At 63.0% G+C, this 55,663-nt stretch carries 57 protein-coding genes (1 of these 57 cut by a window edge); 28 read left to right on the top strand and 29 right to left on the bottom strand.

What is annotated here, in order from left to right; translation table 11 throughout:
• Positions 1-33: 33 nt before the first annotated feature.
• From BM374_RS32615 to BM374_RS32605, 3 genes are read right to left on the bottom strand one after another with little or no spacing between them, the layout of a single operon-like run.
• Positions 34-414 (bottom strand): cupin, encoded by a 381-nt coding sequence (locus BM374_RS32615; RefSeq protein WP_092302329.1) that lies wholly within the window; start codon positions 412-414, stop codon positions 34-36.
• A 16-nt stretch (positions 415-430) separates the two neighbouring features.
• A complete protein-coding gene (locus tag BM374_RS32610; protein WP_092302327.1) occupies positions 431-1,900 on the bottom strand; it encodes a 4-hydroxyphenylacetate 3-hydroxylase family protein in 1,470 nt (489 codons plus the stop codon).
• Positions 1,901-1,920: 20 nt separating this feature from the next.
• The gene (locus BM374_RS32605; RefSeq protein ID WP_092302325.1) at positions 1,921-2,439 is read right to left on the bottom strand and encodes a flavin reductase family protein; all 519 of its coding nucleotides are present in this window, start codon (positions 2,437-2,439) and stop codon (positions 1,921-1,923) included.
• Positions 2,440-2,487: 48 nt separating this feature from the next.
• On the opposite strand from BM374_RS32605, the gene BM374_RS32600 reads away from it, so the two are divergent.
• Positions 2,488-3,192, top strand: a complete 705-nt coding sequence (locus BM374_RS32600) for a MarR family winged helix-turn-helix transcriptional regulator (RefSeq protein WP_244552774.1) — start codon at positions 2,488-2,490, stop codon at positions 3,190-3,192.
• A gap of 156 nt (positions 3,193-3,348) precedes the next feature.
• Here BM374_RS32600 and BM374_RS32595 read toward each other — a convergent pair whose 3' ends face one another.
• The 5 genes from BM374_RS32595 to BM374_RS32575 form a co-directional block, all read right to left on the bottom strand.
• On the bottom strand, positions 3,349-4,056 hold the full coding sequence (locus BM374_RS32595; protein WP_092302322.1) for a fumarylacetoacetate hydrolase family protein: 708 nt from the start codon (positions 4,054-4,056) through the stop codon (positions 3,349-3,351).
• Entirely contained in the window at positions 4,049-5,125 is a 1,077-nt protein-coding gene (gene gtdA / locus BM374_RS32590; protein ID WP_244552773.1) for a gentisate 1,2-dioxygenase, read from the bottom strand. Before gtdA ends, BM374_RS32595 begins: the two co-directional genes overlap by 8 nt.
• A gap of 14 nt (positions 5,126-5,139) precedes the next feature.
• Positions 5,140-6,495: an MFS transporter gene (locus tag BM374_RS32585; RefSeq protein ID WP_092302320.1), complete on the bottom strand. Its 1,356-nt coding sequence runs from the start codon at positions 6,493-6,495 to the stop codon at positions 5,140-5,142.
• A gap of 68 nt (positions 6,496-6,563) precedes the next feature.
• Positions 6,564-8,219, bottom strand: a complete 1,656-nt coding sequence (locus BM374_RS32580; protein WP_244552772.1) for a benzoate-CoA ligase family protein — start codon at positions 8,217-8,219, stop codon at positions 6,564-6,566.
• Between the two features lie 10 nt (positions 8,220-8,229).
• A complete protein-coding gene (locus BM374_RS32575) occupies positions 8,230-9,384 on the bottom strand; it encodes an FAD-dependent monooxygenase (RefSeq protein WP_092302318.1) in 1,155 nt (384 codons plus the stop codon).
• Between the two features lie 167 nt (positions 9,385-9,551).
• Between BM374_RS32575 and BM374_RS32570 the strand changes: the two genes are divergently transcribed.
• Both BM374_RS32570 and BM374_RS32565 read left to right on the top strand, forming a co-directional pair.
• The gene (locus tag BM374_RS32570) at positions 9,552-9,950 is read left to right on the top strand and encodes an acyl-CoA thioesterase (protein WP_210188614.1); all 399 of its coding nucleotides are present in this window, start codon (positions 9,552-9,554) and stop codon (positions 9,948-9,950) included.
• Positions 9,947-10,795 (top strand): IclR family transcriptional regulator, encoded by an 849-nt coding sequence (locus BM374_RS32565; protein WP_244552771.1) that lies wholly within the window; start codon positions 9,947-9,949, stop codon positions 10,793-10,795. The genes BM374_RS32570 and BM374_RS32565 overlap by 4 nt, the downstream gene beginning before the upstream one ends.
• 167 nt (positions 10,796-10,962) lie before the next feature.
• Here BM374_RS32565 and BM374_RS32560 read toward each other — a convergent pair whose 3' ends face one another.
• The gene (locus tag BM374_RS32560) at positions 10,963-11,670 is read right to left on the bottom strand and encodes a GntR family transcriptional regulator (RefSeq protein WP_092302312.1); all 708 of its coding nucleotides are present in this window, start codon (positions 11,668-11,670) and stop codon (positions 10,963-10,965) included.
• A gap of 148 nt (positions 11,671-11,818) precedes the next feature.
• Between BM374_RS32560 and BM374_RS32555 the strand changes: the two genes are divergently transcribed.
• The 3 genes from BM374_RS32555 to BM374_RS32545 are packed head-to-tail and all read left to right on the top strand — an operon-like array spanning position 11,819 to position 14,989.
• Positions 11,819-13,243: an MFS transporter gene (locus BM374_RS32555; RefSeq protein WP_244552770.1), complete on the top strand. Its 1,425-nt coding sequence runs from the start codon at positions 11,819-11,821 to the stop codon at positions 13,241-13,243.
• A gap of 35 nt (positions 13,244-13,278) precedes the next feature.
• Positions 13,279-14,688, top strand: a complete 1,410-nt coding sequence (locus BM374_RS32550) for an acyclic terpene utilization AtuA family protein (protein ID WP_244552769.1) — start codon at positions 13,279-13,281, stop codon at positions 14,686-14,688.
• A complete protein-coding gene (locus BM374_RS32545; protein WP_092302307.1) occupies positions 14,681-14,989 on the top strand; it encodes a DUF4387 domain-containing protein in 309 nt (102 codons plus the stop codon). The genes BM374_RS32550 and BM374_RS32545 overlap by 8 nt, the downstream gene beginning before the upstream one ends.
• 879 nt (positions 14,990-15,868) lie before the next feature.
• Here the strand turns inward: BM374_RS32545 and BM374_RS32535 are convergent.
• The 4 genes from BM374_RS32535 to BM374_RS32515 all read right to left on the bottom strand — a co-directional run bounded on the left by BM374_RS32535 (position 15,869) and on the right by BM374_RS32515 (position 21,352).
• Complete coding sequence (locus tag BM374_RS32535) at positions 15,869-16,330, bottom strand: hypothetical protein (RefSeq protein WP_092302304.1); 462 nt, start codon at positions 16,328-16,330, stop codon at positions 15,869-15,871.
• Positions 16,331-16,881: 551 nt separating this feature from the next.
• Positions 16,882-17,604, bottom strand: a complete 723-nt coding sequence (locus tag BM374_RS32525) for a hypothetical protein (RefSeq protein WP_092302300.1) — start codon at positions 17,602-17,604, stop codon at positions 16,882-16,884.
• A 469-nt stretch (positions 17,605-18,073) separates the two neighbouring features.
• Positions 18,074-20,206: a S8/S53 family peptidase gene (locus tag BM374_RS32520; protein ID WP_092302298.1), complete on the bottom strand. Its 2,133-nt coding sequence runs from the start codon at positions 20,204-20,206 to the stop codon at positions 18,074-18,076.
• A gap of 18 nt (positions 20,207-20,224) precedes the next feature.
• Positions 20,225-21,352 (bottom strand): phosphatase PAP2 family protein, encoded by a 1,128-nt coding sequence (locus BM374_RS32515; RefSeq protein WP_092302296.1) that lies wholly within the window; start codon positions 21,350-21,352, stop codon positions 20,225-20,227.
• A gap of 343 nt (positions 21,353-21,695) precedes the next feature.
• On the opposite strand from BM374_RS32515, the gene BM374_RS32510 reads away from it, so the two are divergent.
• The 3 genes from BM374_RS32510 (at position 21,696) to BM374_RS32500 (ending at position 24,861) form a co-directional block, all read left to right on the top strand.
• Entirely contained in the window at positions 21,696-23,237 is a 1,542-nt protein-coding gene (locus tag BM374_RS32510) for a hypothetical protein (RefSeq protein WP_092302294.1), read from the top strand.
• A 156-nt stretch (positions 23,238-23,393) separates the two neighbouring features.
• Complete coding sequence (locus tag BM374_RS32505; RefSeq protein WP_092302392.1) at positions 23,394-24,092, top strand: SGNH/GDSL hydrolase family protein; 699 nt, start codon at positions 23,394-23,396, stop codon at positions 24,090-24,092.
• Positions 24,093-24,525: 433 nt separating this feature from the next.
• Positions 24,526-24,861, top strand: coding sequence for a hypothetical protein (locus BM374_RS32500; RefSeq protein WP_092302292.1), 336 nt, complete (start codon positions 24,526-24,528; stop codon positions 24,859-24,861).
• Between the two features lie 100 nt (positions 24,862-24,961).
• On the opposite strand, the gene BM374_RS32495 is transcribed toward BM374_RS32500, so the two are convergent.
• On the bottom strand, positions 24,962-25,666 hold the full coding sequence (locus BM374_RS32495) for a Crp/Fnr family transcriptional regulator (protein WP_092302290.1): 705 nt from the start codon (positions 25,664-25,666) through the stop codon (positions 24,962-24,964).
• A gap of 294 nt (positions 25,667-25,960) precedes the next feature.
• Positions 25,961-26,257: a putative quinol monooxygenase gene (locus BM374_RS32490; protein ID WP_092302288.1), complete on the bottom strand. Its 297-nt coding sequence runs from the start codon at positions 26,255-26,257 to the stop codon at positions 25,961-25,963.
• Between the two features lie 392 nt (positions 26,258-26,649).
• Here BM374_RS32490 and BM374_RS32485 point away from each other — a divergent pair, with 392 nt between their 5' ends.
• The 3 genes from BM374_RS32485 to BM374_RS32475 are packed head-to-tail and all read left to right on the top strand — an operon-like array spanning position 26,650 to position 28,777.
• On the top strand, positions 26,650-27,438 hold the full coding sequence (locus tag BM374_RS32485; RefSeq protein ID WP_092302390.1) for an SDR family NAD(P)-dependent oxidoreductase: 789 nt from the start codon (positions 26,650-26,652) through the stop codon (positions 27,436-27,438).
• A complete protein-coding gene (locus tag BM374_RS32480) occupies positions 27,435-28,289 on the top strand; it encodes an SDR family NAD(P)-dependent oxidoreductase (protein WP_092302286.1) in 855 nt (284 codons plus the stop codon). Before BM374_RS32485 ends, BM374_RS32480 begins: the two co-directional genes overlap by 4 nt.
• Positions 28,286-28,777 carry a nuclear transport factor 2 family protein gene (locus tag BM374_RS32475; protein WP_092302284.1) on the top strand — a complete coding sequence of 164 codons (492 nt, stop codon included), beginning with the start codon at positions 28,286-28,288 and terminating at the stop codon, positions 28,775-28,777. The genes BM374_RS32480 and BM374_RS32475 overlap by 4 nt, the downstream gene beginning before the upstream one ends.
• 117 nt (positions 28,778-28,894) lie before the next feature.
• On the opposite strand, the gene BM374_RS32470 is transcribed toward BM374_RS32475, so the two are convergent.
• Positions 28,895-29,842 carry a LysR family transcriptional regulator gene (locus tag BM374_RS32470; RefSeq protein ID WP_092302388.1) on the bottom strand — a complete coding sequence of 316 codons (948 nt, stop codon included), beginning with the start codon at positions 29,840-29,842 and terminating at the stop codon, positions 28,895-28,897.
• A 244-nt stretch (positions 29,843-30,086) separates the two neighbouring features.
• Here BM374_RS32470 and BM374_RS32465 point away from each other — a divergent pair, with 244 nt between their 5' ends.
• From BM374_RS32465 to BM374_RS38930, 7 genes are all read left to right on the top strand, one after another.
• Positions 30,087-31,010 (top strand): MBL fold metallo-hydrolase, encoded by a 924-nt coding sequence (locus tag BM374_RS32465; RefSeq protein WP_092302283.1) that lies wholly within the window; start codon positions 30,087-30,089, stop codon positions 31,008-31,010.
• A gap of 16 nt (positions 31,011-31,026) precedes the next feature.
• Positions 31,027-32,037 carry an alpha/beta hydrolase gene (locus BM374_RS32460; protein WP_092302281.1) on the top strand — a complete coding sequence of 337 codons (1,011 nt, stop codon included), beginning with the start codon at positions 31,027-31,029 and terminating at the stop codon, positions 32,035-32,037.
• Positions 32,038-32,216: 179 nt separating this feature from the next.
• Entirely contained in the window at positions 32,217-32,735 is a 519-nt protein-coding gene (locus BM374_RS32455; RefSeq protein ID WP_092302386.1) for an Hsp20/alpha crystallin family protein, read from the top strand.
• Between the two features lie 72 nt (positions 32,736-32,807).
• Positions 32,808-33,530, top strand: a complete 723-nt coding sequence (locus BM374_RS32450) for a CBS domain-containing protein (protein WP_092302279.1) — start codon at positions 32,808-32,810, stop codon at positions 33,528-33,530.
• A 22-nt stretch (positions 33,531-33,552) separates the two neighbouring features.
• Complete coding sequence (locus BM374_RS32445; protein WP_092302277.1) at positions 33,553-33,732, top strand: hypothetical protein; 180 nt, start codon at positions 33,553-33,555, stop codon at positions 33,730-33,732.
• Between the two features lie 179 nt (positions 33,733-33,911).
• Entirely contained in the window at positions 33,912-34,112 is a 201-nt protein-coding gene (locus BM374_RS38165) for a hypothetical protein (RefSeq protein ID WP_143270303.1), read from the top strand.
• Between the two features lie 29 nt (positions 34,113-34,141).
• Positions 34,142-34,306, top strand: a complete 165-nt coding sequence (locus BM374_RS38930; protein ID WP_177248694.1) for a hypothetical protein — start codon at positions 34,142-34,144, stop codon at positions 34,304-34,306.
• 47 nt (positions 34,307-34,353) lie between these two features.
• Here BM374_RS38930 and BM374_RS32435 read toward each other — a convergent pair whose 3' ends face one another.
• Complete coding sequence (locus tag BM374_RS32435) at positions 34,354-35,112, bottom strand: CBS domain-containing protein (RefSeq protein WP_092302275.1); 759 nt, start codon at positions 35,110-35,112, stop codon at positions 34,354-34,356.
• Positions 35,113-35,228: 116 nt separating this feature from the next.
• Between BM374_RS32435 and BM374_RS32430 the strand changes: the two genes are divergently transcribed.
• From BM374_RS32430 to BM374_RS32420, 3 genes are all read left to right on the top strand, one after another.
• On the top strand, positions 35,229-35,951 hold the full coding sequence (locus tag BM374_RS32430; RefSeq protein WP_092302384.1) for a c-type cytochrome: 723 nt from the start codon (positions 35,229-35,231) through the stop codon (positions 35,949-35,951).
• A gap of 126 nt (positions 35,952-36,077) precedes the next feature.
• Entirely contained in the window at positions 36,078-36,446 is a 369-nt protein-coding gene (locus BM374_RS32425; RefSeq protein WP_092302273.1) for a rhodanese-like domain-containing protein, read from the top strand.
• Between the two features lie 254 nt (positions 36,447-36,700).
• Positions 36,701-38,140: a tetratricopeptide repeat-containing glycosyltransferase family protein gene (locus tag BM374_RS32420; protein ID WP_092302271.1), complete on the top strand. Its 1,440-nt coding sequence runs from the start codon at positions 36,701-36,703 to the stop codon at positions 38,138-38,140.
• Positions 38,141-38,276: 136 nt separating this feature from the next.
• On the opposite strand, the gene BM374_RS32415 is transcribed toward BM374_RS32420, so the two are convergent.
• The 4 genes from BM374_RS32415 to BM374_RS32400 all read right to left on the bottom strand — a co-directional run bounded on the left by BM374_RS32415 (position 38,277) and on the right by BM374_RS32400 (position 43,272).
• Positions 38,277-39,074 carry an adenylate/guanylate cyclase domain-containing protein gene (locus BM374_RS32415; protein ID WP_092302269.1) on the bottom strand — a complete coding sequence of 266 codons (798 nt, stop codon included), beginning with the start codon at positions 39,072-39,074 and terminating at the stop codon, positions 38,277-38,279.
• 84 nt (positions 39,075-39,158) lie between these two features.
• A complete protein-coding gene (locus BM374_RS32410) occupies positions 39,159-40,379 on the bottom strand; it encodes an adenylate/guanylate cyclase domain-containing protein (protein WP_092302267.1) in 1,221 nt (406 codons plus the stop codon).
• 141 nt (positions 40,380-40,520) lie between these two features.
• On the bottom strand, positions 40,521-41,105 hold the full coding sequence (locus BM374_RS32405) for a HutD/Ves family protein (RefSeq protein WP_092302265.1): 585 nt from the start codon (positions 41,103-41,105) through the stop codon (positions 40,521-40,523).
• A 79-nt stretch (positions 41,106-41,184) separates the two neighbouring features.
• Positions 41,185-43,272 (bottom strand): adenylate/guanylate cyclase domain-containing protein, encoded by a 2,088-nt coding sequence (locus tag BM374_RS32400; RefSeq protein WP_092302263.1) that lies wholly within the window; start codon positions 43,270-43,272, stop codon positions 41,185-41,187.
• A gap of 310 nt (positions 43,273-43,582) precedes the next feature.
• On the opposite strand from BM374_RS32400, the gene BM374_RS32395 reads away from it, so the two are divergent.
• The 4 genes from BM374_RS32395 to BM374_RS32380 are packed head-to-tail and all read left to right on the top strand — an operon-like array spanning position 43,583 to position 46,127.
• A complete protein-coding gene (locus BM374_RS32395) occupies positions 43,583-43,888 on the top strand; it encodes a BufA1 family periplasmic bufferin-type metallophore (RefSeq protein ID WP_092302261.1) in 306 nt (101 codons plus the stop codon).
• Positions 43,889-43,934: 46 nt separating this feature from the next.
• Positions 43,935-44,849, top strand: coding sequence for an MNIO family bufferin maturase (gene bufB, locus BM374_RS32390; RefSeq protein ID WP_092302258.1), 915 nt, complete (start codon positions 43,935-43,937; stop codon positions 44,847-44,849).
• Positions 44,839-45,621, top strand: coding sequence for an HvfC/BufC N-terminal domain-containing protein (locus BM374_RS32385; protein ID WP_092302256.1), 783 nt, complete (start codon positions 44,839-44,841; stop codon positions 45,619-45,621). Before bufB ends, BM374_RS32385 begins: the two co-directional genes overlap by 11 nt.
• Entirely contained in the window at positions 45,618-46,127 is a 510-nt protein-coding gene (locus BM374_RS32380) for a DoxX family protein (protein ID WP_092302254.1), read from the top strand. The genes BM374_RS32385 and BM374_RS32380 overlap by 4 nt, the downstream gene beginning before the upstream one ends.
• 83 nt (positions 46,128-46,210) lie before the next feature.
• Here the strand turns inward: BM374_RS32380 and BM374_RS32375 are convergent, their stop codons facing one another.
• Entirely contained in the window at positions 46,211-46,762 is a 552-nt protein-coding gene (locus BM374_RS32375) for a carboxymuconolactone decarboxylase family protein (protein WP_177248693.1), read from the bottom strand.
• Positions 46,763-46,876: 114 nt separating this feature from the next.
• Between BM374_RS32375 and BM374_RS32370 the strand changes: the two genes are divergently transcribed.
• Entirely contained in the window at positions 46,877-47,416 is a 540-nt protein-coding gene (locus BM374_RS32370; protein ID WP_092302250.1) for a VOC family protein, read from the top strand.
• Positions 47,417-47,516: 100 nt separating this feature from the next.
• Positions 47,517-48,329, top strand: coding sequence for a class I SAM-dependent methyltransferase (locus tag BM374_RS32365; protein ID WP_092302248.1), 813 nt, complete (start codon positions 47,517-47,519; stop codon positions 48,327-48,329).
• 31 nt (positions 48,330-48,360) lie between these two features.
• Here the strand turns inward: BM374_RS32365 and BM374_RS32360 are convergent, their stop codons facing one another.
• The 7 genes from BM374_RS32360 to BM374_RS32330 form a co-directional block, all read right to left on the bottom strand.
• Positions 48,361-49,923, bottom strand: coding sequence for a L,D-transpeptidase (locus tag BM374_RS32360; protein ID WP_092302246.1), 1,563 nt, complete (start codon positions 49,921-49,923; stop codon positions 48,361-48,363).
• A 285-nt stretch (positions 49,924-50,208) separates the two neighbouring features.
• Entirely contained in the window at positions 50,209-50,904 is a 696-nt protein-coding gene (locus BM374_RS32355) for an ABC transporter ATP-binding protein (protein ID WP_092302244.1), read from the bottom strand.
• Positions 50,904-51,674 (bottom strand): ABC transporter ATP-binding protein, encoded by a 771-nt coding sequence (locus tag BM374_RS32350; protein WP_092302242.1) that lies wholly within the window; start codon positions 51,672-51,674, stop codon positions 50,904-50,906. Before BM374_RS32350 ends, BM374_RS32355 begins: the two co-directional genes overlap by 1 nt.
• Entirely contained in the window at positions 51,671-52,963 is a 1,293-nt protein-coding gene (locus BM374_RS32345) for a branched-chain amino acid ABC transporter permease (RefSeq protein WP_092302240.1), read from the bottom strand. Before BM374_RS32345 ends, BM374_RS32350 begins: the two co-directional genes overlap by 4 nt.
• A complete protein-coding gene (locus BM374_RS32340; RefSeq protein ID WP_092302238.1) occupies positions 52,960-53,907 on the bottom strand; it encodes a branched-chain amino acid ABC transporter permease in 948 nt (315 codons plus the stop codon). Before BM374_RS32340 ends, BM374_RS32345 begins: the two co-directional genes overlap by 4 nt.
• 123 nt (positions 53,908-54,030) lie before the next feature.
• Positions 54,031-55,263, bottom strand: a complete 1,233-nt coding sequence (locus BM374_RS32335; RefSeq protein WP_092302236.1) for a branched-chain amino acid ABC transporter substrate-binding protein — start codon at positions 55,261-55,263, stop codon at positions 54,031-54,033.
• Between the two features lie 295 nt (positions 55,264-55,558).
• Positions 55,559-55,663, bottom strand: the 3' end of a protein-coding gene (locus BM374_RS32330; protein WP_092302234.1) for a protein-L-isoaspartate O-methyltransferase family protein. Its footprint extends 690 nt past the window's final position; the window shows 105 of its 795 coding nt (coding positions 691-795); its start codon lies off the right edge, out of view; it ends in the stop codon at positions 55,559-55,561.

Genomic DNA, 55,663 nt, shown 5'->3' with positions numbered 1-55,663 from the left:
TGGTCGAATGATGTTGTGCGGCCGCGATCCGGATCACACCGGATCGAAATAGTGCATCTCCAGAAGCAGGCAGCCGTTCACCGACTTGAACGGGCCATGCGGCGCGTGCGGTGGGCGGCAGGCATAAGTGTTCGGCGGAAAGCTCTCTCCGCCCTCGCCCTTCGCATCGTTGCCGACGATCAGATCGCCCGAGACCAGATAAACCTCTTCCCAATACTCGTGGGAGAACGGTGCAGTGGTGTAGACCCCCGGCGCGAAGCGGAGCAGCCGCGTCCGCGTCCCGCGCCGGTTCTCCTCGTCCAATCCGCCAGAAATGATCTTCTGCTGGATGCCGGCCGGATATCCCGCCGGCACTTCCCAGCCGGTGGTCATGTCGAGCGTGTAGAATTCGTCGTGCTTCTTGTTGACGGGCATGTGCTGTCTCTCCTGTTCAGGCGGCTTTGCTGGCGGCCGAGACCCCGTTGAGGTCGTAGGAATCAAGCATGGTCTGCACCAGCCGGTCGGCGCCGGCCCAATCGTAGGTGCGATAGGAATGACCCTTGGTGACGAAGGTCGCGCCGGCGTAGAACATCTCGTATTGCTGATGGCGCGAGCCGAACTCCGAGCCGACAGCATCCCAGGCGAGCTTGTAGAATTTGACCCGGTCATGCGAGTTGGCCTTAGGCGACTGCTGGGTCTTGCCGATCAGGGCCGCGATCTCGGGATTGTCGAAGTCCGCCACCGACGAAGGCAGCATGATCATGCCGCCGCCGGCGAGCTCGCGGAGCGTATTGATGACGTGCCCATAGAGCTGCTGGGTCAGCACCTGCGCGGAATAGAGCGTGTGACGGTCCGGGATGAAATAAGGACCGACCTGCGTGCCCTTGGCTTCCATCGCGGCCACCAGCGCGTCGACCATGCCGGTCTCGGCAGCGAGCTGGCCGAGCATTTCGCGCACCTGCGGGAACTGGGTGACGCCGTTCATGTCCGCGGTCCGATGCGCAAGGCCGGTCAGGAACTTGAGCTTGACGCTCAGGCGGACCATCGCCTGGTAGTTCTGGTAGACGTGGCACGGCGTGGCGTGAAACTGCTTCTGGCACATCTCGACATTGCCTTCGATGAAGACACGGTCCCATGGCACCTTCACGTCATCGAAATACAGAACCGAGTCGTTCTCGTCGAAACGGCTCGACAAGGGATTGTCGAACACGGCGCCGGCAGCATCCTCGTAGGACTTGCGCGACAGCATCTTGAGGCCCTTGGTGTTCATCGGAATCGCGAACGACATCGCATAGCGTTCTTCGCCGGGACGCATCGGCTGGATGGTCGTGACGAAGACCTCGTCGGCCACCACGCCACCGGTGGCGAGCATCTTGGCGCCACGGATCGTGATCCCCTCGGCATCGCGGTCGACGACGCCGGCGGTGAGGAACGGATCCGCCTGTTCGGCGGCCCCCTTCGAACGGTCGGCCTGCGGATTGATGATGACGTAGGTGAGATAGAGGTCCTTATCGCGGGCGTAGCGGTAGTAGCTCTCAAGCGCGCCGGCACGGGCGGGATCATATGCCTTGAAGGCGTCGAGCCCCATGTAGAGCCCGGAAATGCAGGACGCCACGTGGTCCGGCGCGCGCCCCATGAAGCCGGCATGCAGCGAGGCCCACGCCTCCAGCGCCTTTCGCCGCGTCACGAGCTCGGCATAGGAGGTCGGAAGCTGCCAGATGCGGTTGGCGCGACCTGCACCCGTGTCAAACGTCATCAGATCCGCGTTCGCCGGCGCACTTGCGAAGTCGAACAGGCCCGCCATGGAGCTGGCGAGGTTGCGGAAGGCATGGTGCGTCGTGACATCGCCGACCGAGGCGCCATTGATGTAGATGGTCCGGCCATCCTTCAGGCCTGACAGATATTCCTTTGCGCTACGCATCGCAGGTCTCCGGTTCAAAGCTAGTAGTGAATGGGGAGCGGCCAGGTCGGCTCGCGCTCGGTTTCGTCGATGAGATCGCGGTAGCGGCCGCGAAAGAAGATCAGGGGAGCGGCGGCCTCGGTCCGACTCGCGTGCTTGATGACACGGACGACGAAAATCACGTGGTCGCCGCCCTCGTAGATCGCGTAGGGCGCGCATTCGAAATGGGCCATCGCGCCTGAGATCAGCGGAGCCTCGGCATGGCCGACCGACGTCTTCACCTGGTCCCATTTGTCGGACAGAGCGCGCGCGAATTGGTTGGAGATCTGCTCCTGATCACGCGCGAGAATGTTGACGGCGAAGCCCTTGGCTTCGAGCATTGCCGGCAGGCTGCGGGCCTTGCGGTCGACACTGAAGAGAACGAGCGGCGGATCGAGCGAGACGGAGTTGAACGAGCTCATGGTCATGCCGATGAGCTCTCCGCCCTTGCCGCGCGCAGTCACCACCGCAACGCCGGTGGCGAATTCGCCGAGGGCACGCCTGAATGCACGATCCTCCATGGATACCGCCTCGTCGCAGGTCCTGATTTATAATTCTCAGATAGCTTTTTGACAAAGCTATTTGGAAATGTCAATACCCTTGCTGACCGAGCGCATCCGTGCTCTTTAGGCAGCGTTCAACGCTATGATTTTGCGGAGAGAATGCCCGTGTCCGATGCGCTGCTGACGGCCTCGAAGCCCGAGTTGCTCGACAAGGACGGAGATCGCACGCTTCGCGGCGTCCTCTACGACTATTTTGCGTTCGGACGGAGCCTGGAAGCCGCCCGCGAGACATTCGCGAGCTTTGTCGGTCTATCGCCCACCCAGTATCTGATCCTGATCGCGATCAAGAATTCGACCGCGGAAAAACCGATGGGTGTCAATCAGGTCGCCGAGCGGCTGTACTTAAGCGGCGCCTTCGTTACCAACGAGATCAACAAGCTGGTATCGGACGGTCTGCTCGAGAAACGTCCCCATCCCGGAGACGGACGGCGGGTGCAGCTTGCCCTCACCCAGCACGGAATGAGCCTGTTGATCCGCCTTGCCGCGTTGCAGCGGCCGGTCAACGACGCACTGTTTGGAATGCTGACGCGCGAGGAATTCAAAATGCTGGGCCAGCTGTTGTCCCGGCTCGCTTCAAACGCTGATAGCGCGTTGAAGCTGGCCATACATGTGCAGGCTACGCTCAAGTCGCAGGAGGATCAGCGGGCCTCCACAGCGAGTCCGTCGGACTCCCGCAAGAAGCGGCGCGCAACGCGCCTTAGCGGTCGATAGAGCCAATCGGAGGTTGGCGTTTTGCTCAGCCCGCGGCCCAATTCGGAGGCGAAGACACACACCGAAAAGCGAAGCGAGTGAAGGCTGCCGCGCCGAAGCCCAACGGGCGAAGGCGGGCGCGGCGTGCGATCCCCGCTCAGCTCAACTTCAACAGTCCTATTCTACGGGTATCCTGATTTCGCCCAGTCCCTCGATCCCGCCCGTCATCACTTGCCCCCGCTGAACGGGGCCGACGCCCTCGGGCGTGCCGGTCATGATGATGTCGCCAGGTTTGAGAGCGATCGACTGCGAGCAGATCGAGATGATGTCCGGCACGGGCCAGATCAGCTTGGAGATATCGGAGTCCTGCTTGAGCGCACCATCGACGGCGAGCCAGATGCGCCCGGCGTCGGGATGACCGACTTCCGAGACCGGCCGCAGCGGGCCGATCGGCGCCGATAGATCAAAGCCCTTGCCCCAATCCCAGGGACGGCCCTGCTCGCGGGCCTGAAGCTGCAGATCCCTACGGGTTAGATCGATGCCAACGCCGTAGCCCCAGACATGATCGAGCGCGCGCTCCGTGGGGATGTCCGTTCCGCCGTGCCCGATCGCAACGATCAGCTCGATCTCGTAATGGAAATTGTTGGTCTGCGGCGGATAGGGAACCGTCGTGCCGTCGTCCACGACCGTGTCCGCGGGCTTCAAGAAGAAGAACGGCGGCTCGCGATCGGGATCGCGCCCCATCTCGCGGGCGTGCGCCGCGTAGTTGCGGCCAACGCAGATGATCCGGCGCACCGGAAAGCGGGCCGTCGAATTGTGGACCGCGACCGAGGCATGCGGCGGCGGCGGCAAAACGAAATCAGAGTGAGTGTCGGCGTTAGGCATTGCCGCGGTCCTCCCGGAAAAGATGCAGGGCTTCCTGAATGGGTCGATCGGAATAGGAGAAGATCACGGCATCGCCATCGACCGCCTCGTGACGCACGCGACACCAGGAAGGAACGACGAAGATGTCGCGCTTGCCCCACTCGACCACGATGTCCTCGCCTGTCCGAGACGAGATGACGCTGCGGCCCTTACCCTCGATCGGCACGAACACCGTGGCGTCCGTCGAGCGGTAGGACGCGGTCGCAAAGCCCTTTGGCAAGAGCTGGATGAAGGTCGCCATGGTGGCCATGGCGTGATTGCCCGTGATCGGATTGGTGTAGCGCATCTTGAGCCCGTGACAGGGATCCCAGGCGGCAGCACGCCGCAGCCGCTCGAGCGCCTCGCGCGTGCGTGCATGGGGATAGTTGAATACCGGCGAGGTGCCGCCACCGCCCTTGTGGTCGACCGGAAGCAGGTTGACGCCATAGCGGGCGTCGCTGTCGCCGACCGGACGGATGATCGGCTGTTCGTCGACATCGAGATGCTCGGCGAACGACGCATCCAGCATCTGGATGACGGGAATGTCGAGCCCGTCGAGCCAGAACACCGGATCGGAGCTGGGGTTGCCGTGATCATGCCAGGCCCAGGGCGGCGTTATGATGAAATCGCCCTCGTGCATGATGGTGCGCTCGCCGTTCACCGCCGTGTAGGCGCCCTCGCCTTCGAGGATGAAGCGCAGCGCGGATTGGGTATGGCGATGCGCCGGCGCGACCTCACCTGGCATCACCAGCTGCACGCCGGCGTAGAGATCCGTCGTGATCTTCGACTGCCCCCGCAAGCCCGGATTTTCGAGAACGAGAACCCTGCGCTCCGCCTCCTTGGCGGTGATGAGGTTTCCGGCCTCGAGCATGTAGGCGCGGATCTCGTCGAAGCGCCAGGACGCGGGCCGGCACGCGCTTCTCGGTTCGGGCGTGACGAGATCGGCCAGCGACAGCCACAGGGCCGTCAGATTCCTCTTGTCGATCTTGTCGTAGAAAGCGCGACGCTCCGGCGTGTCGGCGGTCGGCGCCATGATGGCTTGATGGGACATGGTCTGTCTCGCTGTTAGTGATGGAGGGTCGCGGCCGATGGCACGAGCTTGAGCGACGGCTCCCGCCGGCGCAGAGCGATCACCGCGAGGCCCGCCAGCACGGCCGGCACCGCCGCGGTCAGGACGACGGACTGCGCAGTCCACCCGAAGCCAAGCAAGACGCCTCCCGCGACCGGGCCTATGATCGAGCCGATGCGGCCCACACCCAGCGCCCAGCCCACGCCGGTGGAGCGGATCTCGGTCGGATAGAGGCCGGCGGCCAGCGCGTTCATGCCGATCTGCGCACCGACGACGCCGAAACCGGCGAGGAAGGTCGAGATCATCAGCGTCCAGACGTTGGCCGACCCGAATGCGATCCCCGCGATGAAGAGCGCCGAGGCCAGATAGGCGCCGCCAAGCACCAGATACGGCTCGAGCCGATCGACGAAGCGGCCAAGAACGATCGCGCCGACGACACCCCCGGCATTCAGCACTGCCGTCGAGAGGATCGCGATTTTGAGCGGCAGGCCACTCGCCTTGAGCAGCGAGGGCATCCAGTTCACGAGGAAGTACATGACGAGCAGGTTCATGAAGAACGCGACCCATAGCAGCACCGTCATGGATGCTCGGCCTTCGACGAGGAGCTTCGTCGCCGGGAAACCGGACGCTTGCGAGCCATGCACGACGTAGCGGCTCGCCGCGGTCGCGGAGATGCCCGGATCAAGCCTCGCGAGCAATTTCGCGATCCTGACATCTGCGACGTCGCGCGTCAGGAGATAGCGGATCGACTCGGGCAGCCAGGCCAACAGCACGATCAGGGTGAGAAGCGGAAGCACGCCGCCGACGACGAAGACCGCCTGCCAGCCGAACGCCGCGATCAGAGGCGCGCTGATCAGGCCGCCGATCGTCGAGCCCAGCGGAAAGCCGCAGAACATGATGGCGATGAGCAGCGCGCGCATCCGCTTCGGCGCGTATTCGCTGGTCAACGCGACGATGTTGGGCATGGCGCCGCCGAGGCCGAGGCCGGTCAGGAAGCGGTAGACCAAGAGCTCGTTCAGCGTGGTCGCGCGCGCCGTGACGAGTGCAAACACCCCGAACAGCAGCACGGACAGCAGGATCACGCTCTTTCGGCCGAGCCGGTCGGCCGCCGGGCTGAGGACGAATGCTCCGACGGCGAGTCCGGCGAGGCCCGCGCCGAAGATCGGACCGAAGCCGGCCATGGCGATCCCCCATTTCTCGGCAATCACAGGCGCGACATAGGCGATCGCCTGGGTGTCGAAACCGTCGAGCAGCGCAATCCACGCGCAAAGAACGAGAATCAGAAGCTGGAGGCGTCCGAACCGCGCCTCTTCGATGACCTCGGTTACGTCGACAATATCAGCAGCGGACATCACGAACTCCAGTGAGCGTGGGTTTCTAGGCTGTGACTTCAGGAGACTTGGGAGAGCAGGCTGCTGGTTCAGGCCACCAACGGGGCGCTGCGCAACTTCTGCCGGTCGATCTTGCCCGTGCCCGTCTTCGGCAGATCGGACCGATATTCGATCAGGCGCGGGTATTTGTAGGGAAGCAGCTTCGATTTGACGTGATCCTGCAGCTCCCGCGTCAACGTCTCGCTCGCCGCATGACCGTCGCGAAGGATCACGAAGGCTTTCGTGGTCATACGGCGATCGGGAAGCTCGAGACCAAGGACCGCGCATTCACGGACGGCGGGATGGTCGGACAGGCACAGCTCGATCTCGACCGGGTAGATCCACTGGCCGCTCACCTTGATGAGATCGTCGACACGGCCGACGAAGGTGAAGAAGCCGTCGGCATCCTCAACCAGCCTGTCGCCGGTCCAGATCCAGCCCGCCTCACGCATGGTCTGCGCAGTCTTGTCGGGCCTATTCCAGTAGCACGGCGCATTGGAGTGACCGCGCACCCACATCACGCCTTCTTCGCCTTGGGCGACAGGCGCCCCTTCGGGTGTCGTTAACCGGATCTCGTAGCCGGGCACGCGCTTGCCGGCGGTACCAGTCTTCTTCTGCTCGCGCGTGTTGGAGAGATAGATGTGCAGCACTTCGGTCGATCCGAGCCCTTCGACGATCTCGAGCCCGAAGCGTCGCCTCCACTCGTTGAAGATATCCTGCGACAGCACTTCGGCGGCCGACAGGCAGAGACGCACGCTCGACAGGTCGGCGGTTTCGATGCGCGGATGATGCAGCATCGCGTTGTACAGCGTCGGCAGGCCGAAGAAGAGCGTCGGCTTGAACCGCTCGATCAGGTCCAGGACAGCGCCCGGCTCGGGCCGCCCGGCGAGCAGCACCGTGCTGGCGCCGACCGAGAACGGGAACGTGATCGAATTGCCGAAGCCATAGGCGAAGAAGATCTTCGGCACGGAGAAGCAGATATCGCTCTCGGTGATGCCGAGAATGTACTGTCCGAAGCTGTCAGCCGTGTAGGCCATATCGTGCTGGAGATGCACGATCCCCTTCGGCCGGCCGGTGCTGCCGGAGGAGTACATCCAGAACGCCATGTCATCGCGACGCGTGGGCGCAGCTTCCAGCTCTGCAGGAAATTGGGCGAACCATCGATCGCCATCCAGCACCTTGATTGAGGACGGCTCTCGCGCTGCGTCACCGTTGAGAATGATCAACGTGCGCAACCGTGTTCCCGCAATCGTTTCCCGGTCGAACAGGGCGGCGTACTCGGCATCGACGACCGCGACTGGCGCGGCCGAATCATGCAGGTAGAAGCCGATGAGGTCCTTGGGCGACAGCGTATTGATCAGCATCGGCACGAAGCCGGCACGGACCGCGCCGAAAAACACCGCGGGATAGGACGCCGTGTCGTTCAGCAGCAGCAGCACGCGGTCACCGGCGACGAGCCCGAGCGACTTCAGCGCATTGCCGCATTTGGCGGCCTTGGCGCACAATTCACCATAGCTGGTGTTGCCGGTCGCGGTAAAAATCGCGACCTTGTCAGCACGACCCGCCACGAGATTAGCGAACAGGATTTCGCTGGCGTTGTAGTGCTCGGCAATTTCGAAGCCGATCTCCCGGGCGCCGGGAGCATTGCCGGGCACATGGTCCACGATCGTGTCGGCGAACACGAGGTCGTTTCGATCCGTCATCATGGCGTCCTCATCATCGCGAATGGGTGGAGGCTAATGAATTGGCGTCGTAGCGCGCCATGAAGCGCGGCGACATCGCGCGGAGCTGATTGTCGTCGATCCGCCCCGAACGGGTGATGTAGCTGTAGCCGAAATCCAGCGGCTCCAGCTTCATGTGCTCGGCAAAACGCTCGTACCAGGCCGCGCTGGTCCTGGCGGCCTTGACCAGCTTCTCCACCAACGGGCGGCGCACGGCCTCGTAGCGCTCCAGCGCACGGCGGAGATTGCCGGGCTCAGCGTCCAGCGCATTGACGAGGGCGATGACATCCTCGAGGGCGAGGCGCGTGCCGGACCCGATCGAGAAATGCGCCGTGTGGAGCGCATCGCCGACCAGGACCATGTTGCGGTGAGACCAGCGGTCGTTCCACAGCCAGGGAAAATTGCGCCAGACCGACTTGTTGGTGACGAGCGGGTGCCCTTCGAGCGCGTCGGCGAACACCTTTTCGCAAAACGCCTTGCTCTCTTCCTCGGTCTTCTCCGCGAAGCCGGCACGGAGCCAGGTTGTACGATCGCACTCCACGATGAACGTGCTCATCGTCGGCGAGTAGCGGTAGTGATGAGCGTTGAAGCTGCCGAACTCGGATTCGACGAAGGTCTGGGTCAGCGTCTCGAAGCGCTTGGTGGTGCCGTACCAAGCGAACTTGTTGTGGTCGTAGGACAGCGACGTCGCGAAGTCGCCCTCAAAGCTCCGTCGCACCAGCGAGTTGATGCCGTCGGCGGCCACGATCAGGTCGTATCCCGCGAGCTCGTCGACGGAGCGCACGAGCTTCCCGAAGTGCAGATTTGCGCCGGCGGATCGCGCGCCTTCAGTCAATTGCGTGATGAAATCGAGCCGTCCGACCGCGGAGAAGACGACGCCGTCGAGCACGACGCGCTCGCCGCGATGAACGAGCGTGATGTCGCGCCACGTCTCCATGCGCGCAGACACGGCTTGCTCGGTTTCCGGATCGTCGGCGCGAAGGAAGTCGAGCGCCTTGTCGGAGAAGACGACGCCAAATCCCCAGGTCGCGCCTTCGGGATTCTGCTCGAAGACATCGACATGATCCTCGGGATGTCGACGCTTCCAGAGGGTGGCGAAATACAGCCCCGCAGGACCGCCTCCCAGCACAGCAATGCGACTGAACCGCATGACTTTCCTACCCTGTTGCTTTTGATCGCCGTTCTTATTTGCGTATTATGCAATCAATTTCGTATCGTGCAAGATGTTTCTTGCGCTGTAGGGAATTATTTTTCGTATATGGAAATGGCGAAGGCCACCAGACTTGTGCCCGCCGTTGAGCTGGAGGAGGAATTCGGATGTTCGAGACAGCTTTCACGATCGAGTGGGGCGATTGCGACGAAGCCGGAATCGTCTTTTATCCCAACTACTTCTATTGGTTTGACTGCACCTATCAGCGCTGGCTGCGGAAGCTCGGATTGAGCCAGCGCGAGCTCAGGCGCCGCTTCAAAAGCGTCACGCCGCTGGTCAATGTCGGCGCCAGGTTTGTCGGACCTGCGCGCTATGACGATGAACTGGTGATCCGCGCAGAAGTGGCCGAGTGGCAAGAGCGACGGTTTCGGATCGACTACAACCTGTCGGTCCGAAACGTGCAGATTGCCAGCGGCTTCGAGCAGCGCGCCTGGGCCGCGGTCACGGATACAGGCGAACTCCGCGGCGCGAGCGTGCCACAAGAGTTCAGGGACATGATGAGATGAAACGAATGCGGGCAAAAGAGACTGATGACGAGAGCGGCGGGACGGCCCCCGGCGGCATCCAGGCTCTCGACGCTGCGCTATCGGTCCTGCGAGTCCTCCGATCCTTTGATGGGCCAGCGACGCTGTCGGATATCGCGCGCGAAGCCGGCATGCCGCCGAGCAAGGTGCATCGCTATCTCGCGAGCTTCATTCATGCGGGCCTTGCCGTGCAGAAGGAGCGTTCCGGCCGCTACGACCTCGGCCGCGAAGCGGCAGAATTGGGTGTCGCGGCCATCAGCCGGAACAACTTCGTCGTCCGCGCCTCCGACGAGCTCGAGGAATTGGCCGGGGTGACCGGACAGGCCGCACTGCTTGCCGTCTGGAGCCACAATGGCCCAACCGTCGTGCGACTGGAGAGAGGGCCACATCTGACGACCACGTCGATCGGTCTCGGCAGCACGTTTCCCTTGCTGGATTCCGCGACCGGACGCGTCTTCCTGTCCTATCTGCCGTCACCGCAGTTGGCCGTGCGGCTGCAAAACGAACTCGAGCGCGCCGCTTCTGTCGGCGTGAGCTGGCCGGATCTCAATCCCAACCCGGCAAGCGTCGAGGCATTGACGACGAAAATCCGGCGCGAGCGCATCGCCTATGTCGATGGACGTTACATTCCAGGCTTGATCGCGATCTCATCCGCGATCACGAACTGGCAAGGCGAGATCGAAGTCGCCGTGACCCTGTTCGGCACGCACAGGGAATTGCTGCAACCGGATAGTCCTGCGCGGACCGCCTTGATCGACTTTGCCTCGCGTCATTCGATCGCTCCACCGGCTCAGCTGGGCAAGCCGCGCGACGCGCGAGCGCGTTAGCTGGCACGGGCGGTGCATCTTGCCGCTATTTGATGGCGCCCTTCGGGCTACGCGTGGCGCAGCCGAGCGGAGAGCGAGGGCGAAGCGTGGTGTCCGGCGTAGCTTGAACGAAGTGAAAGCGAAGACGGACCGGCGCGGCGAGTTGTTTCGGCTGGGACGTACGCCTTTCAAGCCCCAGCCTCGGCGGTCGCGGCTGCTTCTCCGCGCAGCTGCGCCATCAGCATGATCCGTGACGCCACGAGGTGCGTTCGCATCGCGGTTTCCGCCGCATCGGCATCGCGGCGTTCGATCGCGACGATGATCGCTTCGTGTTCGCGATGCACGGCGTCAATGCGCTGCCGGGTTCGTGCCGTCACCGTTGTGCTCTGAAACCTGCAGATCTGCAGCAACGGATAGAGCTCGTTGCAGATGATGTCGGTGAGCCAACGGTTGCGGCTGCCGCGCACGATCAGCATGTGGAGATCGTTGTCGACGCTGCCGGCACGGAACACGCCGCCCACGCCCTCGCGGCGAAAGCTGTCCTCGAACGCGACGAGGCAGGCGCGAAGCTGCCGTGTCTCGTGCAGCGTCATGTTCTCGGCGGCCTGCCGGCTCGCCATGCCCTCGAGCGCTTCGCGCGTCGAGAGCAGTTGCTCCATGTCGTCGAGCGACAGCTGCACGACGCGGACGCCGGAGAACGGCGTGCGCTCGACCAGATGACGTCCCTCGAGCGTGCGGATTGCCTCGCGCAGCGGACCCCGGCTGACGCCGAACCGGTCGGACAGCGCCTGCTCCGAGAGCTTCTGCCCTTGGGCCAGCTCGCCGGTGAGGATCGCCTGTTCGAGCCGGGTGACGATCTGATCCACGAGAGCGCCGCTGGCTGTCGGTAACATCATGATTCTCATCCGGAATTGTCTTTCAGAAAGATTAGCAGAATTGCGGTTTCGGGCAACGGATTGTTGCCAATCTCCAAGATTGTTGACAATTTTGCCAATTGTAATCAATCTGGGAGCAGAAAAGATCGTCTCCAAGGGGAGGTTCAAGGTGAGCATCACGGCTCTCGCCGCTCGGCCAGCCGATCCGTTGCCGCATGCGCAAGCCGCGGCGATCACCGCGCGGATCGATCGGCTTCCCGAGAACAGGCACACATGGCGACTGGCGGTGCTGATCTCGCTGGCGGGGATGTTCGAAGTCTATGACCTCTACCAGACCGCTTACGTCCCGACTGGACTCGTGCGCGCCGGAATCTTTTCGGAAGGCGCGAGAGGGCTGTTCGGCCTGCCGGACCAGGCCGCGTTTGCGTCCGCGACCTTCCTTGGACTGTTCATCGGTGCGATCGCGTTTGCCTCGGTCGCCGATCGGTTCGGCCGCAAGAAGATCTTCCTGTGGGCGCTGGTCGGCTACAGCCTCGCGACGCTCGCGATGGCGCTGCAATCGAGCGTGAACGGCATTCTCGCCTGCCGTCTGCTGGCCGGCATTGGCCTCGGCGTCGAGCTCGTCACCATCGATGCCTACCTCGTCGAGATCGTGCCGAAGCACATGCGCGGCAAGGCGGCGGCGATCATGCACGCCATCGCGTATCTTGCGATTCCACTGGTTGCGCTCCTCTCGTATCTGCTGATTCCGGTCGATCCCCTCGGCGTTGCGGGCTGGCGCTGGGTCGTGCTGATCGGCGCAGGCGGCGCGCTCGCCGTGTGGTGGTTGCGCGTCAACCTGCCGGAGTCGCCGCGCTGGCTCGCGCAGCACGGCAACATCGAGGCTGCCGAGCAGATAATCCGTGAGATGGAGCAGCGCCTCGAGCAGGATCTCGGCCATAAGCTGCCGGCGCCTGCTCCTGGCATCGTCGAAGTCTCCCGTCGCGCAAGCCTTCGGGAAATCTGGCAACCGCCCTATCGGCGACGCACCCTCATGCTGATGGCGTTCAATTTCTTTCAGACCATCGGCTTTTTCGGCTTCACCAACTGGCTTCCGACACTGCTCGCGGCGCAAGGGCACTCCATCACCAAGAGCCTGCTCTACTCCGCCGTGATTGCGGTCGCCTATCCGCTCTGGCCTCTGCTGTGGGGCTTCACCGTCGCCGAACGCTACGAGCGCAAATGGCAGATCGTGGTTGCGTCAGGCGCGACCGCGGTGCTCGGCCTGATCTTTGCCATGCTCACGGCTCCCTCGCTCTTGATCGCATGCGGCACGCTGATCGTCGGCGCCAACACGCTGATGTCCTATGCCTATCATCCCTATCAGGCCGAGCTCTATCCCACCGAAATGCGGGCCCGCGCGGTCGGCTTCGTTTACTCGTTCAGCCGGCTGTCGACGGTGTTCACGAGCTTCATGATCGCGTTCCTGCTGAAGGAGTTCGGTGCACCGGGGGTTTTCGTGTTCATCTCGTTCAGCATGTGCGTGGTGATGGGCTCGATCGGCTTCTACGGTCCGCTGACACGCGGACGTTCGCTTGAAGACATTGCGCGCTAACGCGTCATCGTTCGTTGCAAAGGGGATCAAGGTTCATGACTGAGAGTGCAGAGATGTCCGACAGGATCAGCATCATCGTCCCGACGGGAATGCTGGGCGGAGGCGTCAGCCGCGCGCAAGTCCAGTACGGCCTCCGCCGCGGCGCCAGCGCCATCGCGGTGGATTCCGGATCGACCGACAGCGGACCGGCTTATCTCGCGCGCGGCGTATCGAAGATGAACCGCGAGTCGATCAAACGCGACCTGCAGATCCTGATGGCGGAAGCACATCGCGCGAAGATTCCGTTGCTGGTGGGGACCTGCGGCACCAGCGGCACCGATTCCGGTGTCGACTGGACGCGCGACATTGTGCTCGAAGTGGCCACTGAACTCAGCATCGGCCCGAAGATCGTTTGTCTCTACAGCGAGCAGAAGGCCGACGAGCTGATCCGCAAGAACAGCCGGGGAGAGATCACGCCGCTGCCGCCGCTCGGCCCGATCAGCGACGCTGACCTGAAATCCTGCGAGCATATCGTCGCGTTGATGGGACCGGAGCCCTACATCGCGGCACTTCAAGCCGGCGCAGACATCGTACTCGGCGGACGCACGACCGATACGGCGGTGCTCGCCGCGGTGCCCCTGATGCGCGGCGCCGGCGTCGCGCAAGCCTGGCACGCAGCGAAGATCGCCGAATGCGGCGGCCTGTGCACGGTCAACCCGAGCCTCGGCGGCGTCTTGATGCATGTCGGTCGCGACGCGTTCGAGATCGAACCGCTCGACATCGACAATCAGTGCTCGCCGGAAACCCTGTCGGCGCATCTGTTGTACGAGAACAGCGATCCGTTCACGCTGACGGAGCCCGGCGGCGTGCTCGACGCCAGCGATGCGGAGTATCGCTGGGTCGACAACCGCATCACCCGCGTCACCGGCTCACGCTGGACACCGAAACCCTACACCATGAAGCTCGAAGGGGCCCGCGGCGGCGATTTCCAGACCATCATGTTCATCGGCATCGAGGATCCGGAGGTGCTTGCCAACCTCGACGAGTTCCACGATCTCATGCAGAAGACACTGACGGGGCGCATCAGGAAGACATTCGGCGACGAAGCCGTTCGATTCGACGTGTCATTGCGCATCTATGGATGGAACGGCACGTCCGGCCGGCCCGTGCCGCGGGGCACGGTGCCGCCACGCGATGTCGGCGTGATGTTCGTGGTCACCGCGCCGACACAGGACCTCGCGAACCGGATGGCGAAGGCGTGCAACCCCTATTTCTTCCACACACCGCTGCGCCCTGGCATCGAAATGCCAAGCTATGCGTTCCCGTTCACACCGGCCGAAATTCCGCGCGGCCAAGTCTATGAGTTCGTTCTCAACCACGTCGTGCACACAAGCGACGCCTTCGAGCTCGTGCGCAGCGTGAGCGTCGACCCGGCGCGCGCGAACAAGGGGGCTCTCGATGCCTAAGCTCAGCGACATCTGCCGTCACGTCCGCTCCAAGAACGCCGGGCCATTCTGGGTGACGGTCGACCTTTTCTTCGATGGCGAGGAGAATTTCAGGCGCTATCACGATACGCCCGCGCTTTCACCGCAGGTTTTCGCCCGCCTGTTCGGCACCAATCCCGATTTGGTCAGGCGTATCCCGGTCGACAATCTGCACGTGGTCAAGATTTCCTATCCGCGCCCGCATCCACAAGGCTGGATGCAGGAACGCGACATGCATGCCGGACAGCAATTCGCGCGATTGCTGGACCTCGAGGTGGATTGAATGTGTCCTGCGTGCGGTCGATGGGAGGCATCACCTAGTGCGAGTTCGTGCTGTGCGAGCGCCTGGCGCGGGTCTATCTCAAATGCAAAGGGGACCAAGTTGCACGCCGGCTGCATGAAGCGGAGAGAGCAGCCAGAGGGAAAGAACTCCAATCAGAAAAATCAAGCGACCCATGTGAGCCCCAACTGCGCGAATTGGACACTTCAACAAAAAGCGCATCAGAATGGACCGGGCATTCCACGACTTCACGGCTCAAATCATCTCCGCTCCGAACCAATCGATTTCGAAAAAGCGTCGACTGTGAGAGCCTTGTCTTTGGCCAGCCCCTGGCTCTCGCCGGGCCGCGCAGAACCGCATCGCCAGCGTTCGTTAAAGTATCCGTCCGTGTCCGAGGGCAACGCTTCAGTCACGCAAAACGTGATAGTGCCCGTTTCGGCATCAAGCCGAATGAAATTCGCGGTTTCCGGTTGGGGATGTGGCTTGTCCCACGGCCGGGGCCACCCTGCGTACTGAACGAAGCCGCCCGCAACTGGCGCGTTGTCCGCAAATTCCGTTTTGTAGCATCTCGATCCATTCCCCAGGTCGCTACCGGAATCCAAAATCGTGATACGGAGAAAACATTCCCACACGAACCCGGTCTGGATGTCCGCGACCAATGCGCGCCCATCAAGGAAGTAGCGAACCCTGTCATAGTGGGCAGGATCGGGCGGCAGCGGCGGCCCGGGTGGCAGGTACTCCGCTGACGAAGCACCAATTAGTCGATATCGCTCCTCAGCTTTTGCTTCGGAATGCAGCAACGCCCAGCTACAAGCGAGTGCAAGACAATACCTCGATATTGGAAATCGTGTCACTTGAGCTCCCGCATGGGCACATGACGTATCAGCTAGGATTCAAGACCAAACATTTAAATGTTATGTCCCCGAAGACGCAGAATTCGACTTTGCCATTACTCTGATCAACGCGCCAAATGCCATCAGGGCCGAGCACGGCATTGTTTTGATGGTTAGCGGCTCGGGTGAAGACAATTGTCGAACGTATTGCCGGATCGCTTGGGGTAAGGGAAAAGGGAATCGAGGTGGGATCGCTGCAATTCTCGGTCTTCAATGTATTCTCGGTGAGCTTGTATACTGCCTTACACTTCGCAATTGTCGCATTTTTGTTGTCGACCAAGTATGCGATGTATTCGTCTTGAAAGACATCGACATTGTAAATCATGCTATGAGGTATCAGGACGTAGTCAGCCGCCTTCGCCGAGAAGGTTGTTGTTAGAAGCAGCGCGACCGAATAGCTCAATGCCGATTTTGCGGCTTCGCGCAGCACGGCAACGACTGAATGTTTCATGAGCGAGCTCCTAACGCATGGCAAATACATTGCCGCGATCGCCGCAGCACCGGCTTTACGACAACATAGTCTTTCGTAAGATCGACAAACTCGTACCCCGTTTTGGTAGTATTTCCGATGCCGACTAGTCGAAAGCGGACTGACGCTTGGGCGCCGCTGACACGAATGGGCCAGCGCATGTTTGTCTTTACCGTCGTCTCACCCGGGGTAACCACGAAAGTCAAAGGGCCTAACGGATTTCCGTTGAACGTAAGGAAGCCAACGTATTCAATCGATTCCGATGAAATAGCGCGAAATTTAAACTCAACGACAATCGTGGTTAGCCCTCGGCGCAAGTACTTCGCCGAAGGCGTCATTCGGTCTAGCCGTGCTGACTGCTTAAACTCGAGCGAAGGCCCCACATCCTCCGCTAAGAGCGTCGAAGCTTGGGTCAGCAACATGATGATCGCCAATATCGCGCCCCAGTAATACCGCCCACATTGCAGCATGATCACATCCGAAAACCCAAGCCAGCTTCGAAATGCTTGTTGAACAGGCGCATACCAACAACTCTAGTTTAACGGCGTGATTACGTTGTCGGTGGGGGCCGTCTGGTTGCCCGACCCTGCGAGTCCTTGATCGGCAATCATGCGATATTGATACTGCTGGTTGTTGGTGCTCACCGTGCCCGCAATAGTGAACACGATCATATTGCCAGAGACCGCATAGTTATTTGCCGCGTTCTTGACATGAATCTTGGCATCGACCTTCGACATATTTTTTGCAACATCGGACATCGCCGACACAATTGTGCGCTGGTTCTCCTCAGAGAGACCAAATCCGCTCATTGCTTCATGAACCTTGTCGTAGGATGCACTACCACCACCGCCAAGAAATCCCCAAAAGCTCAAGTTTGCCGACGCATGAGTAGCCTCGTAGTCGCGAATTTTTTGCCACTGGGACGCTTGAACCATTCCGCGAATAAGATTGTTCAAGTTTTGAACGTCGTTGCTCGTCAACGACAAAACTTTCAGGTCTATGTCGAAATCGGCGTCTGTATGGGCAGGCACTGTATAGCCGAGGCCTGTTATCGAGCCATAACCTTGCACGGTTATACTGAAGCCGTCGGTGGCCGTACCCGCAGTTAGGCTAGCAATGCTTGGAGCTGGAAAAAGCACCGTTCCAGCATAACGTTGCCGATCTGCAGCAAGCACCTTCATATTGCCGGTGTTGCTGGCGATGACTCCTGCACCGACCGCTGCGCCACGAAGGATATTGCGTCGCGAAAAAGACATGGAAATCTCTCCTGAAGGATGATCCGTGGAAACCACTTTGAGCTGTTGCTACTTTGCGTGCCTTGATATCCCCGCGAAGTCACTCGGCGCCGCGTTTCGATTGGACTTCCCGTCGCTACGCGCCGGAGCCGCAAGGCGTTGTCGCTGCCCCGGCCAGAACGCTCGCTCAAAACCTCACTCGTCCCTTTGCAGCGCGGACACACCATGCGCCGACGGTGTGAGACGAGCGTCAAACCGGCGCGAATTGATCGTAAAAAATCAGCTGGCAGGAAGAGAATTTCGAATGCCGATCCCGGCATCGATCCGACGCGCGCGGCATCGCTGACGTCGCCGAACGAAGCGCTCGCCTTCGCCGGTCGGGGCGATCAACAAGTTTCGGGTTTGGAGTTCTGTCAGCCTCAGGCCACGATGGGTCGACCAACGCGTCGGGCGAGACGAGACCCAATCGCGCCGGAGGAATCGTCGCGCTTCAGTACTTCCGCTTGGGAACATGCGCGGCGGCGGCTTCAGGAAGAACGAACGCACCGAGACGACGCCGGTCGGCTGAGGGAACGGCGATGGCAGCATCCGCGCCAATCGCGCGAGGGAGTCCGCCCGCGGGCGCAGCGGCCGCCGCGCCAGCGTCGGTGGCCATGACCGCGTCGACGAGTACCGGGCCAGGATCCTGCGATTGGAGATAGTCGGCGATCCTGCGCACCAGCTGCGGCGCAGCCACGCTGGTCCCGCGCATCGCCACGACCGAGCCGCTGTAAGTGCCGGCCGCGAGCACGCCCCAATGCGCGGCTCCGTGATCGGATACCGCGGCGCAATCGGGTCCGTTTCTCGAGATCGAAGGGCCGCTCGAGGTATAGTCAGCCGGCCGAAGCCGGTCCGCCGCGTCGGCGGCACCGACGACGATCGAGCCCGTACCCGTCGCGATCGCTGACAGCGTGTCTTCGGAGGTGATCGGGCAAACCTTCGTGGTCTTCAGCTCGAGATAACTGCCGTCGAGATCAACTCGGCCATAGGCCCCGGCATGATCGAAATGAGACTGCCGGCCGCGTAGCGGGAATCCCGCGGGGGTGTCGTCGCGCTGGATATAGAGGTGCGCTGTCACCCGGCTCCGCGATTTGTTCGTAACGGAGAGGCGCCAACGGCCGGCCGGCGCCGGGCGCGGTCCGTCGGAACGAGGCGCGGTGCCGTTGACCGAGAGGTGAATGCGCCCGCGGGGAGACACTCCCAAACTTCGGATGACGTCGCAGTAGACGCCGGCGACAGGCCGATCATCGACTTCCAGCGTTCTCATCTCGCCGTCGCCCAGCCCTCCGATCGCAGCGGGTTGCCCGAGCGGCGGCACCAGATTCACCTCGATCGACGTCAGGTCTCGTTCGATGGTATCGCCATCGAGCCAGATCTCCAGATGATTGGGCGTTGCATCGTCGGGAAGAATGATCCAGTCGAGGTCGTCGGATGCATCGCTCTCCAGCTCCATCACGCCGGTCACTCGCGCGCGGTAGCTGTTGCCGGCCGGCAAGACCAGATAGGTCGGCGCGCGTCGGTTGCGGCTCTCGATCAGTTGCGACAAAGCGCGCTCGATCCGATGCGTGCCGTTCTTCGGGCCCGCCAGGATGCCGTAGCTGAAATTGATCACCAGCGGCAATTTCGCACTGATCCTGTCGGCCCACAGCATGATCTGGCGCACCGCCTGGAGCACATAGCTTCCCATGGTGACGCCGGACGTATCTCCCGTCACCGTCGAGGGCAGTTGAACGGCGAGCAGAGGCCGGCGATCGCCGACGTAATCTTCTCGGGCAGACGGATCGTAGCCACCCGCCAGATCAAGAATGTGGGTTCCGTGCGAGATGCGCGACGCCAGCGATTTGCGGCCCGCCGTTCCGAAGTCGAGCAGGCCCACGCGACGATAGATCTCGGCCTCGCTCTTGCTGCTCCGGAGCAGGGCGTTGATCTCGTCGTTGTCGAGACGCCGGCCAAACGCAACGCCGAGGTCGGGGGTCGGCCGCTCGAGGTCCTGAAGCCAAAGCGCCTTGATACGGGATTCACCGTTCCGGCTGCGAAACCGCTGGTGAGCGAATGCGATTCCGTCGTCGATGATGCCGATCGCGACCTGGCCTGATACCGCAGTGAGCGAATGGCCGAAAGAGGTGGGATCGGGCGCGCCACTCGCGCGATTGAACGTCAACCCGAGAATCGGCGGACCGATATCGATGATGTCGTAGAATCCATTCGTCGCGGCGTTGGCAGGGCGATTGGCAAGCGATTCCGGACGATAGATGAAGTACTGCACCTCGACGGGATCCGTCGGCGGAGCGACGGCATTTCGGTCGATTTCGTCGATGAGCTTGATCAAGGACTGCTGTTCGTCCCCCGACATGCGAATGGTCAGTCGCTCGGGCGCGTCCTCGTCCTGCCGGCCGGCGAACACCGTCGCCGCAAGCCGCCTGAGGTTAGGAACATAGCTGCCGTCCGCAGCGGGAAGCAGCTGGATCTGCACCGGGCACCAGTCCTCGAGAGCCCCCACCCTGCGCGGTGCCCGGGTTCTCCACTCCCAATCCAGATACGGATTCGGGCGTTGCGCGCGCGCTTCCTTCCAGACGGCATCCATGATGCGCTCCCCGAGGCGTCAGGTCACAATCAAACGGCATTCCGAGAGAGCGGCATCCCACAAATGACCGAGCAGGGGCGACACCGGAATGCTCAAAGCCGTGCTTGCCCGCTGAATGATCCGGTCGCTTCCACCGGTGTCGGCGGTGCCATCGCTACCCGCCGACCTCTTGTAGGACATCGCCAGCACCTGGTCATACGCAAAGTCGCCCTCGAACCCTCGGCCATCGAAGCTGCGCGTCCTGACCTCGCCTTTGCCCGACAGCCGCGCGATGTAGAATTCCGCCAAGGTTCGCCCGAGAACCATCCCTGCAACACTGTCGACCGGAAAATGGACTCCCGCCACGGTGCGGTTGATGGCAATGCGCTCGGCGTGCCGCATCAATTGGACGAATGTCGGATCCGCTTCGTCGAGACTGTCGCCGGACGATTTCGCCTGACACATCAGGGCATAGAGCACGAAGGCTGCGGCAAACGACTCGGTGGCATGGCCGCTCGGCAGCGACCCATGGGCCGGCGTCAGGATCATGGGCTGGATCTGCGGCGAATACTCGACGGGCCGCCGGCAAACCAAGGCGTGCTTCACCCTCATTTCGATCACGATCGTGACCTGCTGAACCAGCGAAAGCAGTTCGAAGGTCCGGCGGCTACGCTCCGGGTTCAGGAATCCAACCGATCCCAGGAAGCTGAGGATGTCGTGCATCTCAGCCGCTATCTCGCTGCTTCGCTCCATCCGGAGCGCCGCATAGCTATTCACAAATTCCAGTTGCTTGGCGAAATCCGCCTCGGCTGGGCGGATCATATGGACGAGCGTGCTGAGGCTCGCGACACTCCGGTCGCGGTACTCCACGGACACGGAATTGGAAGCCGCATCGTAGTAGATTCCCGACAGCAGCTCGCCCTCAAGTATCCGATACCTGACCGCCGGCGACCAGCGATCGAGGGCGCCAGGGTCGGCCTGGTAATTCGCTGGAATCGAGGTCGGGGGACGCCAGTAGCCGACCACGCCTTCGCGACTGGAGATCAGGGCCCGAGCCGTCGTCGAACGTGCACTCCGCAGGCTGTCGCCGCTGTCGCCACTGTCTGCGCTATCCCCACTGTCGCCGCTGTCCCCGCTGTCGCCACTGTCACCGCTGAGCCTTGCCATCTCCCGCCTCCCTGCAAAGGGACTGTCATCGCCCCGATCGCCTGGACGCGAATGTCGATTTGGAAGGAAGGAGGGTCAAGCCAGCTGCCGCCGAAATCGGCATATTTCACGCATAATTCACGTTGACCTTGGGGCCAAGGTAAGTTCAACTTCCGGTAATCATCTTCTTTTTCTCGTTCTTCGATTTCACGACGTCAACTCGATCCGGCGATTCCAATTCATTGCAGGCAGCGCCATGCGGAGCTCCAACGAAAGAGTAAGTATTCGGATAGTCGGGCCGTTTGGAATGCGCAGGTCAAACGGCGAAGATTGCACGCCGAGCGGACGCAAGAGTTGCGCCATCGTGGCGATGCTTGCGTTGGCGCCCGAAAACAAGCGATCCCGGAGCTGGATTCAGGACAAGCTCTGGAGCACCAGGGGGAAGGAGCAAGGCGCGGCAAGCCTGCGCCAGAGTCTGTCGGAAATTCGCAGGGCGTTGGGGCCGGACCGCGATTGTCTGGTGGCCAACGCCTTCGTGGTGTCGCTCGATCGCAGCCGCATCGCCATCGATCTGGACAATCCGGCGACGCTTGGCGCGCAAGACGTCGAGATTCTTGAAGGGCTCGATATCGGGGACCAAGAGTTCGAGGACTGGTTGCGATTGGAAAGACAGAGAGTACGCAAGCAGGGAATATCAGCCACGGCCGACGCTGGCATGAGCGCCACGAATCTCACCCAGTCGCGGCGAATGCCAAATCATCTCCTGCTCACCCGAAAGTCGGCGGCCGGCCACGGGGACTCGCCCGTCCTGGCGGACTGCGTGCTCGACACGGTCGCGAAGTCGATCGGCGAGCTGGGTAGCGCCATCGTGTTCGATCGTCGCATGGAGCGAGCCGAAGACTGCGTATCCAGCGATCATTGCAACGCCCTGGCGCTGCACTCCGAGATCGACGATTCGAACGGAAATCGAGTCGAACGGCTCGCGCTCCTGCAACTTCCCGACAAGAGCTTGATCTGGTCTTCCACCCTGTCCGTCCCCCGTGGCGGGACGCTGGATCTCAACGACCCAAACCTGCTGAGATGCGCCAATCTCGCCGTCAGCATCGCGACAGATCAGTTTGTCAAGATGCACGCGGATGGCTCGGAACGAATCCTGTCGTCGGCCCTGTGCTATTCGGGAGTGCTGCACCTCTTTCGACTTGGCAAGATCAATTTCGAGGCGGCCGACCACCTTTTTGCGCGCGCTTTCGAGATTGAGCCGCGCGGGATTCATCTGGCCTGGCGAGCTTATCTCCGGACTTTCCTGCTCGCCGAGCGACAGTTTACCTGTCGACAGACCATTGACGCGGAAGCGTTCGATTTCATGCATCGCGCGCTGGAGCTGGAGCCGCACAATTCCTACGTTGCGGCACTGAGTGCGCATGTCCAAACCATCATGAGACGATCCTATGTGGCCGCCTATGAGCTCGCGGAACGCAGCGTGCAGCTCAATCACGCCAATCCGATCGGCTGGGCGTGCCTGGGCGTTGCGAAAAGCCACTTGGGAAAGCCGGAGGAAGGCTTTCAGCACACCTTGACGGCGCGCGCCATCGCCGGCTCTGCACCATACCGGTTCCAGCTGGACGCCCTCAGCTGCATTGTCGGCACCATGGCGGGTGAGTTCGACAAGGCGATATATCTCGCGGAGGCCAGTCATGCGCTGGCGCCGGAATTCGCTCCGCCTCTTCGTTACCTCTCGGCGCTCTATTCACACGCGGGACAGCGCGAGCTTTCTCTCGAAATGGTCCAAAGGCTGCAACGCGCCGAACCGGACTTTTCCTATGAAAAGCTGCGTGACAAGACCTATCCAGCGGCCGGCCTGCATCGAACCGCGATTATCGATTCGCTTCCAATGCGACAAATATAGCACCGGAACAAGGTCCATCCCCGCGCTTGTGTTTGGACGAAATAAGCTTGCCGTACCTAATTGTCGCGGTGTTCGCGCATCCTAGGAGACATGAAGGTTGTAAGGGCCGGCTTCCGTCGGTCGACCGTCGCCTCGCGCAGCTTTAAGGTTCGTAGCATGACCGAAGAGTCCTCGACAGCCATTCCTGCCAAACCGTTGGCTTTCCGGCACCCGATGCGATCGCTGTCCGGGCGACTGGCGGGGGTCGGTTCGATCAAGATCGTCACGATCGGTTCATCCACCACCGCCGGCGAAGGCGGCATCGTGCCGTACCCGCAGCGCCTGGAGAACGCCCTCCGCGAGCGCTATCCCGGCCGAAATTTCGATGTCCTGAACCGCGGCGTCGGCGGCGAAGAGGCGCCCGACGAAGTCAAGCGGATGCAACGGGACGTGATCGATGACCGCCCGAGTGTCGTCATCTGGCAGGTCGGCACAAATGCAGCGTGGAAAGGACAAGACCTCGCCGCGGTGGCCAAGTCCATCGCGGACGGCCTGCAGATGCTCTCGCAACTGGGCGCGGACGTCATCCTCATGGACGTTCAATACGTCCCCGCATTGCTGGTACCCGGGAAGCGGCAAGCTGCTGAACGGATCGTCGATCTCATCGCCACCGCAGCCGAACGAGCCACCTTCCCGGTCAACGTCTTTCAACGGTACGACCTGATGCGTCGATGGCACGACACGGAGTGCATCTCCTTCGACCGCATCGTCGATTCCGGGGATGGTGACCGTCTCCATCACAGCGACTGGAGCGCACGCCGGATGGCCGAGGCGCTCGCCGACACGATGGTCATCGCCGCTGCTCGAACAACTTGAGGGGGCGATGCGGCCGCACCCCTGTTCGCCGGCTCCCGGAAGCCTGACGCATCCTGCCGGCTATCTCGGCGGACGATATTCAGGAGGACAGACCGTCTCTCCCGTGGCCGCTCGCCTGCACGGTGCGGTCACCACGGTGCCCTGCTGAGGCCAAGTCAGCACGAGATAGGCCAACGCTACCGCAAGAGCAGCAGCTGCGCCTGCAATCAACCATCGCAATCTCATGGCCCTCCCCGACGTTGTTCCCCGCGCGGCAGGTCAGCGACCTTTCGTTCGCATTTCTCCACGGGCCTGTTGGAAATTTATCATCCCCGACGAGTTCCAACCCGACGATGACGCGTTCCCTCTCGGGACACTCGTTTTAGCTCACCCCATGCGGCTGGAACGTCGAAAGCTGCGCGTTGTTGACCCGTGCTGAACCTGGAGGACAGACATGAAAATTGTTCCAAGCATTGGCCTGATTGCGGCGTCGCTTGTCGCGGCTGCGGTGGCTTCTCCGAGCTTTGCGCAAGGGCGGGGTCCCGGCCCCTGCACCAGCTCGGGCAACGGCGCAGTCGGCGTGGAAGGGCCCGCGATGAGTGGCGGTCAGTTGATGGCCGGCGTAGGAAACTGTCGTCACCGGCATGCCAGGTGGCGCGACAGCTACGGCTATTACCAGGCGCCGGCACGCGTTTATGATCGCGACTACTACGATCGAGGATATGGCTACTACGATCGAGGATATGATGGCCCCGGCGTCACCATTGGCGTCGGACCCGATCGCTGGTGAAGCCTGAGCGGAGGCCGCCCCTGGAGGCGGCCTCTTTCGCTACGCTTCAGGAGCTTCTTGTCGATCCGAGGCACGTCAAGCTTGGCACGGCGTTCGATGCCTAGCCATCAACGCCCTCACTCAAGCTGAGACGCTCGATGGCCTCGAGGTTATGAATCGTCACGGACGTGTACTTTGCGGTCGCGATTCCATCCTGCTCGAGGCTCTTGAGCAACCGATTGATCGTTTGACGCCCGACGCCGATCATCACCGCGAGATCCTCCTGCGACAAGCGCAGATCGATCACCACTCCCTTCCTGGTCTGGCGGCCGTGACGATCGGCGAGCCGCCACAGTTCCTGCGCGAGCCGGTGAAGCGGGCGCCGATTGCGAAGGATGATCAGATTCTGGATCGACACGCGCAGATGATCGCAGACCTGGCGGACAAAAGCTGAATAGTACTCGTTGCTCTCGCCGATGAGGGCCTCGAACCGCTCCTGGCTCAGGTGAAAGAGCACCGTCTTGCCGACGGCGAACGCATCGTAGCCGAAGGCGCGCCCGTCCAGCGCCGAGGTCACGCCGATCCAGGAACCCGGCGAGGTGATCAGGAGGAAGGAGGGATTTCCCGACAGGGAAAAGCTGGTCAGACGCATTTGTCCCGAGATCAGGGCCACCAGCCCGTCCCGGCCGTCAGTCGCCGAATAGATCAGGGAATTGTCGACCTTTCGAACGCGTCCGAGACGCAGGATGCTGTCAGCAAGCGGCGCGGGAAGGCCGGCAAACCATTTGTTCTTGCGCAGAACAGCCTTCAGGGTGGCCTTGTTCATTCGTGGCCCGCAGACAACGAAAGGCGGACTCGTCGCTTTGCCGACAGTCTTAGTCCCGATGTCATTCTCATCTGAGGAGCAGCCATTCTACGACGAACACCTTGTGGCGCCGCAATGTGCATCTTTGGAGACCAGCACGCAACATGGGGCTGCTTGCCCCGGCAGTCGCCGCTGGACCACGCCCCTTTCGAAGTTCATTTGGGAATGTATCGTACGATAACGGCAATCTTACATCGCACGCAAAGGTTGACCAAGCGGCCGCCGCCCTAATCCGCGACAATCGGATCGGCGGTTCTAGAACGCCTTTTCCTCGGCTTCATAGATCGTCATGACTGGAGGCTTCGCGCAGAGCTTGGCGACGTCCTGGACGAACGCACGCGACTCCGGTCTTGCAAAGTGCGCCTCGAGCGCAACGGCATCGCGCCAGCGCTCGAAAAACCTCAAGCGGAGCGGAGCTTCGCAATCAACCTGCACCACGTGCTCGATGCAGCCCTCCTCTCCGCGGGACCGATGCACGTGCTCGAGGCTGACCTTCATCAGGCGCTCGAAGCTTTCGCTTCGTCCATCCACAGATCCAACGACGATAATCATCAAGCTGCCCTCAGATTGTTGCCGAACACCGGTTCACCGGCCGCGTGGCGAAGTCCCGCGGAGAAACAGATCCGAAATGCCCCAGCCCTTGATCATCGACGGGATCGAAAACACCATCGTGTAGTTCGCGAAAGGTAGACGTAGGCGGCGATGCGTCGCCTCTGATGTCATGACAGCGTCCCCTTTTTGGCGTGCGTTCGTTCGTCGACGACCGCCGCTTCCGCCCTCATCCCTGGGCCCGGACGCTAGGAGATTTTTGTCGGAGGATTGTCGCGATTGCGACAAAGTTGCTCACGAACTGCGTTTGTCTGTGGCCAAGCAGCAGCGCCCTGCCATTCGTCGGATCTACGGAAAATGGTCCCTTGGAAATCCAGCGCACGAAGGACGAGCTCATGTCATTGACAGCGGATCACCTCTTCGATGTCAGGGGGCTTGTCACCATCGTGACCGGAGCCGCGAGTGGCCTTGGCCTCGCCATTGCCGAGGCGATGGCGGCCAACGGAGCCGTCGTCGTCCTGGCCGATCGGAACGAGACGGAGTTGAAGCGGGTCAGCCGGGACGTGCTTCCCGCGGCCGAGATTGCGGCAGTCGATGTCGCGGATCCAGATGCCATCCGCCGCCTCACGGACGACGTAGTCGTGCGCAAGGGCAAGCTCGACGTCGTGTTTGCCAATGCCGGAATCAGCGCCGGGCCGGGAATCGTCTCGCCGAAGGGGGCCATCGAAAACATCGATCTCGCCGCATGGAACGAGGTGCTCGCAACCAACCAGACCGGCGTATTCACGACGATGCAGGCCGCGGCCCGGCACATGAAGGCGCAGCGCAGCGGCCGGATCGTGGTCACCGCGTCCGTGGGAGGACTGCGCGGGGCCTGGGCCACGGGATATTCCTATGCGGCCTCGAAAGCGGCGGTGGTGAATCTCGTCAGGCAGGCGGCTCTTGAACTGGCTCCGTTCGGCATTCAGGTCAACGCGATTGCACCCGGTTTCTTCCGGACCGCGCTCGGCGGCGGCCGCCTGCTCGACGAGGCCGGAACAAAGCCGCTCGAAGCCATGGTTCCGATGAAGCGGATTGCGATGCCGCGCGAGATCGCCGGCGTCAGCCTGCTGCTGGCGTCCCCGGCCGCGAGTTACATCACCGGATCGGTCTTCACCGTGGACGGCGGGATCACTGCGGCATGAAACAATTCGAGGGACGGGTCGCCGTCGTTACGGGCGCTGCGAGCGGCATCGGGCGCGAACTGGCCATCGCATGTGCCGAGCGCGGCATGAAGCTCGTTCTGGCCGATGTCGATGTCGAAGGTCTTTCGGCTGTAACGGAAGCAATGCCTGGTGGCATCGCCGTGCGCACGAAGCACTGTGACGTGTCCGGCTTCGAGGCCGTTCAGGACCTCGCCGACCTCGCCTTTGGGGAGTTCGGCAACGTTCATCTGCTCTTCAACAATGCCGGCGTTGCGGCGCTGGGCCCGGTCTGGTCCGCAACCCCTGAAGACTGGAAATGGGTGCTTGGCGTCAACCTGCTGGGCGTTGCCAACGGCATTCGAAGCTTCGTGCCGCGGATGATTGCGGGTGGCGAGGACGGGCACATCGTCAATACATCCTCGGGCGCGGGGCTGACCGCTGTTGCGGGGTCCGGAATTTACTGCGCAAGCAAGCACGCGGTTGTGGCATTATCCGAGTGTCTTTTGAAGGACCTCGAGATCGCCGGCTCGAAACTGAGAGTCAACGTGTTGTGCCCGTCGCTGGTCAGGACGGCCATCGCCGACTCGGACAGGCATCGTCCCGCGCATCTGGCGTCGACGAATCCAGACAGTGCGCCGTTCGATCGGCGCGTCAGAGCGGGGATGGCGGCATCCGATCTCAGCGCCGCCGAAGTTGCCAGCATGACGATGCAAGCCATTTGCGATGATGACTTCTACATCCTTCCGCATCCGGCAGTCCGGCTTCGCGTCGAGGAGCGGCTGCGCAATATCATCGGTGATCACCGGCACCACAAGCCAGACAACCTCGTGACGACAACGGATGGACCATGAGCAATTCAGACAATGATGCGGACCTGCCGGCAAGGATCCGGGCGCTGGAGATGCGCCTTGCCGAGCATGACGACCGGGAGGCGATCCGGACGCTCCGCTGCACCTACCACGAATACGTCAATCAGGACCGCGTCGCTGAACTGGCGGATCTCTTTGCGGAAAATGCCACTGTTTCCTATGGCGGCCGACCATCTGTCACCGGCCGCGAGGCGATCCGATCCTTCTTCATCAATTTTCCGATCAAGTGGGCCCGTCAGTTCATCCACGCGCATGTCGTCGAGATCAATGGCGACCGCGGCAAAGGCTACAGCCATCTCGACGGGCGGCCTGTCCTCAACGGCAAGAGCATCATGGTCGGCGGCCGCTTCGACGATGAATACATCAGAGAAAACGGTCGCTGGCTGTTTTCAAAGGTGGTGTTGACCACCTGGTACATGGTCCCGGTCGAGCCGGGCTGGGAAGCCGCGGCCGTCGCCAGGCCAGCGTAGATCTGAGCTTGGCGAGGCGGTCTCGAGGCCAGTCGGCGCTCCGCAGCACATCCGCCGCATCGCAAACGCCCGGCTTCGACGCTCGCGATGCAAGTGGGCACTCTCGGCGCCGTAGTCTCACGTCGCCGCAGCCGCCTGGTAGAGGCGATCGCGCAGCCAGGCGTGACCTGCATCCTCCTGATTGCGCGGGTGCCACAGCGCGACGATGCGGGCCGGCGGCAGAACGAGCGGCGGAGGCGTGAGGTCGAGCTCGTGGGCGAAGCGCATCAGGAAGCGCCGCGGCAGGGTGCAGATGCAATCGCTGTGCGCGAGGATGACGGGGGCAAGCGCATAGGTCTGGATCGAGACGGCGACACGCCTGACGCGGCCGAGCGCGCCCAGCGCGTCGTCGACCAGGCCTGCGAAGCCGCCGCCGTCCGCGGAGATCAGCAGATGATCGGATGCGCAAAACGTGTCGAGATCGAGCGCGCCTGTTCCGCGCGGGTGTCCTTTGCGTTGTGCGGTCAGAAAGCTGTCCTCGAACAGCGGACGCTGCATCAGCTCGCCGCTGGTCCGGTCGGGCCCCGTGACCAGAACATCGATCTCGCCGCGTTCGAGGCGATCGACGATATCGGGCGTCGGGTGGACAAGCGCGAGCCGCGTGCGGGGAGCCATCGCGGTCAATTGAGCGACGAAACCCGGCGCAAGCGTCACCGCCGGATTCTCGTGAATGGCGACGACGAAGGTGCGCTGGTCCCGTGCAGGATCGAAGGCGGCCGGCCCCTCCACCATGCGGCGCAGCCGACCGAGCACCTCCGCGAGTTCCGCCTGCAGCTCTATGGCCCGCGTCGTCGGCACCACGCCCCGCCCTGCCGCTGCGGGCACGAACAAGGGATCGGCGAACACCTGCCGCAACCGGTTTAGCCGGGCCGACAGCGCCGGCTGCCCGATGTTCAGACGCGACGCCGCACGGGTGACGTTGCGCTCGCGCAGCAGCGCCTCCAGCGCGAGCAACAGGCCGAGGTCGATCTCGGCGAGGTCGGAATCGTCGACCGCCCGGCCGGGACCACGTTCGACATCCGTCATCGAGACACCTCCGTTCAAGGCAGACAAGCGCAGCCGCACGAGCCGCAACGAGACAGTTAGGGCTTTCACGACGGCATGAAAAGGCGGACTGCGAGCGGGCGGCATCACCGGCATCGATGAGACCTATCGAGCTCGCGGCCCTCCCGGCGGCGCGCCCCGGCTCGTACCTCACAGCCACGGCGGCAGATCCGCGACGTCGGCAATTACGCCGCGCCCGGCACCGACCGAAGCGGAGGAGGCCTCAGTGACGCAGGAGACGAAGACTTACCACATCGGTGATGCGGCCATCACCCGGATCGACGAATTGTCGCTGGCAGCCTTTCGGTTCGACACGCTGTATCCCGGCGCGGACCCGGCGGCGCTGGAGCGCCAGCGGACGAAGCTCGAACAAGGTTCGTTCGATCCCGCGACCGGCACCTTCATCCAGAGCATCCACAGCTGGCTGGTCAAAATGCCGCGCCATACGATCCTGATCGATACTGCCACCGGCAACGACAAGATCAGGCCCGACATTCCGCCGCTGCACCGGCTGAACGAGCCTTTCCTCGCGCGGCTGGCCGCTGCGGGCGTTGCGCCGGAGGACGTCGATCATGTGCTCCTCACCCATGTCCATGCCGATCACGTCGGCTGGAATACGCGCCTGGTCGACGGTCGCTGGACGCCGACCTTCCCCAACGCGACCTACATCTTCTCGCACATCGAGCAGGCTTATGGCGCGAGCCTGGCCAACGGCGCGGAGCCGGAAGCGAATCCGGCGCTCGGCCCTGTCCTGCGCAAGCCCGCCGATCGCGTCTATGACGACAGCGTGCGGCCGGTGATCGAAGCCGGCCTGGCACGGCTCGTCACCGTCGACGGCGGCGAGGTCCTGGAGGGCATTTCGTTCGTTCCGACGCCGGGCCACAGCGTCGACCACGCCTCGATCCGTCTCGTCTCGCGCGGCGAGACAGCGCTGTTCGCCGGCGACGTGATGCATCATCCGCTCCAGGTCTACGAGCCGTCGCTCAACTCCTGTTTCTGCGAATTCCCCGAAGCGGCGCTCCGCTCGCGCAGTTTCGTGCTTGAGGACGCGGCAGAGAGCGGCGCTGCCGTCTTCACCACCCATTTCGCGCAGTCCTCCGCCGGGCGCATCACGCGCAGCGGCGAGCGCTTCGCCTGGCAATTCCTTTGATCGGAGAAGAACGACGATGGATCAGAACGTTCGAGCACATGACTACGGCGCCGATGTCGTGGTCGAGGATTTCACTGTTGCAAGCGACACGGCCGGCATTTCGCTTCGTTTGCGCAACAAGCGCGCCGCCGCGCAAAAGACTTTCTCCTCCGAGCGGACCATCCTGATGGTCCATGGCGCGACCTATTCCTCGGCAAGCCTGTTCGATGTGCCGCTCGGCGGCGCCTCCTTCATGGATCATCTCGCCGCGCAGGGCTACGATGTCTTCGCGCTCGACGTGCGCGGCTATGGCGGATCGACCCGGCCGCCGGAAATGGACGCGCCGGCGGAGGACGCCGCGCCCCTCGTTCGCACCGATGTCGCGGTGGGCGACCTCGCCCGTGCGGTCTCGTACATCCTTAGGCATCGCGGCATCCCGCGGCTCAGTCTCGTCGCCATGTCCTGGGGCGGCTCGGTCGCCGGCGCCTACACCGCTGGTAACAACGACAAAGTCGAGAAGCTCGCACTGGTCGCGCCGCTGTGGCTGCTGAACGCCCCGGCTCCGATCGATACCGGCGGCGCGCTCGGGGCCTATCGCAAGGTCCCCGTACTCGATTTCAGGGAGCGCTGGCTCGCGGCGGCGCCGGAGGCGGCACGCGAAAGCCTCATCCCGGAGGGCTGGTTCGAGCGCTGGGCGGAAGCCTCGCTCGCGACGGATCCGCAAGGCAACGCCGAACGACCCCGCGTGATGCGCGCAGTGAACGGTCCGATCCAGGATATCCGCGATTACTGGGCCGCCGGCAAGGCGCTCTATGACCCGAACGACATTCGCGTCCCCGTGCTTCTCGTTCACGCCGAATGGGACCGCGACGTGACCATGGCCTCGGCGCAGGATTTCTTCCTCACGCTCAAACGGGCGCCGTACCGGCGATGGGTGGAAATCGGCGAAGGCACCCACATGGTGCTGCTCGAAAAGAATCGGCTGCAGGCCTTCGACGCCATCAGCCAGTTCCTGGCCGAGCACTACGCGCACAGCGGACAGCGCTGATCGCCGGCGGCCAAAAACGTCCGCAAGGCTGTCCTATATTGCTGGATTGGCTTCTCGCACCCACGCAACTGGATCCGCCGGTGCCGCGTGCAAGTTTGCGCGAAATCAATCAACGCCTCGGGGCCATGACTACTCTTCGCGGCGACCGGAATGGTCCGACCGCGAAGGAGAGCATGATCATGGCAACCGAGACCAAATTACCCGTCACCAAAACCTCGACCGTGCCCGCGACCGGCGAGACATGGCAGCCGTTCCAGGCGCTGAGAAACGAAATCGACCAGATCTTCGACGATTTCGGCAACGGCTTCTGGAAGCGGCCGTTCCGCTCGCTCGCCCGCCTCGAGCGTGACCTGTCCAGGAATTTCAATGCGCCGGCCGTCGACATCGCCGAAAGCGAGAAGGCCTACGAGATCACGGCTGAGCTTCCCGGTCTCGACGAGAAGAACATCGACGTCAAGCTCGTCAACGGCGGTCTCGCCATCCGCGGCGAGAAGAAGGAAGAGACCGAAGAGAAGAAGAAGGACTATTACGTCTCCGAGCGCCGATACGGCTCCTTCGAGCGCTACTTCGCGCTTCCGGACGGCGTCAACGCCGACAAGATCGAGGCGACGTTCAAGAACGGCGTGCTCAAGGTCGTCCTGCCGAAGACCGAAGAAGCCCAGAAGCCGGCCAAGACCATCGATGTCAAGGCCGCCTGAGGCGCCGAGGCGCGGCTGCGAGCACCGCAGCCGCGCCTCACCCAGAAATTCGCCGGCCAACAAGGATCGAACATGCGCGCGCATCATATCATGACAAAAGACGTCGTTTCCGTAACACCGCACACCACGATCGAGGAGGCGGCCAAGATCATGCTCCAGATGCACATCAGCGGTCTGCCAGTGATCGACGATGCGGGCAATCTCGTCGGCATGGTCTCGGAAAGCGACTTCCTCCGTCGCAGCGAGATCGGCACCGGCCGCAGGCACGCTGCATGGCTGAAATTCTTCATGGGGCCGGGACGGGCGGCTGCCGAGTTCGTTCACGAGCGCGGCCGCAAGGTCGAGGATGTCATGACCAAGCAGGTGGTCTCGGTGCAGGAAGATACCGGTCTGGCCGAACTCGTCGACCTCATGGAGAAGAACGACGTCAAGCGCGTCCCCGTCTTGCGCGGCAAGGCGCCGGTCGGGATCGTCACGAGAGCGAATGTGCTGCAGGCCGTGGCGAGCCTGGTGCATGAAATTCCCGATCCGACCGCCGATGACGAGCACATTCGCGAACGCATCACGCGCGCCGTCAACGCCACCGACTGGCGCCCGATCGGCTTTGAAGTGAATGTCCGGGAGGGCGTGGTGCATCTGCATGGCCTGATTACCACCGATGAGGCGCGTCAAGCCGAAATCGTCGCCGCCGAGAACACCTCCGGCGTCAGGAAAGTCCACGACCATCTTTGCCTCGTCGACACCTATTCCGGGTTCTATGTGGAATCGCCCGAAGACATGAAGGCCGCAAGCTGAACGCCTGCGGAGCGAGACCACAATGCTGGGATGGGTCGTCCGGATTCTCTTTGCGATAGCAGCGCCGATCACGGCGCTGTTCGTGGCGCGTGATGCGCTGAACTTCGGGATGATCCAGACCATCGTGACCATGTTGCTGGTCACCGGCCTCGTCGGGCTGGTAGCCGCCTTCTCCGGGCGGGACCGACAGGCGCCCCGGTAACAGCCGGCGAGACGAGGCCGCGTCCTGACTTCCGATCGCTTGGCTCACTGCCGGTGGTCCGGCGGGACTCGAGGGCGCGTGCAGCTACGGACATCCCCTTAGGTGAAGCCCCCAAATTTCGGCCGGAGAATTTATGCCTTAGAACGGATTTATCAGTACGCGCCGGCCAGGGGCCTGCAATGAATCATTCGATGCACACTGCGGACAGGGCAACACATCTGAAGGTGGTCGTGGCCGGGTTGATTGCCGGCATCGCGATCGTCACGACCGCGCTGACCGTGCACCTGACCTATCCTGACTTGAACGTGCAAAAGCCGACGACCGTGACGGTTCACCAGCCTCACCCGAACCAGGTTTTGACCAGGATCGCACAACGTTAGCAGAGAAAGGCCTGTCGAAGGGTATCCAGATGACCAATGAAGCAATCAAGGCCCTGATGGTTCTCGCGATGTTTGGCGTTCTCGAACTCGCGCTTTGTTTTTCTTCACTGGCCAGACCTGCCAGGCAGCCCGTCCGTTCCAACACCGGTCGTGGTGCGGCGCGCCATTTCACCCGTCGCTCGTCGGCAGACTAGGCGATCGCCTGCTCGCCCGATCAAATCCCGGTCTTCTGATCGGCAGGTTACAGCGGTTCATCATCCAGCGTGGAGGGCTCTGCCTGCACCGAGACGAAGTCACCGCCGCCATACTCATCCTCCGGATCGGGACGGGTCGACTGAAGGCACAGGCGGTCATCGACTTCGCGAACGCCGGACGCGTTCTCGCAAGCCACGATCGCCGCCTGATGCGCATTGTCGCCGTTTACGACGCCTCGCAGCGTCACCACGCCGTTCCTGACGCTGACGTTCAAGCCGACGGGTTGCCAGGGCTTCCCTGACATCGCCGCGAGGACCGACCGGCGAATCTGGTTGTCATCTTCCGAGTAGCCAGAGGCGCCGGTCAACGGACCGGCAACCGCGGACAGGAAGTCAGACCGGGTGATGATGCCGATGATGCGGTCATCGCGCATGACCGGGACGTGGTTGAGGTTTCGGCGCTCCATCAAACCGGCAATCTCCTCGAGGGACGTATCCTCCCTGACGGTCGCCGGATCGCGCGTCATGACCTGCTCGACCTTGCGCCCATGCTCCTTCACGAACTCGCGCGCGGTCCGGTCCGCTCCAAGCAGGACGCTCAGCAGCCGGTTGCGGCTATGCTCCGTTTCCAACTCCGCCCGCCTGAGGAAGTCGCTTTCGCAGATGATGCCGACCAGCTTTCCCGCCGAATCCGTGACCGGCAGGCCACTGATGTGATGGGCCAGCATGATCTTGATGGCCTGAACGATGGAGGCTTCAGGACGAATAGCTATGACCCGCCGGGACATAATCTGGTGCGCGCGCATGTCTTCCACTCCAAAGAGATCTTACAGCTACTTGCTCCCCCTGACAGAGGCTTGACTGAGATCAACTCCGGGGCGCGATCGACTGTCATGCTGCCGTGATGTCCGGGACATTCGCCATGCGTCTGCTAGCCTTGCTCATCGCTGCGATTTTGACGGCAATGGCTGCATCGAGCGCAGAAGCGCCAGCCCAAACCACGTCCGCCGGCGGCTCCGCCGCGCTCTCCGATCTCATGATCCGGCTTCAGTTGCAGCATGCCAAGCTGTGGTTTGCGGGCAAGCTCAGCAACTGGAGCCTGGCGAACTACGAAACCCGGCAGTTGGACGATGGTTTTGAAAGGGCGAGCAGGCTCCTGCCCGATCCAGCACCGATCGCGCCGGCCAAGCTTCAGCTGCAAGCCGTGCGACAAGCGATACAGCAGAAAGATCTACCTGGGTTCACCAAAGCGTATTCGGCCCTGACGGACGAATGCAACAGCTGCCATCGGGCCAGCAGCTTCGCCTCGATCACAATCCAGGTACCGCTTCGGCCGCCGGTCGAGAACCAATTGTTCGTCGATCAGATTGCGGAAGGCCGGGCGCAGGCCCATGGGTCCTGCGGAACGTGCCATATCGTGGAGGATGCCGCCAAGGAATCGCCGGCGTACCGCCCCTCTCCGCCGAGCTTCCTCGAGATCATCAATCGTCCGTCGTTCTCCGCCGATGCCATCAGGCAATTCCTGGCATCGCGCCATCGCAGGCTTGGACCCGACCAAGCCATGCCCAACCCGCGACTTGCGGATTACCAGATCGACGCGATCGTAGCGTTTCTCGAAACATTGAAAGCCCGCTCACTGCGCTAGACGGCGCCTTGCTTCCCAGTGCCCAATTACTCCGCGCCATAGCCTCGATGCTCCTCCAATAGGAGGAGGCGAAGCGCGAGCGTTATGCTATCGTCCGCCTCGGGGACGACAACGGAGAGAGAACCAATGGCCACCAGCGTCAAGCAAATGCTCGAAGCCGCGAATGCGGCAATTCCCAAGATCACGTCGGAACAGGCTTCCGAGATGATCAAGAATGGCAATACGCTTGTCGTGGACGTTCGCGATGCACCTGAAGTCGCGGCCAGCGGCAAGATCGCAGGCGCCCTGAACGTCTCGCGCGGCATGCTCGAGTTTCGCGCCGATCCGGAATCGCCCTATCACGACAAGGCATTCGACAAGAGCAAGACCGTGATTCTCTACTGCGCGTCCGGCGGCAGATCGGCGTTGGCCGGCAAGTTGCTCAAGGATATGGGATACGAGAAAGTGTTCAACGTCGGCGGATTCAAGGACTGGACCGGGGCGGTCGAGAAATAGGGCGACGCCGCAGCCAGCGGGCCCACTCCATCGATCTGTTGCCACCTCAGGCCTGCCGCTCGCCGTGCGCCAGCTTCACACCAGCTTGGCGCCGGAAACTGCGTCAACGCGATGCCACGATCGCGTTCGGCAGCACTCGCAACCACGGCCACACACGGAATGACGGACCGAGAACGCAAGTGCGACGGGCGCCTCCTTTTGCGTGACCCAAAAATCACGGGGCGTCCGACATCCAACACTTGTCCGATCAGCCGATGAACCGTCAAGAGCGCCGGTCCGCGGCGAGGCCATCCCAGATCGTCGCGCCGCCGAATCTAGCGGCCGCGCAACAAAGTCTGGAAGCCGCGAAACAAGGCCAAGCGCTGTTCAATCTCGGCCGGTATGCGGAAGCGCTGGAATGCTTCAACGCATTCGACAAGCTCAATCCCGGGATCGCACCTCTGTATCAGACGCGCGGACTTTGCCTGCAGCGGCTGGGCCGGTTCGACGAGGCGCAGGCCGACTTCGAGAGATCGATCGCGCTGAACCCCGGCGAGGCGGAGACGCACAAGAACCTCGGCACGCTTCATGCGAGACTGGGGCGGATGGAGCAGGCCTTCTCGAGCTTCGACCGCGCGCTCGCGCTGCGTCCGAAGTTCTCCGCAGCGCTCAACGAAAAGGCGCGGGCATTGTGGAGCCAGCTCCTGCTGGATGAGGCTTTCGCCATCTTTCACCAATCATTGGCCATCGACCCTGGCAATGCAGACACGATCTGGAATCTGGCGCTTCTCCAGATGCTGACCGGCGACTTCGAGCGAGGCTGGCGCGGACGCGAGGTCCGCTGGAAAGCGTCGTCTCTCGGCCTCACTGGTCGCGGCTTTTCCCAGCCGCTCTGGCTTGGCAAGCAGCCGGTCGAAGGCAAGACCATATTGCTTCATGCCGACGAGGCACTGGGCGACTCGATCCAGTTTGCGCGTTATGCGCCCATGGTGGCTGCGCTCGGCGGCCGGGTCATACTGGAGGTCAGGCCTGCGGTCAGGTCGCTGCTGGCTGGGATCCCCGGCGTTGCAACTTGCATCGACCGGTCGTCGACGCCCTCGCTGGCATTCGACCTGCATTGCCCTCTCGGCAGCCTGCCGCTGGCATTCGGAACGCGGCTCGATACGATCCCGTTGGCAGAGTCGTATGTCCCCGCGCCGCCGGCGGCGCGCGTGAAGGTGTGGGACGACCGGCTTGGGCCTCACACGCGCTTGCGTGTCGGACTGGTCTGGTCGGGGGATCCGGGTCACAAGAACGACCACAACCGGTCGATCCCGCTGCGCGCGCTTACGCCTCTCTTGAATTGCGACGTCCAGTTCGTCTCCTTGCAAAAAGGCATCCGCGATCAGGACCGCACCTTCCTCGGCGAACGCGGTGACATCGTCGACCTTACAGAGCAGCTCACGGATTTCAGCGAGACCGCCGCGCTGGTGTCTTGCCTTGACCTCGTGATCTCGGCCGATACCAGCGTCGTCCACCTCTCGGGCGCGCTGGGCGCCCCGGTCTGGACGATGCTGCCGTTCAACCCGGACTGGCGCTGGCTGCTCAATCGAGACGACAGCCCGTGGTATCGGTCCATGCGGCTGTTCAGGCAACCCAAGCGAGGCGATTGGGCCAGCGTCGTGGACAATGTCCGCCGCGCGCTCGAGGACTTCAAGGTGACGCAGCCGCGATAGAGCGACGTCGCCCCGCGTCAAAGCGCGCACGCATTTCCTCTGGTGAGGATCAGTTCGAGTTCTGTTTATTCCCGGCGGGAAGGCATTCGACACGAGAACGCTGGCGAGACAGGCGAAAGTCTTGGCGAGAGGGGCTTCAGCCCTCGACCCGATACAGCCGCCACCGCGCCGGAACGCCCTTGAGCTGGTGGCTGCCGTGATCCCTGAGACGAATCTGGGATTGCGCTGCGAGCAGATCCTTGACCGCGCTCGAGACCAGGACTTCCCCGGCACGTGCCTTCGCGGCAACGCGGGTGCCGATGTGGAAGGCAAGCCCAACCATTTCGCCGCCGCTGATCGCGTATTCGCCGGCGTGCAAGCCCACTCGGATCTCGAGGCCCAGCGTGCGCACGGCTTTTTTGATCGCGGTCGCGCAATTGATGCCCGCCGCCGGCGCCTTGAAGGTCGCGAGCACGCCGTCGCCGGTCGTGACGACCTCCCTGCCGCGCGACGACTTCAGCTCTTTGCGAACCGCCGCGTAATAGAGGCCCATCACCTTGGTCCAGCGTGCGTCCCCGAGCTTTGCCGCTTTCGCCGTGGAGCCGACGATGTCCACGATCAGGATCGTTGCGCGCGCCTGCTTGAGGTCGGCACTGCCATTGGCGGATTTTCGCTGCGCCAGAATAGCTCCAGCCAGCGGCTCATAATCATGGCTGCGCCGCCGCGCGATCGCGGATTTGATGTAGTCCTGGGCGCGCTGCGCCGTGCCGCAACGGATCGTTTTCTCCTGCGGCAGACGCGACCAGTAGACCTTGCGACTCTTGCCGGCGCCCTGGACCTCGACGGCCCCCCATTTCAGGAACACCGCAGGGCCGACCCGCCGCACGCACCATGCCTTCGATGTGTACCCCGATACGTTCGACTGATGCAGGCCGATGCGAAGGAATTTGGGCATGAGTTTGCGGCCAATCGCTGGACCATCTTGGCGGACCTGAGACGAAACGTAATTGGACGTTTGCGGCTTGGCAACAGCGCGTGATCAAGCAATCCGCTCGTTGAGCCCGCCGCCCGCCTGGAACGCGAACAGCTCGATCGGTTCGCTGAAGCCGCGCACCGCATGCTGGCCGACGCGCTCGAGCTCGAACTCCGGCGCCACCAGTTCGGCAAAATCGCGCGACAACAGCACCGGCTTGCCGATCTGCTTGGTGAGCGCCTCGAGGCGCGAGGCCATATTGACGGCGGGGCCGATCACGGTGAAGTCCAGCCGGCTGGTCGAGCCGATATTGCCGTACATGACGTCACCGACATGGACGCCGATGCCGTAATTCAGCGGCGCGCGGCCTGTGCCCTTGTTGCGTTCGTTCAGTGCGACCATGGCGTCGCGGGCCTCGGCAACGGCACGCAGCAGGTTGGCACAGGCATGAGGCTGGCTCAGCGGGAAGATGGCGAGCAACCCGTCGCCAATGAATTTCAGGATCTCGCCGCCGTGCCGCGCGATCGGTTCGGACATCGCGTCGAAATAATCGTTGAGAAGATCGATGACATCGTCGCGCGGCCAATTGTCGGAAATCTTGGTGAAATCCCTGAGGTCGCAGATCATGATCGCGGCGCGCACCGTCGTTCCGGTGCCGCGCCTGGTGGCGCCGGCGAGGATCAGTTCGCCGGCATGGGAGCCGACATAGGTCTCCAGCAACGTGCGCGCCAGGCGATTCTTGACGCGGATTTCGCTGACCAGCGCCAGCACCGGCAATACCTTCTTCAGCGCCGCGATATGCGCATCGTCAAAACCGCCGCGCCGGTCGGTGGCGAAGGTGATGAGATGGCGCTTGCCGAGGGTGTGGTAGAGCGGCCAGGCGACATAGTCCGTCAGGCCCTTCGCCCGCATTTCGTCATAAAGTGCGTGCTTGCGGCCGAGCGAGGGATCCTGCTCCAGATTTTCGCGGACTTCAGTCGCGCCATCCAGCATCTCGTTGGCAGGGCTTCCGATATATTCGGAGCGCTCCCTCACGTCGAAGTCGACGCGCCCGATCTCGGCCTCGCGCATGCCGTCGGACCACATGATGCGGGCCCCCAGCCATTGCGGATGCTGGATCTGGACGTGAAGCGTCGAGCGCTTGAGCGGAATGCCCGCCTGCTGGAGGCGAATGCACATCTCGGCAAAGATGTTGTCGATAAAGCGCTGGTCGCGCGTGCCGTTGGTCAGCCAATCGACGACGCCGTCGGAAAGCGTGGCAGCGGGAATCTTGTCGGGCGCGTTCATATCCTGGCCATCTAGCTTGCCTTGGGATTCGGTCCTTGGGCGGCGGTCCTTGGGCGGCGGTCCGCATCGTCGCAGATATCGTATTCCGAATGGGTTGCGTCAACCTAGCCAGTTGCACGGATTGTGCGCAGCGGCGGCCGCCTAGCCGACGAGCCGGATCGAGCCCAGCACGGCAAGGCCGGAAACGAAGCTCAGCTTCGAGGCCGCAGACAGCTCGATCTTCAATGTGCAGCCGCTGGGAATGACATATTCCTCGCCCTCGAGTCGAATGCCACAATCACCGGAAACCGCGTAGACGAGGTGCGTGCTTGATAGCAATGGCCGCTCGCCCGGTTCCTTGAGCGCTGACAGCTCGATCTCCGCCGCCCCGCGCCGCGCCATCAGGTTGACGACCTCGACCGGGCCGGCTTCGAGCTCGGTCACGATCTCCATTTCGCCGGTGAAACGCACGGTCGTGAACGGCTCGCGCTCGTCGAACTCCCGCCCGGGCGCTCTCAGCACCAGCCCGCGCCCGCCGACCACCATCTGCAGGCGGTCGATGCCCGGCATGTGCGAGAACGGCCCCGGCGCCACGATCGGCGTGGACGCGAAGCGCCACAGCAGGCTGTCCCAATCCTTGGTCGTCACACCGGGACGATGAGCGTCCGCGATATCGGTAAAGACGCCGCCGCCGTTCTTCCAGGGCGCCCGGGTATAGTCTTCGGATTTGAGCAGCGTGGTTTTCATGTGGTGCGGGCGTCCAGGGGATCACCCGCGCATCAATAATGCCTCCACGCTTTCGCGTCGAGATCCTTCCGAATCGCGATCATTTCGACGCCAATTCCGCCACGGACCTCCAGGTGGCATCGGGCGCGGACGCTGCGAGCTGGCGGCAGCGCTCGCGCATCAGTTCGGCCGGGCGATCGTGACCGCGCTGCTTCAACACGCCCTCGAAATCGGCGAGCGCTGCGGCAAACCGACGAGCGCGATAATTGGCGAGGCCGCGCTCATAGTCCTTGATCCAGCCGGCCGCGAGCGTGCCTTCATCCATCATTCCAATCAGCTCATGGACGGCGAGCCCCTCCTCTCGCCCATAAACGGCGATGCTATCGATCTCGCGCCTGACGATGGCACCGCGCGCGAGGCGTTCGGTCGTCTCGCCGATCAGGATCTGCGTGCCATAGGATTTGTTGGCACCTTCGAGCCGGCTTGCAACGTTCACTGCATCGCCGATCACGGTGTAGTTCAGCCGCAGCTCAGAGCCGATATTGCCGACCAGCATGCGCCCGGAATTGATGCCGATTCGAATCTGAAGCGGCTGGCCGAGATCGTCCGTGAGGCCTGACTCCCTGATCGCCCTGCGGCACGCGAGCGCCGCGCGACAGCATCGCACTGCGTGATCCTCCTGCGGCAGTGGCGCGCCCCAGAATGCCATGACCGCATCGCCGATGAACTTGTCGATGGTGCCGCCATTGGCAACGATGATCTCAGAGGTGACGTCCAGATAGCGCGACAGCAGCGGCACCACGCGATCGCCGAGCCGCTCGGACAAGCCGGTGAAGCCTGCAATGTCGATGAACATCACGCTGAGCTCCTGAATGCTTCCGCCGGGACTTGCCTCCACGCCCTGGCGCAGGAGTGCACGCACGAGGTCGGCAGGGATGAACTTGCGGAACGCGGAGAGGCCGGCCGCCATTTCGGCGATCGCACCCGACAGGCTCGCGATCTCCTTCAGCCGCGACGGATGGCGGCGAACCTGCTCCAGCGCGAATGCTTCGACATGACGGAGCTCGCCGACGACGCGCGACAACGGCGCGGCAATGACCGAACGCGCCAGCACGGCTGACGCCAATGCCGCGAGCACGGCGCCGATGGCAAGACCGAGGATCAGGTTCCGCAGCGTCGTCTCGACCGGACCGAGGAACTCGGCCTCAGGGATCACGGTGGCCAGTGACCACCCGGGAAACGGTAGCGGCGTGAGCGCGACCTCATAGGCCGCGCCGTGCGAGGTGAGCCGGCTGCGCCAAGCCTCTTTGGCGCCGGCTTCACCCGCCCTTGCGAGCGCCGTCTGCGCAAGCGGCAGCAACGTGGTGTCGCCCTTCGCCGAATGCAGTTCGTCGGCGTCCCTGTCCGGAGCGGCAACCAGCACGCCACTGTCATCGATGATGAAGGCCGTTCCGGTGTGCCCGACGTCCAGCTGCGACAGGAAGCGCGCAAGCCTTGTGTATTCGATGACGACGGCAAGCACGCCTTGCCGCTCCTGATAGACATCGATCGGACCGGCAAAAGCGATCGACGGACGCTGGCCAGTCGCATGGTCCATGACCTTGAACCATTGGGGCTCGTCAGCTGTGATCCCGGCCTTGAACCAGGCCTGATCGGCGACGCGGAATCCGGTCGGCTCGAAGCGGCGGTTGGCAAATTCGATATCCCCGGGCACCACGTCATATTCGTCAATACGGCGCTGGCCCGCATGATCGGTCAGCGAAATCTCCATCATCTCCAGGTGGCGGTCGCCGAGCTTATGCGCGGCGAAGAACGACCCGTCGGGCCAGCCGAAAGCAACCCAGGAAATCGTGGCCTGCGATTGCAATTGCGACAGGAAGACGAATTCGCGCTTGTCGGCTTCTCGGGTATCGAGCACGTTCTGGAGGAACAAGGTGCGGATCGCCGTATGCGCCGCCCGCGCCTCGTCCACGATGGCCGAGACCTCCTTGCGCACCGCCGCGACGATCTGCTCGTTGATAGTCGAGGCGAGCTGCCGGCTGGTCGCCTCCGCCGTGCGCCACCACAACAGGCTCGACAACGCTGCCGTCAGCAGGATCGCGGCCAGCACCAGCGCCGAGACGGCAAGGCGAATGCTGACCGTCAGCCTGGCGATTTCACGAAACTGCCGTCCGGGATCGACGTTCATCGCTGTTCTCGGTCTCGCAGGCTGCACTATCCCCTGACACCGCTCTACGTCGCCAGTCGTCATTCGTTACGTCTGACAGGCACGCTGTCTCCTCGCCAATGCCCTGCGGCTAACGTCTCGATAGAGCCAAGGCATTGGATTTGCGCCGTTGCCTGACGGTTAATGCCGGCCCAAGCGCACCAGCGGTGCGCTCGACCCAATCGGTCTCACGGATTCGTGAGCATCTCCGCGGTAACGCGACCTGCGTACGAAGCGAACGAGACCATGCGCTTGTCGCCCGCCCGGCGATTCATCTCGAAGGAGAACTCCGATGTCTGCCAAATACGCCGTCACCACGCTCGCGCTTGCCGGCGCCATGTCCACCGCGCTCGCGACCCTCGCTGCCGCCGGTCCGCTGACCAAGGCCGAGGCCGACGCGGCCGTCGCCGCCAAGAAAGAGAAGTGCTTCGGCGTTGCGCTGAAGGGCCAGAACGATTGTGCCGCCGGGCCGGGCACGACCTGCCAGGGCACCTCGACCGTCGATTTCCAGGGCAATGCCTGGAAATTCGTGCAAGGCGGCACCTGCACCAACATCGACCTGCCGAACGGCAAGAAGGGCTCGCTCAAGCCGGTCTGACGCGCGGCGTCGCAACCATCGCAACAGGGAACGGCGGAGAGACATCATGACGACGGCAATCGCGCCAGGCGCGTCTGCACTGCCACTCCGCTATTCCAACCCGATCGGCGGCATTGCCGGGACGAGCTTCAAGCCTGAACATCTTCCGGCAATCCTGAGCGCCGACCCGCAACGCAGTTTCTTCGAGGTTCACGCCGAGAACTACATGGGCGCGGGCGGACCGCCGCATCGCGCGCTGGAGGCGATCCGCCGCGATCACCCGCTTTCGCTGCATGGCGTGTGCATGTCGATCGGCGGACCGCAGCCACTGGACAAGGCGCATCTGGCGCGTTTCCGCGGCCTCGTCGCACGCTACCAGCCGTCAATCGTCTCAGAACATCTCGCGTGGTCGACGCATGAGACGAGCTTCTTCAACGACCTGCTGCCGCTGCCCTATACAGAGACGACGCTGCGGCATGTCTGCGATCACGTCGACCAGATGCAGGAGGCGATCCGGCGTCCGATCCTCCTCGAAAATCCGTCGACCTACCTTGCTTTCGCCGAAACGACGATGAGCGAGACCGATTTCATCCGCAGCGTCGCCGCGCGGACCGGATGCGGCCTGCTGCTCGACATCAACAACGTGTTCGTCTCGGCAACCAACCACGGATTTTCCGCGCTGGACTATCTTTCCGACTTTCCGCTCGCGCGTGTCGGGGAAATCCATCTCGCCGGTCACGCCGAGCAGGTCGACGACGAGGGCGATCTGCTCCTGATCGACAGCCATGACCGCCCGGTCGCGGATGCCGTGTGGAAGCTTTACGAGATCGTCATCGAACGCTGCGGCGGCGTGCCGACGCTGGTCGAATGGGACGGCAAAATTCCGGACTGGCCGGTCCTGCAGGCGGAGGCTGCCGCCGCGCAGGAGATCCTCGATCGCTACGGTCCGGCCGCATGGGCGGGAGAACGTCATGCTGCATGAGCCGACCCCGTCCTTTTCCGCGGCTTTCGCGCCAGCACTGCTGGACCCGGCACGGACCACACCCGGGATCGTGACTGGCCCGCACGGCAAGGCGGCCGGCAAGCGCTACGATGTCTACCGCAACAACGTTACGGTGAGCTTGATCGACGCGCTCGCCGCAATCTATCCGGCGGTGCAGCGCATCACCGGTCCGGATTTTTTCCGGGCCATGGCGCGTTTTTATGTTCGTAGCACCCCGCCGACCTCACCGCTGCTGTTCGAATACGGCCGCGGCTTTCCCGGCTTCATTGCCGAGTATCAGCACGCGCAGACCATGCCCTGGCTCGCCGACGTCGCGCGCATCGAGCGGGCCTGGCTCGACGCCTACCACGCCCGCGACGCAGCGCCGCTGGCGCCGGCGGAGCTCGCCGCTGTTGAGCCGGAACGATTGGCCGATCTCGTTTTCACGCCGCACCCGGCAACGCAAATCGTGCGCTCGGACTTCGCGGCGGTGACGATTTTTGCCGCCAACCGCGACGGTGCGCCCGGGGGCCGTATCGACGCCTCGGCGCCGGAAGACGCCCTGATCACGCGCCCGGAGTTCGATGTGATCGTGCGGCATTTGCCTCCCGGTGGCGCAGTCTTCGCGACCTGCCTGATCCAGGGACGGCCGCTCGGCGAGGCCACAACAGCTGCGCTCGAGGCATCCGCCGAGTTCGACATTCCCACCAACATAGCCGGCCTGATCGAGGCCGGCGCATTCATGTCAATTGATTTCGGAGACGCACGATGATCACGGAGCAACGCATGTCGGCCGATGGAAGCCTGCCGTCGCTCGGGCTTCTGGTCGACAAGGCCAGTCATCTGGTGCAGATGATCGCCGTCCCCCCGCTGGTTCAGCTCGTGTTGCGCGTGGCCCTGGCGGTACCGTTCTGGCGCTCCGGCATCCTGAAATGGGGCGGCTTTCTCAAGCTGAACGCCACCGCCGTGACGCTGTTCACCGACGAGTTCATGCTGCACCTGCCCGGCGGCCCCTATCATTATCCCGCGCCGGCGGTGATGGCCTTCCTGTCGGGCTGCGGCGAGATCATGTTTCCGATCCTGCTTGTTCTCGGCCTCGGCACGCGGTTCGCCGCGCTTGGGCTGCTGTTCATGACTGTCATCGTCGAGCTCACCGTGCCAGACGGCTGGCCGGTGCATATCACCTGGGCGGCGATGGCCCTCGGCATCATGGCCTACGGACCGGGACGCCTCTCTCTCGACCATCTGATCGGCCGGGCGCCCGCACGCCAGCCCTGAGCGCGTGCGGCGCGCGCAAAGGATGCTCATCGCACGGCTGTTGCCAATCGGGCTTGCTTCTCGGTGTCGGTCATCTCAGCCGTCTACTTCCTGCCGCCCTCATAGACCTTCATGCCGGCTGCGGGATCGAGATCGGTTTCGGTCGCTTCGGTGACGCGCGCCATCATCATGTAGAAGCCGAGTGCAACGATGGATTCGACGATCTCCTGGTCGCTGAAATGTGCGCGAGCGGCCGCGAAGATTGCATCGGGCACGCGAACGTTCTCGACCACCTCGCGGCCGAACTTCAGCAGGGCGCGTTCGGCTTCGCTGAAGGCGGCGGCATCATAATCGCCGCACTCCACCGCATCGACCTGAGCTTGCGTACAGCCGACACCGAGAGCGATCGGCACGTGCTGGCGCCATTCATAGGCACCGCCCTCCAACTGGGCGGCCTGCAAGATCAATAGCTCACGGTTGACCGCGCTGAGCTTCTGCTTGTGCAGGATCGAACTACCGAGCCGCATCGCCGGAATCATGTTGGCCTGCGCATGCGCCATCATGCGAAAGATGTTGAGCTTGACCGGCATCCGGTCGAACGAGGCGCGGATATCGCCGCTCGTCGTCTCCGGATCAATGAGGGGCAGCCTTGCCACGGTTCTCTCCCTTGGGTGGACAGCCATGACTGTTGACTAACGACCGATCGTTTCGCTAGTCAACCGCAGCGACGATCGAGGTCAAGTCAGCGGGTCGACAACAGGAGCGCGGGCATGAGCCGCATCTTCGGCGCAGTGCGCCAGAACGGATATGTGGTGCGCGACATCCACGCCGCGATGACGCACTGGATCGAGGTGATGGGTGTCGGCCCCTGGTACTACATGGAGCACGCCAAGACCGACTGGTTTCGTCATCGCGGCCAGGATTCTGCGGTCGAGATGAGCATTGCACTGGCCAATTCCGGCGATCTCCAGATCGAGCTGATCCAGCAGCGCAACGACGCGCCCTCGCTGTACAAGGAGTTTCTGGACGCCGGTCACGAAGGCCTCCAGCATATGTCCTATTGGAGCCACGACTACCAGGCGCTGTACGACAAGGCGATCGGACTCGGCTACAGGATCGGGCACGAAGGCCAGATCGGCGGCGACAAGGGACGCTTCGCCTATTTCGACACGCAGGCGCATCCGGGCACGATCGTCGAGATCTCCGACATCAGCGGCTCCAAGGGCCCGTTCTTCGAGAAAGTCAGGCTGGCGGCCTCGAACTGGGACGGTACGCGGCCGATCCGCGAGGTCGGCGGCGCGAAATCCTAGGCTCCTTGCCTCAGCGGGCGTCAGGAAAAGCCACGCCGTTGCGGGCGGAACGATCCGTGATAGCGTATTCCATCCCGTCCCAGAGTTCAGCGAGGCAAGCATGTCTGCGACTGACAAGGTTTTCGCCGGCTCCGTCCCGAAGCTCTACGACGAATATCTGGTCCCGTTGATCTTCTCCGTCTATGCCGACGACCTTGCGAGGCGCATTGCCGCGCTGTCGCCCTCGGACCTGCTCGAGATCGCGGCCGGCACCGGCGCCGTCGCCAGAGCCGTGGCGGCGCAGCTGCCTCCTGACGTCCGCTATGTCGCGACCGACCTCAACGAGCCGATGCTCGCAGTCGCCAAGCAGCGTCAGGGTGAGGATCCCCGCATGACCTGGCGTCAGGCGGACGCGCTGGCGCTACCCTTCGGCGATTCCACGTTCGACGTCGTCTGCTGCCAGTTCGGCGCGATGTTCTTTCCGGATCGCAGCAAAGGCTACGCCGAGGCGAAGCGGGTATTAAAACCTGGCGGCACTTACCTGTTCAGCGTCTGGGACCGTATCGAGGACAATGTGTTCGCGGACGACGCGACTGTCGCGCTCGGCAAGATGTTTCCTGACAATCCACCGCTCTTCATGGCGCGTACGCCGCACGGCTATCACGACAAGGCCGTCATCAAGGCCGATCTGGAACGCGCGGGCTTCAAGGACATCTCGATCGAAACCAAGTCGGCAATGAGCCGCGCGCCCTCGGCCGAGTACGTGGCGATCGCGTACTGCCAGGGAACGCCGCTGCGCGGCGAAATCGAAGCCAGGGATGCGAGCAAGCTCGAGGCCGCAACGGAGGCCGTCGCCGAGGCGATCAGCAAATGCCACGGCTCGGGGCCGATCGAAGCCAAGATTCAGGCGCTGGTGATCACGGCCCGGCCATAACCGCGGAGGCGCTACGCTCCGGCTTCACGCGTTACCAGAAGCCCCGCTGCATCGGCTGCGTCGATTGGTAGTACTGATATTGGCCGCCGCGCCGACGCGGATTGGCCGGTTGCACATAGGGATCGCGTGGCTGGAAGAAGAGGCCGAAGCCGTTGCCGCCGTTATCCCAGCCATCGTCGCTGGCAATTGCCATCGGGGCCGTCGGCTTGCGGGTGATGAAGCCGCCCTGGGGCTGGTTGCTCAGGACCGCGACGAACTCGGTGCGGTAATTGGTCTCGGCGCTCAAGGGCTCGTCGGAGACGATGATCGACGAGCGCGGCAATGCGGTCGGTGCGATGCGATCCCACACCTCCTGCGGGATGGTGATGCGATCGAGCGCGTCCTTGGCATCGTCCCCCTCGTCGATGCTGACGACGCTCCAGCGCAGGCCCGTGTCGGTCCTGGCCATGGCCGTGAAGATGTGCGTGCCGATCGGCTGGTCGGGATTGCGGATGGTGACGGGAACCTCGATGCTGGTGTCGAACACCTCGCCGCCGCCGTCCGGCGCGGGTTTGTGCGTATTGCGGCGCACGTAGAGCTTTTGCGTCGCGCGGCTGATGTAGACCGAGACCGGTTCGAGCGCGAGCTTTGCGTCCGTCGCAGCCTTCACCGCATCGGCCTTCTTGGCCGCAGCGATCCTGGCCGCCTCCTTCGTCGCGGCAACCGCGTCGCGCTTGGGCTGCGCCGCGGCCTTGGCGGCGTCGAGCTGGGTTGCCGCGTCAGCGGCCTTGGTCGCGGCCTTCTGTTTCAGTTCGTCGGCCTTTGCCTTGGCCTGATCGCTCTTTGCATTCGCGACCAGCTTGTCCGCATAGGCGTTCTCGGCATCGGCGCGGGTCTTCTGCTGCTCGAGCTTGCGCAGCAGGGCCGGGATTGATTGCGCATCTTTCGCCGCCGCCGCTGCAGCCTTCTTGGCGTCATCAGCCGCTTTCACGACCTCCTCCGCCTCGGCGGACAGCTTGTCGGCACGGGCAGGCGCCGCCGCAAGAGCCTCCCTGCTCGGGACGAACAGCGAGGGATGCGAGAAATCGACCGGAGCCGCGTCGTTCGGCGAGATGATCACCCGCATGCCGATATTGGTCTTGTCGAACAGGTTCTCGGCGAAGCCGAACGGCATGCGCACGCAGCCATGCGAGGCCGCGTAGCCCGGCAGCGGTCCGCCATGCAGCGCGATCCCGTTCCAGGTGATACGCTGCATGTTCGGCATCCAGGCATCGTCATACATTGAGGAATGGTGGTCCTTGTCCTTCTCGATCACTGCAAAGACACCGGCTGGCGTCTCGCGACCGGTCGTGCCGGTCGAGACAGGCGCTCGCAGGATCCAGCCCTCGGAATCGTAGAACGTGACCTTTTGGCTCTTGATCGAGACGATCGCCATGATCGGCTCGCCGGCCTCGCGCGGCGCTACCGCCTCGGCGGTCTGGCGCGGCTGCTTCGCCGCCATGGCGCCCGGGGTAAGTGTGGTCAGCGCAAGCGCTGCCGCGAACATCGCAATTCCGGGAAGCCCCCAACGCCGCATCGCTCCATTGGATTGCGCCGTCGTCATCAGGTCTTTCATGCCATTCCCCGATTGCCTGTCCGCACTTTCGATCGGTCAGATTGCGATATTTGGATTAAGAATTCGCAGCCACCATCTGTTCCGTTTCCGGCGATATTGGGTCCGTTCCACCGACGAAACACTCAATTACGACGTCCGCGCAGGCGGAAGGGCGGCTCGCAGCCGAGGCTGGTGCGGACGTGGCGGCAGGCTGTGGCAGAATGCCCGCCCCTTAAAAGGCGGCACGGGTGTGACCCGAATCACAGAGAATTGCTTGACTCAGGCGCCGCTGCGCTGGGTCAGTGCTCAGACCTCGAGCCATTCCTGCCGAACGGCGGCGTTGGCCTTGAGATCATCAGGCGTGCCTTCGAACACGACGCGGCCATGCCCCATGATGTAGACGCGCTTGGAGATACGCATCGCGATCGATAGCTTTTGCTCGACGAGGAGAATGGCGACGCCGGCTTCCGCAATCCGGGCGATGAGGTCGCCGACCTGCTGCACGATCAGCGGCGCCAGCCCTTCGGTCGGCTCGTCGATCATGATCAGATCGGGATCGCCCATCAGCGTCCGGCAGGTCGTGAGCATCTGCTTCTCGCCGCCGGACAGCACGCCGGCAGCCGTGTCGGCGCGCGCGGCGAGATTGGGGAACATGTCGAGCATGTCCTGGAGGCGCCACTTGCCGGGACGGCGCGTGTCCTTGATCCCGAGCAGCAGATTCTGCCGCACCGTCAGGCTCGGGAAGATGTCGCGATGTTCAGGCACGTAGCCGAGGCCGAGGCGCGCGATCTTGTAGCTCGGCAGGCCCGCGATGTCCTTGCCCTTGAAGCGGATCGTGCCCTGCGGGGCCACCTCGCCCATGATCGCCTTGACGGTGGTGGATCGCCCGACGCCGTTGCGCCCGAGCAGGCTCACGACCTCGCCCGCGGCGACGTCGAGATCGACGCCCTGGAGGATGTGGCTCTTGCCGTAATAGGCGTGGAGATCCCTGACCTCGAGCATCAGTGCGCTTCCTCGCCGAGATAGGCTTCCTTGACCTTGGGATCGCGTCGGATCTCTTCCGGCGTGCCCGAGGCGATGATGTGGCCGTAGACCAGCACCGAGATGCGATCGGCAAGGCCAAACACGACGCTCATGTCGTGCTCGACGATGACGAGCGTCTTGCCCTCGGTCAGCCGGCGGATCAACGACACCGCACGGTCGGTTTCGGCGTGGCTCATGCCCGCCGTCGGTTCGTCCAGCATGACGACGGTGGCACCGCCCGCGATGGTGATGCCGATCTCCAGCTCGCGCTGCTCGGCATAGGTCAGAAGACCCGCCGGCACGTCGCGCCGGTGCGTCAGGTGAATGTCGTCGAGGATCTGCGCGGTACGTTCACGCACCTCGGGCAGGCTGTCGACGTTTTTCCAGAAGGCGTAACGATGCCCCGTTGCCCACAGCACGGCGCAGCGCACGTTCTCCCAGACCGTCATGCGCGCGAACACGTTGGTGACCTGGAACGAACGCGACAGGCCGCGCCGGTTGATCTCGAACGGCCGCAGGCCGGAGATGACATCGCCGTTCAACCTCACCTCGCCCGAGGTCGGCTTGATGTGGCCGCTGATCAGGTTGAACGTCGTCGACTTGCCGGCGCCGTTCGGCCCGATGATGGCATGGCGCTCACCTTGCGCGACGCTGAGATTGAGGTCGCGGATGATGCCGACATTACCAAAACGCTTTTCGACGGCGCGGACTTCGATGGCGGCGCCCTTATCAGATACCGCTCCGCTCATGCCACATACCCCCGGTCACGCGCGATCGTCGCGGCGCGATCCCATGCTTCCGCAATCTGCCGCCAGCTGAGCCGCGCGATGAACGCACCACCGACGACGAGGACCGCGGCCGCGATCCACGTGATCGGCGACGTCGGCTTGAAACCGATGCCGAAGAGGTTGATCGCCTCGCCGGTCGAATAGCGCGCGACCGTCTCGATGGTGAGAATGACACCGCAGGCGAACGCCAGGGTCGGCACAACAGCGACGAGATAGGATGGAATCACCGTCCACAGCGTTCCCGCGCGAACCAGCGGCCGGTGCATCATCAACAGGCCGGCGATGCCGCCGGGCGAGAACATCACGATGCCGATGAAGATGATGCCGAAATAGAGCTGCCAGGCGCTGGTCAGGTTGGCCAGCCCGAGCTGGAGGTACGTCACCATGATGGCGCCGAGGATCGGGCCGAAGAAATAGGCGGTGCCGCCGATAAAGGTCGAGAACAGCACGAAGCCGGACTGGATCGCACCGAGATAGGCGGAGTTGGCGATCTCGAAATTGATCGCGGCGAGACCGCCGGCGACACCGGCGAAGAAACCGGCAAAGCAGAAGGCGAGATAGCGCACCACGTGCGGATCGTAACCGATGAACTGGACGCGTTCCGGATTGTCGCGGACCGCATTGCTGATCCGTCCCAGCGGCGTCCGGGTCAGCGCGTACATCGCGATCGTCGACAGCACCAGCCAGAAGGCAATGAGATAGTAGACCTGGAGCTGCGACCCGAACGACCAGCCGAGCATCTTCGGCAGCGCGGTCCGGTCCGTAGTGATGCCGGACTCGCCACCGAACACCGAGCGCAGGATCAGCGAGGAGGACGCCACCAGTTCGCCGATGCCGAGCGAGATCATCGCAAACACGGTGCCGGCGCGCTTGGTCATTACCCAGCCGATGATGACAGCGAAGATGAGGCCGCCCAGCCCGCCGAACAGCGGGATGAACGGCAGCGGGATCGGCCAGCCATGCGACACCACTGCATTCATCATGTGGCAGGCCGCGAAGCCGCCGAGGCCGTAATGCACGGCGTGGCCGAACGACAACAGGCCGGTCTGGCCGAGCAGGATGTTGTAGGACAGCGCGAACACGATCGCGATGCCGATCAAACTGAAGGATGTCAGCGAACCACCGGAGGAGAAGATCATCGGCAGCACGATCAGCGCGGCGATGCCGAGCAGCCAGACGCCGTAAAAGCGCAGGCTTCCGCCGGACGTATCTGCTGCCACCTTGGAGGTCGAAGTCGTGGCCGTGGTCATGATTCGCGCGTCCCCATCAGGCCCATGGGGCGTACGATCAGAATGATCACGAGCAGAACATATGGAACGATCGGCGCGACCTGCGCGATCGTGACGTTCCAGATGTCGGTGAGAACCGACGGCCCCGCCGACGGATCGAGCGGCCCGAGGGCGCTCGCCAGCGAGCCATCCAGCGCCACGGCGAAGGTCTGCACCAAGCCAATGACGAGCGAGGCGATGAAGGCTCCCGGCAAGGAGCCGAGGCCGCCGAACACGATGACCACGAACAGGATGGGTCCGAGCGAGGCGGCCATGTCGGACTGCGTCACCAGCGCAGGACCTGCAATGACGCCGGCAAGGCCGGCCAGCGCGCTGCCGACCCCGAACACGGCCATGAAGACGCGTCCGACATTATGACCGAGATGCCCGACCATGTGCGGATGCGTCAGCGCCGCCTGCACGATCAGGCCGACGCGGGTGCGCTTGAGCACGATCAGAAGCGCCACGAAAATGATGACCGAGACGGCGAGCATGAAGATCTTGTAGGCGGGATAGTTGGTCGAGAAGATCGTGAAGGCCGGGAAATCCAGCAATGCCGGCACGCGGTAGTCGAGCGGGCTCTTGCCCCAGATCATCGAGACGATCTCTTCGATCGCGAACGCCAGACCAAACGTCAGCAGCAGCTCGGCGACATGACCGTGCTTGTGCGTGTTGCGCAGCCCGTAGCGCTCCACGGCCATGCCGATCGCGCCGACCAGAAGCGGCGCCAGCACCAGCGCCGGCCAAAAGCCGATCCATTTGGTGAGCTGGAAGCCAAAGAATGCGCCGAGCATGTAGAAGCTGGCATGGGCGAAATTGAGCACGCCCATCATGCTGAAGATGACGGTGAGCCCGCTCGACAGCAGGAAGAGCAGCATGCCGAACAGCACGCCGTTCAGGGTCGAAATGACAACGAGTTCAAGCACGGCTCACTCATGAATATCCGGGGCCACATGGCCCCGGCGAACATCGTCCAGGCGATCAAATACGTTCAGGCCGCCACCCTCCCGCGACCGTTCGTGGCCGCGGGAGACCGACGTGCTCCGCGATTACGGCCGCACCATCTTGCAGGTTGTGGAGACCATGGCCTGCGGCGTATCGACCTTGGAAACCGGATGCCAGCCCCAACCGGTGCCCTCCTCGTCAAACGGCTCGTTGGCGGCGAGCTTGCCGAAGGAGGAGACGTAGATCGGCTGGAAGAACTGGTGGTCGTCCTTGCGCATGAAGCCCTGACCACCGTCGAGAACGTCGAACTTCATGTCCTCGAGCGCCGCCGCGACCTTCACGGGGTCGATCGAGTTGGCCTTCTCGGCCGCAGCCTTGAACATGCGCATCTCGTTGACGGCACGCGGATACCACAGCGACAAGTTCACCTTGGCGCGGAAGGCCTTCTCGAAATCCATCGCGGCCTGGTTGCCGGAGTTGGGGAAGCCTTCGGTGATCTGGAAGACCTGGTGATCGAGACCGGTCTGCTTGATCGCAGTCGGGCCGCCGGCGCCACCGGCATAGTAAGTGTACCAGTTGACCTTCAGTCCGGCATCGGCCGCAGCCTTGAGCAGCAGCGCGAAGTCCTGGCCCCAATTGCCGGTGACGACGCTGTCGGCCCCCGACGCCTTGATCTTGGCGATGTAGGGCGAGAAGTCCGTCACCTTGAGCAGGGGGTGCAGCTCGTCGCCGACGATCTGGACGTCAGGCCGCTTCGCGCCCAGCATCTTGCGTGCGTCGGAGCGCACGGACTGACCGAACGAATAGTCCTGGTTGATCAGATAGACCTTTTTGATCGACGGGACGTCCTTCATATAGTTGGTGAGCGCCTCCATCTTGATGTCGGAGCTGGCATCCCAGCGGAAATGCCAGAAGCTGCACTTCTCGTTGGTCAGGCTCGGATCGACGGCGGCGTAGTTGAAGTACAGAACTTCCTTGCCGGGATTGCGCGTGTTGTGCTTGGTGACGAAGTCCTCCAGCGCCGCAGCGACGGAGGAGCCGTTTCCTTGCGTGATGTAGTGGGCCCCGGCGTCGATCGCCTTCTGGGCCTGCACCAGGCTTTCCTGCGGATTGGTCTTGTTGTCCAGCGGCAGGATCTCGATCTTGTGGCCGAGGATGCCGCCCTTGGCGTTGAGCTCGTCAGCCAGATACTGGAACGTCTTGAGGCCGCCCTCGCCGACACTGGCACCGCCACCGGAGAGCGGATCGATATAGCCGATCTTGACGGTATCCTCGGCCGACGCTGCATGACCGAGCATCGGGGCGATCACGGCAATGGCCAAAGTGAGCTTGCGCATTCTTTCGTTTCCTCGCTGGCTATCGACTTTAGTCGACGGACTTTTGCGCATGATGCAGCGCAATTTCGAAAACCTAATGAGCAGAACGAACAGTGCTTTTCAAGCGCAACAGCACGCGGCACGGAGGCGACCGCCATGAAATGTGATGCGGCTGCGCAGCTCGCCCGCAACATTCCGCGACAAGGAATAGAACGCAAGGGGAAATTCGTGTGCCGCTGACCTGCGACCGGGCGACGCAGATCGCCCCCGCCATGGCCGCGGCCGCAACGCCGGCGAGTCTGATGACATCGAATTATCAGCCATCCGACGGCAGTCCCTGCGCGATACCGCGAAAACGCAGCGGAGCCAGCGACGCTGCCCGCTGCCACCAATCGGCGACGTGATCGTCGAGCGCCGTCAC

Origin of the sequence: Bradyrhizobium sp. Ghvi (assembly GCF_900115265.1) — a bacterium.
In the GTDB taxonomy this organism is placed as follows: domain Bacteria; phylum Pseudomonadota; class Alphaproteobacteria; order Rhizobiales; family Xanthobacteraceae; genus Bradyrhizobium.
The sequence above is the reverse complement of the archived record's forward strand: the minus strand, read 5'-3'. Positions and strand labels throughout refer to the sequence as shown.

Bases quoted from the DNA above. Each gene is read 5' to 3' on its own strand.
- BM374_RS32400 (WP_092302263.1), bottom strand. From the start codon at position 43,272: ATGAACGTCGATCCCGGACGGCAGTTTCGTGAAATCGCCAGGCTGACG.
- bufB (WP_092302258.1), top strand. From the start codon at position 43,935: ATGACGACGGCAATCGCGCCAGGCGCGTCTGCACTGCCACTCCGCTAT.
- BM374_RS32395 (WP_092302261.1), top strand. From the start codon at position 43,583: ATGTCTGCCAAATACGCCGTCACCACGCTCGCGCTTGCCGGCGCCATG.
- BM374_RS32425 (WP_092302273.1), top strand. From the start codon at position 36,078: ATGGCCACCAGCGTCAAGCAAATGCTCGAAGCCGCGAATGCGGCAATT.
- BM374_RS32480 (WP_092302286.1), top strand. From the start codon at position 27,435: ATGAAACAATTCGAGGGACGGGTCGCCGTCGTTACGGGCGCTGCGAGC.
- BM374_RS32475 (WP_092302284.1), top strand. From the start codon at position 28,286: ATGAGCAATTCAGACAATGATGCGGACCTGCCGGCAAGGATCCGGGCG.
- BM374_RS32585 (WP_092302320.1), bottom strand. From the start codon at position 6,495: ATGTCCGCTGCTGATATTGTCGACGTAACCGAGGTCATCGAAGAGGCG.
- BM374_RS32435 (WP_092302275.1), bottom strand. From the start codon at position 35,112: ATGCGCGCGCACCAGATTATGTCCCGGCGGGTCATAGCTATTCGTCCT.
- BM374_RS32410 (WP_092302267.1), bottom strand. From the start codon at position 40,379: ATGAACGCGCCCGACAAGATTCCCGCTGCCACGCTTTCCGACGGCGTC.
- BM374_RS32560 (WP_092302312.1), bottom strand. From the start codon at position 11,670: ATGATGTTACCGACAGCCAGCGGCGCTCTCGTGGATCAGATCGTCACC.
- BM374_RS32490 (WP_092302288.1), bottom strand. From the start codon at position 26,257: ATGATTATCGTCGTTGGATCTGTGGATGGACGAAGCGAAAGCTTCGAG.
- BM374_RS32405 (WP_092302265.1), bottom strand. From the start codon at position 41,105: ATGAAAACCACGCTGCTCAAATCCGAAGACTATACCCGGGCGCCCTGG.
- BM374_RS32500 (WP_092302292.1), top strand. From the start codon at position 24,526: ATGAAAATTGTTCCAAGCATTGGCCTGATTGCGGCGTCGCTTGTCGCG.
- BM374_RS32575 (WP_092302318.1), bottom strand. From the start codon at position 9,384: ATGCGGTTCAGTCGCATTGCTGTGCTGGGAGGCGGTCCTGCGGGGCTG.
- BM374_RS32535 (WP_092302304.1), bottom strand. From the start codon at position 16,330: ATGAAACATTCAGTCGTTGCCGTGCTGCGCGAAGCCGCAAAATCGGCA.
- BM374_RS32545 (WP_092302307.1), top strand. From the start codon at position 14,681: ATGCCTAAGCTCAGCGACATCTGCCGTCACGTCCGCTCCAAGAACGCC.
- gtdA (WP_244552773.1), bottom strand. From the start codon at position 5,125: ATGTCCCATCAAGCCATCATGGCGCCGACCGCCGACACGCCGGAGCGT.
- BM374_RS32495 (WP_092302290.1), bottom strand. From the start codon at position 25,666: ATGAACAAGGCCACCCTGAAGGCTGTTCTGCGCAAGAACAAATGGTTT.
- BM374_RS32550 (WP_244552769.1), top strand. From the start codon at position 13,279: ATGACTGAGAGTGCAGAGATGTCCGACAGGATCAGCATCATCGTCCCG.
- BM374_RS32520 (WP_092302298.1), bottom strand. From the start codon at position 20,206: ATGGATGCCGTCTGGAAGGAAGCGCGCGCGCAACGCCCGAATCCGTAT.
- BM374_RS32355 (WP_092302244.1), bottom strand. From the start codon at position 50,904: ATGCTCGAGGTCAGGGATCTCCACGCCTATTACGGCAAGAGCCACATC.
- BM374_RS32370 (WP_092302250.1), top strand. From the start codon at position 46,877: ATGAGCCGCATCTTCGGCGCAGTGCGCCAGAACGGATATGTGGTGCGC.
- BM374_RS38165 (WP_143270303.1), top strand. From the start codon at position 33,912: ATGAATCATTCGATGCACACTGCGGACAGGGCAACACATCTGAAGGTG.
- BM374_RS32595 (WP_092302322.1), bottom strand. From the start codon at position 4,056: ATGCCTAACGCCGACACTCACTCTGATTTCGTTTTGCCGCCGCCGCCG.
- BM374_RS32605 (WP_092302325.1), bottom strand. From the start codon at position 2,439: ATGGAGGATCGTGCATTCAGGCGTGCCCTCGGCGAATTCGCCACCGGC.
- BM374_RS32345 (WP_092302240.1), bottom strand. From the start codon at position 52,963: ATGACCACGGCCACGACTTCGACCTCCAAGGTGGCAGCAGATACGTCC.
- BM374_RS32365 (WP_092302248.1), top strand. From the start codon at position 47,517: ATGTCTGCGACTGACAAGGTTTTCGCCGGCTCCGTCCCGAAGCTCTAC.
- BM374_RS32470 (WP_092302388.1), bottom strand. From the start codon at position 29,842: ATGACGGATGTCGAACGTGGTCCCGGCCGGGCGGTCGACGATTCCGAC.
- BM374_RS32525 (WP_092302300.1), bottom strand. From the start codon at position 17,604: ATGTCTTTTTCGCGACGCAATATCCTTCGTGGCGCAGCGGTCGGTGCA.
- BM374_RS32445 (WP_092302277.1), top strand. From the start codon at position 33,553: ATGCTGGGATGGGTCGTCCGGATTCTCTTTGCGATAGCAGCGCCGATC.
- BM374_RS32615 (WP_092302329.1), bottom strand. From the start codon at position 414: ATGCCCGTCAACAAGAAGCACGACGAATTCTACACGCTCGACATGACC.
- BM374_RS32360 (WP_092302246.1), bottom strand. From the start codon at position 49,923: ATGAAAGACCTGATGACGACGGCGCAATCCAATGGAGCGATGCGGCGT.
- BM374_RS32415 (WP_092302269.1), bottom strand. From the start codon at position 39,074: ATGCCCAAATTCCTTCGCATCGGCCTGCATCAGTCGAACGTATCGGGG.
- BM374_RS32380 (WP_092302254.1), top strand. From the start codon at position 45,618: ATGATCACGGAGCAACGCATGTCGGCCGATGGAAGCCTGCCGTCGCTC.
- BM374_RS32420 (WP_092302271.1), top strand. From the start codon at position 36,701: ATGAACCGTCAAGAGCGCCGGTCCGCGGCGAGGCCATCCCAGATCGTC.
- BM374_RS32455 (WP_092302386.1), top strand. From the start codon at position 32,217: ATGGCAACCGAGACCAAATTACCCGTCACCAAAACCTCGACCGTGCCC.
- BM374_RS32335 (WP_092302236.1), bottom strand. From the start codon at position 55,263: ATGCGCAAGCTCACTTTGGCCATTGCCGTGATCGCCCCGATGCTCGGT.
- BM374_RS38930 (WP_177248694.1), top strand. From the start codon at position 34,142: ATGACCAATGAAGCAATCAAGGCCCTGATGGTTCTCGCGATGTTTGGC.
- BM374_RS32450 (WP_092302279.1), top strand. From the start codon at position 32,808: ATGCGCGCGCATCATATCATGACAAAAGACGTCGTTTCCGTAACACCG.
- BM374_RS32460 (WP_092302281.1), top strand. From the start codon at position 31,027: ATGGATCAGAACGTTCGAGCACATGACTACGGCGCCGATGTCGTGGTC.
- BM374_RS32565 (WP_244552771.1), top strand. From the start codon at position 9,947: ATGAAACGAATGCGGGCAAAAGAGACTGATGACGAGAGCGGCGGGACG.
- BM374_RS32515 (WP_092302296.1), bottom strand. From the start codon at position 21,352: ATGGCAAGGCTCAGCGGTGACAGTGGCGACAGCGGGGACAGCGGCGAC.
- BM374_RS32350 (WP_092302242.1), bottom strand. From the start codon at position 51,674: ATGAGCGGAGCGGTATCTGATAAGGGCGCCGCCATCGAAGTCCGCGCC.
- BM374_RS32485 (WP_092302390.1), top strand. From the start codon at position 26,650: ATGTCATTGACAGCGGATCACCTCTTCGATGTCAGGGGGCTTGTCACC.
- BM374_RS32570 (WP_210188614.1), top strand. From the start codon at position 9,552: ATGTTCGAGACAGCTTTCACGATCGAGTGGGGCGATTGCGACGAAGCC.
- BM374_RS32610 (WP_092302327.1), bottom strand. From the start codon at position 1,900: ATGCGTAGCGCAAAGGAATATCTGTCAGGCCTGAAGGATGGCCGGACC.
- BM374_RS32505 (WP_092302392.1), top strand. From the start codon at position 23,394: ATGACCGAAGAGTCCTCGACAGCCATTCCTGCCAAACCGTTGGCTTTC.
- BM374_RS32580 (WP_244552772.1), bottom strand. From the start codon at position 8,219: ATGATGACGGATCGAAACGACCTCGTGTTCGCCGACACGATCGTGGAC.
- BM374_RS32430 (WP_092302384.1), top strand. From the start codon at position 35,229: ATGCGTCTGCTAGCCTTGCTCATCGCTGCGATTTTGACGGCAATGGCT.
- BM374_RS32385 (WP_092302256.1), top strand. From the start codon at position 44,839: ATGCTGCATGAGCCGACCCCGTCCTTTTCCGCGGCTTTCGCGCCAGCA.